Annotated in this window: 42 protein-coding genes and 1 tRNA gene; 31 read left to right on the forward strand and 12 right to left on the reverse strand. The window is 69.6% G+C overall.

The window, feature by feature from the left end; all coding sequences use genetic code 11:
* From VF697_RS11480 to VF697_RS11490, 3 genes are all read left to right on the forward strand, one after another.
* Positions 1-485: ABC transporter ATP-binding protein (locus VF697_RS11480; protein ID WP_331094212.1), on the forward strand; the 485-nt coding region annotated here is incomplete at its 5' end.
* Position 486: 1 nt separating this feature from the next.
* Positions 487-894 (forward strand): DUF2085 domain-containing protein, encoded by a 408-nt coding sequence (locus VF697_RS11485; RefSeq protein WP_331094214.1) that lies wholly within the window; start codon positions 487-489, stop codon positions 892-894.
* A 69-nt stretch (positions 895-963) separates the two neighbouring features.
* Positions 964-2151: a cytochrome P450 gene (locus tag VF697_RS11490; RefSeq protein WP_331094216.1), complete on the forward strand. Its 1188-nt coding sequence runs from the start codon at positions 964-966 to the stop codon at positions 2149-2151.
* 12 nt (positions 2152-2163) lie between these two features.
* Here the strand turns inward: VF697_RS11490 and VF697_RS11495 are convergent, their stop codons facing one another.
* Positions 2164-2562, reverse strand: coding sequence for a hypothetical protein (locus VF697_RS11495; protein WP_331094218.1), 399 nt, complete (start codon positions 2560-2562; stop codon positions 2164-2166).
* A gap of 260 nt (positions 2563-2822) precedes the next feature.
* On the opposite strand from VF697_RS11495, the gene VF697_RS11500 reads away from it, so the two are divergent.
* The gene (locus tag VF697_RS11500; protein WP_331094220.1) at positions 2823-3455 is read left to right on the forward strand and encodes an RNA polymerase sigma factor; all 633 of its coding nucleotides are present in this window, start codon (positions 2823-2825) and stop codon (positions 3453-3455) included.
* Positions 3452-4855, forward strand: a complete 1404-nt coding sequence (locus VF697_RS11505; RefSeq protein WP_331094222.1) for an anti-sigma factor family protein — start codon at positions 3452-3454, stop codon at positions 4853-4855. Before VF697_RS11500 ends, VF697_RS11505 begins: the two co-directional genes overlap by 4 nt.
* A gap of 24 nt (positions 4856-4879) precedes the next feature.
* On the opposite strand, the gene VF697_RS11510 is transcribed toward VF697_RS11505, so the two are convergent.
* Genes VF697_RS11510 through VF697_RS11540 form a run of 7 tightly spaced genes read right to left on the reverse strand, consistent with a single transcriptional unit; the run spans position 4880 to position 11587 of the window.
* Positions 4880-5587 (reverse strand): hypothetical protein, encoded by a 708-nt coding sequence (locus tag VF697_RS11510; protein ID WP_331094224.1) that lies wholly within the window; start codon positions 5585-5587, stop codon positions 4880-4882.
* A 38-nt stretch (positions 5588-5625) separates the two neighbouring features.
* The gene (locus tag VF697_RS11515) at positions 5626-5844 is read right to left on the reverse strand and encodes a hypothetical protein (RefSeq protein ID WP_331094226.1); all 219 of its coding nucleotides are present in this window, start codon (positions 5842-5844) and stop codon (positions 5626-5628) included.
* Positions 5841-6632, reverse strand: a complete 792-nt coding sequence (locus VF697_RS11520) for a hypothetical protein (RefSeq protein WP_331094228.1) — start codon at positions 6630-6632, stop codon at positions 5841-5843. The genes VF697_RS11515 and VF697_RS11520 overlap by 4 nt, the downstream gene beginning before the upstream one ends.
* Positions 6629-7405, reverse strand: coding sequence for a hypothetical protein (locus VF697_RS11525; RefSeq protein WP_331094230.1), 777 nt, complete (start codon positions 7403-7405; stop codon positions 6629-6631). The genes VF697_RS11520 and VF697_RS11525 overlap by 4 nt, the downstream gene beginning before the upstream one ends.
* Positions 7396-8571, reverse strand: a complete 1176-nt coding sequence (locus VF697_RS11530) for a TadE/TadG family type IV pilus assembly protein (RefSeq protein ID WP_331094232.1) — start codon at positions 8569-8571, stop codon at positions 7396-7398. Before VF697_RS11530 ends, VF697_RS11525 begins: the two co-directional genes overlap by 10 nt.
* An 8-nt stretch (positions 8572-8579) precedes the next feature.
* Complete coding sequence (locus VF697_RS11535) at positions 8580-10607, reverse strand: pilus assembly protein TadG-related protein (protein ID WP_331094234.1); 2028 nt, start codon at positions 10605-10607, stop codon at positions 8580-8582.
* A 5-nt stretch (positions 10608-10612) separates the two neighbouring features.
* On the reverse strand, positions 10613-11587 hold the full coding sequence (locus VF697_RS11540; protein WP_331094236.1) for a TadE family protein: 975 nt from the start codon (positions 11585-11587) through the stop codon (positions 10613-10615).
* Between the two features lie 277 nt (positions 11588-11864).
* Between VF697_RS11540 and cpaB the strand changes: the two genes are divergently transcribed.
* The 12 genes from cpaB (at position 11865) to VF697_RS11600 (ending at position 24688) form a co-directional block, all read left to right on the forward strand.
* Positions 11865-12680, forward strand: a complete 816-nt coding sequence (gene cpaB / locus VF697_RS11545) for a Flp pilus assembly protein CpaB (protein ID WP_331094239.1) — start codon at positions 11865-11867, stop codon at positions 12678-12680.
* A gap of 45 nt (positions 12681-12725) precedes the next feature.
* Complete coding sequence (locus tag VF697_RS11550) at positions 12726-13571, forward strand: type II secretion system F family protein (RefSeq protein WP_331094241.1); 846 nt, start codon at positions 12726-12728, stop codon at positions 13569-13571.
* Between the two features lie 9 nt (positions 13572-13580).
* On the forward strand, positions 13581-14471 hold the full coding sequence (locus VF697_RS11555) for a type II secretion system F family protein (protein ID WP_331094243.1): 891 nt from the start codon (positions 13581-13583) through the stop codon (positions 14469-14471).
* Between the two features lie 5 nt (positions 14472-14476).
* Positions 14477-16264 (forward strand): FHA domain-containing protein, encoded by a 1788-nt coding sequence (locus VF697_RS11560; protein WP_331094244.1) that lies wholly within the window; start codon positions 14477-14479, stop codon positions 16262-16264.
* Positions 16265-16302: 38 nt separating this feature from the next.
* Positions 16303-18102, forward strand: a complete 1800-nt coding sequence (locus tag VF697_RS11565; RefSeq protein ID WP_331094246.1) for an FHA domain-containing protein — start codon at positions 16303-16305, stop codon at positions 18100-18102.
* Positions 18099-19832, forward strand: a complete 1734-nt coding sequence (gene xseA, locus VF697_RS11570) for an exodeoxyribonuclease VII large subunit (RefSeq protein WP_331094248.1) — start codon at positions 18099-18101, stop codon at positions 19830-19832. The genes VF697_RS11565 and xseA overlap by 4 nt, the downstream gene beginning before the upstream one ends.
* An 83-nt stretch (positions 19833-19915) precedes the next feature.
* Positions 19916-20269, forward strand: coding sequence for an exodeoxyribonuclease VII small subunit (gene xseB / locus VF697_RS11575; protein ID WP_331094250.1), 354 nt, complete (start codon positions 19916-19918; stop codon positions 20267-20269).
* A 30-nt stretch (positions 20270-20299) separates the two neighbouring features.
* Complete coding sequence (locus VF697_RS11580; protein ID WP_331094252.1) at positions 20300-20689, forward strand: response regulator; 390 nt, start codon at positions 20300-20302, stop codon at positions 20687-20689.
* Position 20690: 1 nt separating this feature from the next.
* Complete coding sequence (locus tag VF697_RS11585; RefSeq protein WP_331094254.1) at positions 20691-21581, forward strand: farnesyl diphosphate synthase; 891 nt, start codon at positions 20691-20693, stop codon at positions 21579-21581.
* Positions 21581-23335, forward strand: coding sequence for a 1-deoxy-D-xylulose-5-phosphate synthase (locus VF697_RS11590; protein ID WP_331094288.1), 1755 nt, complete (start codon positions 21581-21583; stop codon positions 23333-23335). Before VF697_RS11585 ends, VF697_RS11590 begins: the two co-directional genes overlap by 1 nt.
* Positions 23332-24072, forward strand: a complete 741-nt coding sequence (locus VF697_RS11595; protein WP_331094255.1) for a TlyA family RNA methyltransferase — start codon at positions 23332-23334, stop codon at positions 24070-24072. The genes VF697_RS11590 and VF697_RS11595 overlap by 4 nt, the downstream gene beginning before the upstream one ends.
* A 28-nt stretch (positions 24073-24100) precedes the next feature.
* Positions 24101-24688: a TIGR02265 family protein gene (locus VF697_RS11600; protein WP_331094256.1), complete on the forward strand. Its 588-nt coding sequence runs from the start codon at positions 24101-24103 to the stop codon at positions 24686-24688.
* Positions 24689-24749: 61 nt separating this feature from the next.
* Here VF697_RS11600 and VF697_RS11605 read toward each other — a convergent pair whose 3' ends face one another.
* Complete coding sequence (locus VF697_RS11605) at positions 24750-26372, reverse strand: hypothetical protein (RefSeq protein WP_331094257.1); 1623 nt, start codon at positions 26370-26372, stop codon at positions 24750-24752.
* A 392-nt stretch (positions 26373-26764) separates the two neighbouring features.
* Here VF697_RS11605 and VF697_RS11610 point away from each other — a divergent pair, with 392 nt between their 5' ends.
* The 9 genes from VF697_RS11610 (at position 26765) to VF697_RS11650 (ending at position 35647) form a co-directional block, all read left to right on the forward strand.
* Complete coding sequence (locus VF697_RS11610) at positions 26765-29266, forward strand: ATP-binding protein (RefSeq protein ID WP_331094259.1); 2502 nt, start codon at positions 26765-26767, stop codon at positions 29264-29266.
* Between the two features lie 48 nt (positions 29267-29314).
* Positions 29315-31186, forward strand: coding sequence for a tetratricopeptide repeat protein (locus VF697_RS11615; RefSeq protein WP_331094261.1), 1872 nt, complete (start codon positions 29315-29317; stop codon positions 31184-31186).
* A gap of 14 nt (positions 31187-31200) precedes the next feature.
* Positions 31201-32037 carry a lysophospholipase gene (locus tag VF697_RS11620; RefSeq protein WP_331094291.1) on the forward strand — a complete coding sequence of 279 codons (837 nt, stop codon included), beginning with the start codon at positions 31201-31203 and terminating at the stop codon, positions 32035-32037.
* Between the two features lie 63 nt (positions 32038-32100).
* Entirely contained in the window at positions 32101-32445 is a 345-nt protein-coding gene (gene bacN / locus VF697_RS11625) for a bactofilin BacN (RefSeq protein ID WP_331094263.1), read from the forward strand.
* A gap of 48 nt (positions 32446-32493) precedes the next feature.
* The gene (locus VF697_RS11630) at positions 32494-32820 is read left to right on the forward strand and encodes a polymer-forming cytoskeletal protein (protein WP_309888709.1); all 327 of its coding nucleotides are present in this window, start codon (positions 32494-32496) and stop codon (positions 32818-32820) included.
* 3 nt (positions 32821-32823) lie between these two features.
* Complete coding sequence (locus tag VF697_RS11635; protein WP_331094266.1) at positions 32824-33522, forward strand: polymer-forming cytoskeletal protein; 699 nt, start codon at positions 32824-32826, stop codon at positions 33520-33522.
* A gap of 92 nt (positions 33523-33614) precedes the next feature.
* Complete coding sequence (locus VF697_RS11640; protein ID WP_331094268.1) at positions 33615-34454, forward strand: ParB N-terminal domain-containing protein; 840 nt, start codon at positions 33615-33617, stop codon at positions 34452-34454.
* Positions 34455-35021, forward strand: coding sequence for an orotate phosphoribosyltransferase (gene pyrE, locus VF697_RS11645; RefSeq protein WP_331094270.1), 567 nt, complete (start codon positions 34455-34457; stop codon positions 35019-35021).
* Complete coding sequence (locus VF697_RS11650) at positions 35018-35647, forward strand: hypothetical protein (protein WP_331094272.1); 630 nt, start codon at positions 35018-35020, stop codon at positions 35645-35647. Before pyrE ends, VF697_RS11650 begins: the two co-directional genes overlap by 4 nt.
* A 3-nt stretch (positions 35648-35650) precedes the next feature.
* Here VF697_RS11650 and VF697_RS11655 read toward each other — a convergent pair whose 3' ends face one another.
* The 3 genes from VF697_RS11655 to nadB are packed head-to-tail and all read right to left on the reverse strand — an operon-like array spanning position 35651 to position 38590.
* A complete protein-coding gene (locus VF697_RS11655) occupies positions 35651-36244 on the reverse strand; it encodes a TIGR00730 family Rossman fold protein (protein ID WP_331094274.1) in 594 nt (197 codons plus the stop codon).
* Positions 36245-36246: 2 nt separating this feature from the next.
* On the reverse strand, positions 36247-36993 hold the full coding sequence (locus VF697_RS11660) for a rhomboid family intramembrane serine protease (protein ID WP_331094276.1): 747 nt from the start codon (positions 36991-36993) through the stop codon (positions 36247-36249).
* A gap of 7 nt (positions 36994-37000) precedes the next feature.
* Positions 37001-38590 carry an L-aspartate oxidase gene (gene nadB / locus VF697_RS11665; RefSeq protein ID WP_331094278.1) on the reverse strand — a complete coding sequence of 530 codons (1590 nt, stop codon included), beginning with the start codon at positions 38588-38590 and terminating at the stop codon, positions 37001-37003.
* 88 nt (positions 38591-38678) lie between these two features.
* Between nadB and VF697_RS11670 the strand changes: the two genes are divergently transcribed.
* The 5 genes from VF697_RS11670 to VF697_RS11690 form a co-directional block, all read left to right on the forward strand.
* Positions 38679-39368, forward strand: coding sequence for a lytic transglycosylase domain-containing protein (locus VF697_RS11670; RefSeq protein WP_331094280.1), 690 nt, complete (start codon positions 38679-38681; stop codon positions 39366-39368).
* The gene (locus VF697_RS11675; RefSeq protein ID WP_331094282.1) at positions 39322-40782 is read left to right on the forward strand and encodes a tetratricopeptide repeat protein; all 1461 of its coding nucleotides are present in this window, start codon (positions 39322-39324) and stop codon (positions 40780-40782) included. The genes VF697_RS11670 and VF697_RS11675 overlap by 47 nt, the downstream gene beginning before the upstream one ends.
* An 11-nt stretch (positions 40783-40793) precedes the next feature.
* On the forward strand, positions 40794-41483 hold the full coding sequence (gene pgsA, locus VF697_RS11680) for a CDP-diacylglycerol--glycerol-3-phosphate 3-phosphatidyltransferase (protein WP_331094284.1): 690 nt from the start codon (positions 40794-40796) through the stop codon (positions 41481-41483).
* An 82-nt stretch (positions 41484-41565) separates the two neighbouring features.
* Positions 41566-41640: transfer RNA gene (locus VF697_RS11685), tRNA-Gly, on the forward strand.
* Between the two features lie 175 nt (positions 41641-41815).
* Positions 41816-42292: ABC transporter permease (locus tag VF697_RS11690; RefSeq protein WP_331094286.1), on the forward strand; the 477-nt coding region annotated here is incomplete at its 3' end.

The raw sequence follows: 42292 nt of genomic DNA on the forward strand, positions 1-42292 counted from the left end.
TCAGCGCGCTGGACGTCTCCATCCAGGCGCAGATCGTCAACCTGCTGGTGGACCTGCAGCGCGAGCTGGGGCTCACCTACGTCTTCATCGCGCACGACCTGAAGATCGTCGAGTACGTGTCCACGCGCGTGGCGGTGATGTACCTGGGCCGCATCGTGGAGTTGGCGGACGCGGCGGACCTCTACCGACGGCCGCGCCACCCGTACACGCAGGCGCTGTTGTCGGCCGTGCCGGTGCCGGACCCCGAGCACAAGCGGACGCGCATCATCCTCCAGGGGGACGTGCCGTCTCCGCTCTCGCCGCCGCCCGGGTGTCCCTTCCACCCCCGCTGCCCGTATGCGATGGAGCGGTGCCGGCGCGAGACGCCGCCCCTCTACAACCTGGGCAACGGGCATACCTCCGCGTGCTTCCTGGCGGAGGAGGACGCGCGGAAGGCCACACCCGGTGGGCCGGAAGCGGGCTCGCCGACGAGCGCGGGAGGGTAGGGTGTTCTGGCTCAGCCACCACCACGAGAACGAGTACAACCGCACGTACCTGCTCGGCGGGGTGCGCGTGTGCGCGCGCTGCCTGGGGACGTACCCGGTGCTGCTGGCGGTGATGGTGGGCCTCTTCGCCGCGCGCGCCCCCCTCCTGTGGCGCTGGGATGTGCCGGTGGTGCTCGGCCTCACCCTGCCGGCGCTCGTGGACTGGTCGGTGGGTCGCTTCCGCCCGGCCAGTGGCTCCAACGCCGTGCGCACCCTGACGGGCGTGCTGCTGGGCACGGCCCTCGGCCGCTCGTTGTTCGTCCACGTCCAGAAGCCCCTGCCGGCGGTGCTGGTGTGGCAGGCGGCCCTGGTCGCGGTGGTCGCGCTCCCCGTGCTGCTCGCCTCCTCCCGGGGGCCGAAGGACGGGTAGGCCGGAGGGCCGCCGGGAAGCACGCGCGCCGGATGGGGTAGGTTCGGGCCTCCCTCAACGGAGGACACCGTGAAGACGTACGACCTGTTCGCCCCCGCCACCCTGGCCGAGCGCCATGCCCTGTTCGCGAAGATGCGGAGCGAGCCCGGGCTCTGCCGCGTGGAGCCCTTCGGCGCCTTCGCGGCGGCTCGCTACGAGGATGCCGCCGCCCTCCTGAAGGATCCGCAGCGCTTCTCGTCCGAGGCGCTCGCCATCACGGCGGAGCCGCCCTGGCTGGGTGCCAATCCGGTGGCCCACTCGCTCATCTCGAAGGATCCGCCGAACCACACCCGGCTGCGTGCGCTGGTCTCCCGGGCCTTCGGTCCCAAGGGGATGGCCCGGCTGGAGGCCCGGGTGCGCCAGGAGAGCGAGGCGCTGGCCGAGGCCGCTGTGCGCCAGCGCGAGGTGGAGCTCGTGGATGCCTTCACCTTCGTCCTGCCGCGCAACATCATCGGCTTCATGCTGGGCCTGGACCCGAGCACCTTCTCGGAGTTCAAGCGCTGGTCCCTGTACATGGGGCTGATCACCTCCGCCACGACGCCCGAGCAGCGGGAGGGGGTCCGGTCCGTGGTGCGGGAGATGAGCGACTACCTGACCGAGGTCATCGAGGCGCGCCGCCGCCAGCCGGGCGACGACATGGTGAGCGACCTGCTCCGCGCGGAGGTGGAAGGCAAGGCACTCACCAATGCCGAGGTCCTGTCCTTCCTCTCCCTGCTGCTCCCCGCGGGCATGGAGACGACGACGCAGCTGCTCGGCAACTCGGTCATCCATCTGGCCCAGCGCCCCGAGCAGTTGGCGCAGGCGCGGGCGGACAAGGCGCACCTCCCCCGCTTCATCGAGGAGGTACTGCGGTACGAGTCGCCCACCCAGCTCAGCTTCCGCCTGGCCACGCAGGACGTGGAACTGGCCGGGACGAAGGTGCCGGCGGGGAGCCTCGTGCTGGGGCTCGTGGGATCCGCCAACCGTGACGAGCGGGTGTTCGAGCGGCCGGATGAATTCATTCCGGGCCGGGAGAAGGGCACCCAGCACCTCTCGTTCGGGTACGGCGTGCACTTCTGCCTGGGCGTACAGCTCGCGCGGATGGAGGCACGGCTGGGCCTGGAGGCGCTCGTCTCGCGCGTCAGCGCCATCCGGCTGCGCTCGCCGGAGATCCACTGGAACCCCGGGTTCACCATGCACGGGCCCGCGGTGCTGCCGGTGGACCTTATCCCCGCCTGAGCGGAGCCGTCCTCAGTCCTCCTGGGTGAGATACTTCAGCAGCTCGTCCTCATCCTTCGAGACGACCCGCTCGTCGCCCTCGTGTCGGCCATGGCGTTGGATCTGCATCAGGCCCACGGTGCTCCGGACGAGCACGCCGACCTTCCGGAAGCCGCCGACCCAGCGAGGGCGGAGGCGGAGCATGGCGGCCTCGAACTGGGGGTCGTTCCGGCCGGGGCCAGCCCGGAGGTCGGCGAGGAGCCCATAGCGCGCTCGGCCCAGCGCATCCAAGGCGTCACCGAGCTGCGCGAAGACGACGTCGAGCTCCTCGATCGAGGCGAACGGCTTGTCGTTGCGAACGGTGCGGACGACGCCCATCCGCTCGTCGACGAGGACGGTGAAATATTCGTTCTGGAAGACCTGCTGGCCCATCGATTTCAAGCTCGCATGGGAGGTGGGAGGGAAGGAAGGAGGACGGGCGGGCAGGGGGCTCGGTCGCTCGCCGCCCACCTGGCCGCCGGCCCCACCGCCACCGGTACCCCGGGGGTACGCCTGCCTGATGACAGCCCGAGCGCGCCCTGTCATTCTCGCCACTTACAGAGGGCCAAAAAACGGTAGACCTGAACCGACCATTGTCCGTTGAAGGAGACGATGGAGGGGTGAGGACAGGTACGAGGCCCTGAAATGGGGGAGTGTTGGGACCGGAGACCTCAGACGAACGGCTGATGCTCGCCTTCCGGGCGGGGGATGCCCGTGCGTTCGAGGTGTTGGTGCGCAAGCACCGGACACCGGTGTTCAACTTCATCCTCCGCTTCACCGGCCATCGTGCACGGGCGGAAGACGTGCTTCAGGAAACGTGGCTGAAGGTGGTGCGCAGCGCGCCGGAGTACGAAGCGAAGGCGAAGTTCACCACCTGGGTCTACACGATTGCGAGGAACCTCTGCGTGGACAGCGCGCGCAAAGAGAGCTACCGGCAGACGGCCTCGCTGGAGGCGCCCACCCCGGGTGCCGAGGGCGATGAGGGCCGTCCCCTGGGCGAGGCCCTGCCGGACGAGGGCGCCAGCCCCGAGCGTGGCGCCTACAACGCCCGCGTGCGGCCCCTGCTGGAGCGTGCGCTGGCTGGCCTCCCGGAGGAGCAGCGCGAGGTGTTCGTGCTGCGCGAGTACAGCGGTATCCCCTTCAAGGAGATCGCCGAGGTGACGGGGGTGTCCGAGAACACGGTGAAGAGCCGCATGCGCTACGCCCTCGAGGGCCTGCGCCGACGGCTGGCCGAGCTCGGGGTGGATGGGGACCTGGCAGAGGACGGAAGGACGGTGGCGGGATGAAGCCTCAGGGTTCCCATGCACATGAGGATCGGCTGCTGGACTTCGCCTATGGCGAACTCCCGGCCTCCGAGGCCCGGGTGGTGGAGCAGCACGTGCAGGGCTGCTCGCGCTGCTCGGATGCGCTCGAGGGCATTCGCGGTGTGCGCACCGTCATGTCCCGGCTGCCGCTCCAGTCCGCGCCGGACGCGGGGCTGGAGTCGTTGCTGGCGTATGCGCAGCAGTCCGCGCGCCGGTCCGCCGCGGGTCCCGAGCCGGCGCCTCGCTGGTGGCGCCGCCTGTTGGCTCCCGCGCTGGGTGTGGCGGCCATGGGCGTCTTCGGCGTCGTGGTCCAGCAGGTGAACCGCACCGTGGACCTCAGCCCCGCGCTCAAGCAGGAGGCCGCGCAGGAGCAGCTCGCTCGCCAGGACGTGCCGACCTCCAAGGCGAAGGATCTGCCCGCACCCGCCGAGCCCTCGCCCGTGGCCGCGGCCGCGGCTCCGATGCCTGAGTCCGTCCAGCAGATGAATGCGCAGTACGACGACCAGGTCCGCAAGGAGTCTCCGAAGTCGGTGCGCCGCGCGTCGAAGGAGGACTGGTCCAACGCGAGCGCGGGCAGCGCGGGTGGCTTCCCGGAAAAGAAGACCGCTCAGCTCGACGACGAGGACATGCGCGCGCCGGTGAAGTCCAAGCGCGGCGGCATGGCCTCCGCCGGCAAGAGCGCGCTCTCCGTGTCGACGGAGGAGCAGCGCGCCGAGTCCGCCCGTGACGCCGACGACGCTCCGGCGGATGCCGACAAGTCACTGGAGGCCGAGGCTCCCGCTTCTCCACCTCGCTCCCAGGTGGCGCAGTACGTGCCGCCCAGCCCTTCTCAGCGCATCAGCGGCTCCACCACTCGTGCGGAGCCGAAGGGAAGCTCGCTCTCCTCCGATGAGATGCGCTCGGCTCCAGGCCGTGCGCAGAAGCCCACCGCCGCCCCGCCGCCACCTCCCATGGCCCAGGCGCTGCCTCCCGAGCCCCTCCCAGCCGTTGGTGGCCTGGCGGAGGAGAGGGCCGCCAAGGCCGAGGTGGCCCAGCAGCCTCGGGAGAAGTCCGCCGGCCCGACGCGCCCCGTCTCTCCCGCCGAGCTGCTGCGGCAGGCCGAGGTGGCCCACCGCTCCGGCGACAGGGCCCAGGAGGCGATGCTCCTGCGTGGGGCGCTGTCCTCCGGAGTCCAGGGGGCGCAGCGGCTGGGGGTGCTCTCCCGGCTGTGTGAGGCGGAGTTCGCGCTGGGCCGTCAGCGCAGTGCCCTGGAGATCTGCAAGTGGGTGATGAGCGAGGCGCCCGGCTCGAGCGAGGCCGGCATGGCGCAGCGCCGTGTGGAGAGCGTGCTCCAGTCCGAGGCGGACGAGGCCAAGAGCACGAAGCCCGCGCTCACCCAGTAAGTGGAGGGAAGGGGAGCGCGCCGGTCAGTGCGGCGGGTGCTCGCCTTCGGCGGGGGGCGGCAGCTCCGGATTGAACATGCCGCGGAACACGAGCGGCTCGCCCCTGGGTTCGCGCAGGGGCCAGGGCTCGCCCTTGGGCGAGATGCCCACCGCGTGGAGCTCGTAGGCCCCGCCTCCCTCCATCACGTAGAGAAACAGCGAGCCGGGGGGGGCCTCCGCGGGGATCGCCTCGGGCGAGTCCACCTTCTGCAGGCGGAAGGGCAGGGCACGGTACGAGCGCGTGCGGACCGACGTGGGTTCCCCCTGCGTCACCTGCGCCAGCGCCGTCTCCCAGGAGCCCACGTCCTCGGGGACCTCTCCATGGGCCTGCAGCTCGCTCACCGTCCGGCCGTGGAGCTGGCGCGCGACGCGGAGGATCCGCAGGTTGGCCGCGTCGGCGGTGCGCCCCGTCGCGGCGCCCTCCTGATTTCCCCAGGTGGCGAGCGCCAGGGCTCCGAGGATGAGCGCGGACCAGTGGAGCGGCGCGCTGCGTCCACGCACGCTCCGCACCAGGATGACCGCCATGCTCGCTCCCGCCATGACCACCGCCACGAGCAGCGCCAGTCGCGGGGGAGGTCCCGCGTTGTAGGGCTGGAGCTGCGAGTGCACCAGGTGCACCACCTCCGGCCAGCCCCCCACGAGGGTGATCGCGGTGAAGCCCGCGAAGATGGCTCCGTGGAGGACACGGAGCATCAGGGGGGACTGCTGTTGCGCGACGGTGGAGGACGGCTTCACGGGAACGGCAGGTTCAGCACGAAGTAGAACGAGTCGTAATAGACTTGGTACGCGCTCAGGAAGAGCTCGATGACGTTCTTCTTCCCGAACACCGGGGTGCTCATCCCCACCATGAGCCCCAGGGCCAGGATGTAGTTGATGAAGGAGTACTCCACCATCGCCTGGCCACGAGGCTGACGGCGGCGGAGCTGCGTGCGGGTCGCGTGCTTCTTCATGGGTTGTTCTCCTCCGGCTCGGGCTCGGACCCCGGCGGGGGTTGCATCCAGTCCGGCAGGTTGCTGGCCGGCTCCAGGGTAATCTTCTTGGCCCCCGGGACGGGGAGCACCATGCGCTGCTTGGCGTCCACGCCGTGGTCGCGCACCTCCATGCTGTACCGGATGCCGGGGAACTCCATCTTCGCCAGGCGCAGGATGGGGATCTCGCGGCTGATCCAATAGCGCTTGAGGACGGTGCGCTTGTGGAGGACCTCCAGGGGCTCGGCGGTCACCGTGCCCGCGAGCGTCATGACGCGTGCGGGCTTGCCTCGCTGCACGCTCATGTCGGGCCCGGCGGCGATCCGCGCCGAGCTGGGCGCGGGACCGGGGCGAGCGCTGTCCTTGTCGGGCGGGCCGAGGAGGGCGGGCAGGGCTTTCTGATCCACCTCCTGCATCCGCTCGAAGCCCTGGGTGAGGAAGAGCCGCGAGATGCCCTCGGTGCGCAGCCCGACGTCGCGGGTCACCAGCATGAGGAACTGCGCCATGGGCGCCTTCATCGCCGGGTGCTGGCCGAACTCCAGCTCCAGCCACACCGCGTCACGGCCCTGGGCGTCCTTCTCCTCGCCCACGGCGGCCATGCGCATGAAGGCCTGCTGGCTTCCCTCCAGCTGGTACGTCACCCACTCGCCCACGCGCGCGTCCAGGCGATCCGGGGCGGCCTCGAAGAGCATCCGCCCCTCGCGTGGCAGCTCCGCCGTCGGCGTGGCCCCCAGCAGCGCCAGGGACAGGGCACACACCAGGGCGTTCATGGCTTCTTCTCCTTCACGAGCCCCTCACGGGTGGCGGCCTCGCGCGCCTCGCGCACGGCGTCCGCGTTGGGCATGCCGTCGGGGCGATCCGTTCCCACCCACGCCTGCGAGACAGCCACCTGCTCGGACCCCAGCTCCACCAGGGTGGTGATCGTCTGCTCGGCTCCGCGCGCCAGCTCGATGACGTGGGTCCGCTGGCCGTCCAGCTTGCCGCCCGTCTCGCGCACCAGCTTGTAGCCCACGGCGCCGGCCTTGGAGAGCAGCTCCTCGCGCATCGCGTCCAGCCCGCGCTCCACCACCTGCGTGCGGTGTTGGGAGCCGCCGGCCTCGTCGCGCGTGCCCACGTCCGCGCTGAAGAGCGCGCCTTCCACCGGGATGAATTGGCTCTTGCCTCCCGCGGGCGGCTTGTACAGCCACAGGTCCTTGAGCACGGTGAAGCCCACCGTCTTGCCCATGTGCTTGCGCAGCACCACCGCCCGCTGGAGCCCCTCGCGCGTGAAGAAGGCCGACACCACCCCCTCCTCCACCAGGTCCCCATCGATGACGACCGGGTAGCCGTCCTTGCGCCACTGCTCGGCGAAGTGCTTCACCACCTTCATCATCGGGTCCTTCGTGGTGAAGTAGGCCATGCGGTGGTACTGGCCGTTGATCAGCAGATCATTGCCGATCCGCGTATGGACGGTACCCGGGTAGATGGCGAGCTCCTGCTCGGCCCACGACGGCGTGGCCCAGAGCAGGAGCGACAGGAGCGTGAGGAGGAGGCTTACTCGCACGTGATCTTGTTCTTGTTCTTGTCTTTGTTGAGCTTGGGATCCAGGGCGGGCGTGTTGGGCATGTCCGCCATCTGGTTCTTGCAGCCCATGAAGTTCTCGCCACGGGCCTTGAAGACCTGGCGGTACAGGGACTTGCTGTAGTCCTGGGTGTCGCGGAAGGGCGCGGTGTCGAAGCAGCGCTGCAGGTCGTCGTCGTCGTCGTCCCGCTCGTCCAATCCAGGCAGTTTCTTCTTGTCCAGGTTGTGGAGGCCCGACTGGGCGTCATGGCTGGGGGTGTTGCAGTCGGGACCCCCGGTCCCCGGCTTGTAGTTCTTGGCGACCACGAATGTTCCCAGGAAGGCCGGGAGGACGAGGTCGGCGAAATCGCCCAGCCTGTCCAGCCCCACCTGCTCCAGGTACTGGTCTACACCGAGGAAATTCATCCGGTCCACCTGCAGATAGAGGCCGTGGTCCGAGCCGCCGTTATGCGTGCCTGCCCGCTTGCCCTGCACGACGGCGTCGCCGCCATCCGGCAGGTGCCAGCCGTTGGCGATGAGGGTGTAGCGGTTCTTGACCGGCAGGTTGGACAGGTCCCTGCCTCCCCAGTTGTCCACCGAGTAGAAGCCCTTGCTCTCCTTCTGCAGGTAGCGCCGGGGCAGCATGTGGGCGGCGAGCTTGCTGGTGATCTCCACCTCCACCTGGCCCTTGGTGTTGAAGGCGAAGTGGTTGAGGAAGTAGTTGAGCGTCTTGCCCACCGCGGAAGCCGCCCCACTGCCCACGCCGCCCGAGCCCGCGGGGAAGGCGCGGCTGAGGTCGACGCCCGCCACGGTCTTGTTGGTGATGTTCACCTGCACGGGGTCGGCGCGCAGCATCATCGCGGCGGGGCCCGCGTTGGGCTCGATGGAGTCGAAGTCCTTGAAGCGCTCGGTGGCCTCGTCCATCGAGGCCTTCATGGCCACGTCGAAGGCCTTGTCGTGGTTGCCCGTGGCGTAGTCGCTCAGGGTGTAGCTGGTCATCTCCCAGGCGACGTAGCGGGTGGCCTCCTGCAGCTTGAGCTTGGCTCGCAGGATGTCGCTCAGGAAGATGCTGAACATCAGGATGGAGACCAGCAGCGGCACCACGAGTGCGAACTCGACGGTGGCGGCACCACGCCGGGAGGGCTGCTGCTGAACGCGGGGGCGGAGCATGGCGGGCCTCAGTGGGTGATGATCTTCGCCGGCACGTCCTTGATGGCGGCGGGCAGCGCGTTCGACAGCGTGTTGATGAGGGGCAACGACTCCTTGCCCTGCCACACGGCCGCCAGACGCGGACGCCAGTAGGGGTTGAAGAAGTTGGGCTGCTCGGCCCAGTTGCCGGGGCGGTGGTAGTACGTCTGGCCGCGCGAGATGACTGTCATGCCGTCCGAGATGGTCAGGCCGCCGATCCCCAGCTTCTTGCGGTTGTTATCCATCTCCAGCGTGCCGGGGGTCTTGCCGACGGAGAAGGAGATCTTCCCCGTGGGGTTGAGCAGGGCCGGCGTGTTGTGTGTGGCTCCCGTCTCGTCGGCCTTCTTGTTGCGCAGCTCGTCCGAGCTCTTGTTGAGCAGCACCCAGCTGGAGGGCTGGTTGAAGTCGTCCTTGCGCTCGGCCATGACGCCGGGGTTGCCATCGGCGTTCAGGCTGGTGCAGTCCGCCGAGTAGTCACCCGGTTCGAAGTGGGGGAAGGGCGCCAGGCCCTCCCAGCGGTGGTTGTTGTCCCGCGGATCGATGCGGACGTTGGCGCTGAAGACGTCGACGGACGTGGGACAGGCCCAGTCGGGGACGTACTTGATGAGGCACAGATCGTTCTTGTTGAGACCGAGCCTGCCGTCCTGGCCCCCGGCGTTTCCGTTGAAGACCACCCGCCAGTGGATGCCTCGCCGGCGCAGGTCTCCGTCGCTCATGGCCCAGATGCTGGGCTTGAGCGTGTCGTTCTTCTCCTCACGCGGATCGCCCCAGCAGTCCTTCCACGTCCGATCGTCTCCGCCACCGGGCTCCTTGGGGCAGCTGAAGGGATTCAGGAAGGGGCCGAGATCGCTGGGTCCCATCTTGATGTAGTACGGGTCGTCCGCGCCGAGCACGTCGCCCTGGGCGATCATGCCCATGGGGCTGCCGGGCAGATCCCGGTACTCGCGGATCTTGTTGCGGCCCTTGGAGAGACGGCCCTTGGTGGCCTCCATGCCACCATAGCCGAGCCCGAAGGTGAGGAAGCGCGTCTGACCCCACTTGGGGAAGCCGTTGAGGATGTCCCTGAGCGGCGAGAGCCAGTCGGGAATGGGCAGCAGGTCGCCGATCTTGCGCGAGGTGACGAACGTCTCCGGGCAGACGCCCCTGTTCTCTTCCTTGTCGCACGGGAAGCGCGTGGCGTTGGTGATGTTCCCCATCACCCGCTTGGAGCGAGCGAGCTTGCTGTTCTCATCCTTGTCGTCGGGCTTCAGCGCGCCGAAGGGATTGAACTTGCCCCTGAGCACCTGACCGGGCGACACGGTGGTCCCGTCATTGTGCGTGCGGTTGAAGAGACACTGGTTGATGAGCCCCGCGAGCGTCTGCGGGATGAGCGCGTCCACGTTGGGATCGTTCGCCGCGATGATGGTGTTCGAGGTCCCCATCACGTACGTGGACGTGGCCATCATCACCGCGACGGACGCTCCGGCCATCACGCCGTTGAGCGCCCGGTGCGCGGGTATGACGATCTGTCCTATCAGCCGGTCGATCGTCGGCAGTGCCGCTTTCAACGCCTGCAGGACGATGGTGATCGCCCTGTAGACGGCATCCAGCGCCTTCATGATGACGTTGATGTAGGGCAGGAAGTCGAGCACGGCGCAGATGACGACCCAGTGCTTCTTCCGGCTGTCCTTGGGGAAGCACGGGCCGATGGTGCGCATGAACCCGTAGAGGTCCGTGAGGAAGGCCTGGATGAAGAAGAGGAACGAGTCGAGCGACTGCCAGAGCATCGCCGACACGTAGTGCGACACCTGGGTGCGGTTGGTGAACGCGTAGAAGTTGAAGGCGCGAGCCTCCATGGCGGCCGTGGAGTAGGCCGCCGCGTCCGCCGTGTTCTGCAGGCGGATGCGCTCGTGCACGTTGTGGCCGATGTTGACGGTGGTCAGGAGCGCGATGCTCAGGATGAGCATCAGCACGCAGGCCAGGACGAGGGCCTGGCCTTCCTGGCGCTGGAGGCTGCGGCGAAGGGCGCGGGTCATCATGGTGGTCACAGGCCCCAGTCGGGGTTCAGGTGCATCAGCCACTTGTAATAGAAGTTCGACTGCATCCTCATGCTGTAGGTGGCAGTCAGCGGGATGAAGTAGCGCCGGCCGATGAGGCCCGAGATGAGCGGGACCTTGCCGGTGGCGAGCAGCCAGAGCACGGACATCTCCGGCGAGTAGAGGGTGTTGTAGCCGCGCTGGTGGTCGATGCCCCGCACGGCCAGGGCGGCCACGGAGTCCATGCCGCCCTTCTGGTTGGTGGCGTTCGCCTTCTTGTCCACCGTGGGCTTGTCGATGGAGCCGCCCAGGGAGGTGCCCGCGCGGGCCGCCCACCACGAGGTGAAGATGACCCAGTTGGCGAAGGGCACGCGCAGCTCGTACCAGTAGCGCACGCGGATGCTGAGCACCGTGGCCTTGCGGAACACCTCCTCGTCGTTGTCCGGCAGCGGGAGGTTGAAGAACTTGGCGATCTTGCTCTCGAGCGCCGGCACCTCCGGGTAGGAGTCCGGACCGTCGAAGTCCATCTCCTTCCAGTTGATGGCCGAGCGCAGCTTCCACACGCTCTGCACCGGCGAGTACCAGGACGGGTTCACCGTATCCACGCGCACCTGGCCGAAGAGGTTGGAGCCGTTGACGGTGGCCGGGACGATGGAGTTCTTGTTGGGCCAGGCCAGCACCTGCAGCGCCTCGTCATAGAGCTGCGCCAGCGCCCACGTCTTGCCCAGGTTGAACAGGGTGTCCGTGCGCCCCATGGTGGGCAGCAGCGACATGATGGCCGCGTCGTGCATGCGCTCGTTGCTGCCATTCCACACGATGCCCGTGCGCGCCGCGTTGAACGCCGCGTACTCGGTCATCAGCTTGGCGTGCTGCATCATCGTCAATTGGATGATGCCCAGGCCGAGGAAGACCATGAGCGGCATGATCAGGGCGGACTCGACCGCAGCCTGTCCGGACTGCCGGGAGTGGGGGAGGGTAGCCATGGAAGCCGCTATGTAGCGGGATTCCTGTCATCCAGTCATCGGTCAGGTGGACGCCGAGCCTGGTTGCCTGGGGGGTATCCGCCCGGATTCCCAGGGGATGGGCCGCCGCCAGAACCAGAGAAACCAGCAGTCCTGGGGAGCGCGACTTTGACACCCGACGTGCTCGGTGGATAACATCCCACCCCGTTGGCGCCTTGGGCTCCCGCCGCGTGAGTAGTTCCCCACCTACGACTCCCCAGCCCATCGCTCGCCCCCCGCTCCGTGAGGTCCTCGAGACATGTTGAAGGGTAAGACTCCGCTCGTCATCGCTCTGGCGCTCGGCCTGTTGGCCGGCATCATCGCGTGGTCCGCCATCAAGAAGAAGGAAGCGGACGTGCGCCGCGGCTGGAATCTGGTGCCGGTCGTCGTGGCCTCCCAGGACGTGCCCGAGGGCACCGTCATCACCTTCGACATGATCAACCAGCGCTCGGTGCCCGAGCAGTTCGTCACCTCCTCGGTGGTGAAGCCGGACTCGGCCACCTACGTGGTGGGCCAGAAGGTGCTGGTGGCGCTGCAGTCGGGCGATCCGCTGCTGTGGAGCCAGTTCGAGACCACCAAGGCCGCCGAGCGCCTGTCCGCCAAGGTCCAGAAGAAGGTGCGCGCCATCACCATCGAGGCGCGCAACACCACGTCGGTGGGCGGCTGGGTGCGGCCTAACGATCACGTGGACGTGATTGGCACCTTCCTGGATCCCCAGACGGACGAGAACGTGGCGGTGACGCTGCTACAGAACGTCATCGTGCTGGCCACCGGCAAGGTGACGGGCACCACCAACGTCAACCTCATCCCGGAGAACCAGCGCGACTACAACAACATCACGCTGATGGTCATCCCGGAAGAGGCGGAGATCCTCACGCTGGCCGCGGAGCTGGGCAACCTGACGCTCTCGCTGCGCAACGAGGAGGACGTGGACATGATCGAGGAGCGCGGTCGCGCCACGATCAGCACGCTGCTGTCGGGCGAGCGCACCCGCGTGCTCGAGCAGCGCCGCCGCGAGATCATCCAGATCATCAAGGGCAACGCCGAGAAGAGCGCTGCCACGGGTCCGCAGTAGTCCGGTCGTCTTCCTCACCCCCCTCGCTGAAGGAAGCCCCCGCCCATGTTGGCCGGAATCGTCCTCCTCCTCGTCACCGGGTCTGTTTTCTTCTTCAGCCTGGTGATCTTCACCGTCCTGGCGAAGGCGTACGAGCAGTACCAGGAGCGGTACGTCGTCAAGTCGATGAACGACTTGAGCGACATGTTCCTGTTCATCGATGCGCGGCAGCTGCTGGTGCTCAACATCGCCAGCATGTGCTTGCTGGGCATCCTGTCGTACATCATCTTCAACCCCATCCTGTGCGTGGGGGCCACGGTGTTCGGCTTCTTCCTGCCGATCATCCTGGTGAAGCACTACCGCAAGCGGCGCATCAAGAAGTTCAACGTGCAGCTGGTGGACGCGCTGCAGGCCATGGCCAACGCGTTCAAGGCCGGCCTCACCTTCCCGCAGGCCATCGAGCACGTGGCGCGCGAGGCCCAGCCGCCGCTGGCGCAGGAGTTCGGCCTGTTCGTGAAGGAAGTGAAGCTGGGCGTGCCGCTGGAGGAGGCCCTCATCAACATGGGCCGCCGCGTGGGCAGTGACGACCTGGAGCTGGTCGTCGTGGCCACCAACATCGCGCGCCAGCTGGGCGGCAACATGGCGGAGATGTTCGAGACCATCTCCAACGTCATCCGCGAGCGCTTCCGGCTCGAGGGGAAGATCGACGCGCTCACCTCCCAGGGCAAGCTGCAGGGCTGGGTCGTGGCGGCCATGCCGGCCATCCTCGGCATGGTGCTCAACTACATGCGGCCGGACCTGATGGAGCCGATGATGGACCACTGGTTCGGCTACATCCTGGTGACGCTGATCGCCATCATGGAAGTGATGGGCATCCTCATCATCCGGCGCATCGTCAACATTGATATCTAAGGAGCGGCCGTGAGCGACGTCCTCACCTATACGTTGATGGGGGGCTCGGCGCTGATGTTCGCGGCATCAGCGGGCTTCCTTGGAATCGGCATCTACCAGAACTACTTCGAGCGCTTCATTGACGAGGTCCGCGACGAGTCCGCGGGCGGCGTCAAGGGCATGGGCTCGGTCACCATCCGCAAGCTGGGGGTGATCAACCGCAAGCTGATGTGGCCGGGCTATGAGGCCGGGATGCGCCGCAAGCTCATCAAGGCGGGCGAGCCCCACGCGTTCAAGCCCGAGGACATCATGGCGCTGCAGGAGATCAGCGCCGTGTTGGGCCTGCTGGCGGGTCTCATCCTGGTGAACGGGGTGGGGGAGAACCTAGCCTATTCGCTTCTCTTCGCGCTCTTCGGAATGTACTACCCGCTCATCTGGGTGAACGATCAGGTGAAGAAGCGCCACCTGCTCATCTCCCGGGCGCTGCCCTACAACCTGGACCTGCTGACGCTGTCGGTGGAGGCCGGTCTGGACTTCACCGCGGCGCTCGCCAAGGTGGTGGAGAAGGGCAAGCATGGGCCGCTGCGCGAGGAGATGCAGATCGTCCTCAAGCAGCTCAAGATGGGCAAGACGCGTGAGGAGGCCCTCAAGGCGATGATCGCCCGGGTGGATCTGGCGTCGCTGTCCACCTTCGTCACCGCGCTCATCCAGGCGGACAAGATGGGCACCAGCCTCGGCAAGGTGCTGCGCATCCAGTCCACGCAGCTGCGCATCGACCGCACCCAGCGCGCCGAGAAGCTGGCCGGCGAGGCGCCGGTGAAGATGCTCTTCCCGCTCATCGCCTGCATCTTCCCCACGGTGTTCATGGTCCTCTTCGGGCCCATCGTGTTCCAGTTCATGTTCGGAGACGTGGGGGGGTAGGGCCCTTGGGGTTCCAGCTCACCATCGCCAAGGGCCTGCAGGCGGGCAAGGAGCTCGTCTTCGAGCAGCCCGAGGTCAATATCGGCCGCACGTCGGAGAACGACGTGCTGCTGAAGGACAGCGGTGTATCCCGCCGGCACGTGCGCATCTCGGAGCGGCTGGGGCACTACTTCGCCCAGGACCTGGGCAGCTCCAACGGCACCCTGGTCAACGACAAGCCCCTCTCCGGGGAGCAGGAGCTGCACACCGGGGATCGCATCTCGCTGGGGCCCGTGGAGCTCGTCTTCAAGGAAGTGGTGAGCGAGGACGACGCCACCCGGCCCTTCATGCCGGTGGAGGTTGACGACGCCACCCGGCCCATCCGGCGCAACCTCGCGGCGAATGTGACGGCTCCGGAGGAGCTGCCCTCCCCGGAGGTGATGTCGGCCCGGACGACGGAGTTCGCCCGGATCGTCCCGCCCGCCGCGCCTCGTGCCTCGACGCGCTCCGAGCTTCCCGCCCTGGCGCCCGCGGCGCGTCCTCCGACGCGCACCGAGCTTCCCGCCTCGGGGCCGCCGGTGCTCGTCCCCGCCTCCGGCCCCCCGGTGCTCGTTCCCGTCTCGGACGCTCCCGCGCAGGGGAGCGGGGCTCCTCCCCGTTCGGCGACGATGGGCGCGATGCGGGCCGTGGTGCCCGAGACCCAGGCTCCGTCCCGGACCGCGTCCCGGGTCGCGCTGGTGGCGACCCCCGCGCCCGGCGCCGCTCCGCTCGCTCCAGAGGTCCCGACCCGGACCGTGTCCCGCGCCGGGATGAAGGTGGCCTCCTCGCCCGACGAGGCTCCCGTGCGTGCCTCGGGCTCCTCCGAGGGCCTGTCCGCCGCGGACAAGGCCCGGCGCCGACGCGAGCTGGGCGGCACGATGGGCGGCCAGCTCACGCTCTGGTGGTCCGAGCTGTCCGGGGGCGGCAGGTTCCTCATGTTCCTCGTGGCCCTGGCCTTCGTGGGGGGCATGCTGGCCGCGGTCGACTTCGCCTTCCGCGCCCGGGTGGGTCGCTCGGGGCCCTCGGGCCCGGAGCCCGTGACGCTCACCCTCCAGTCGCTGCCGGACTCGTTCGGCCTGGGCGAGGAGGTGATGTGGGAGCAGCCGGACATGAAGTCCTTCGACTTCGAGTTCGTCTCGCCCACCCGCGCCGTGGGCATCCTCCGCTACCAGGCCAGCGACATCTCCAAGGAGGAGGTCTCCGTCTCCGTCAACGCGGCGAACGTGGGCTGGGTGCCTCCGGATACAATCAACGCGGAGCGCGAGGTGCAGCAGATCCTCTCGCCGACCGTGCTCAAGCGCAACGAGCGCAACCACGTCGTCTTCGACAACGTGCGCAATCCCCCGGGCCGCGAGGGCTGGCGGGTGTGGAACCTGCGGCTGGAGATCATCCCCGTGCCGGACCTGCCCCCGCAGGAGCTCCTAGAGACCGCGCGCGGCTACGCCGTCCGGGGTCGCGACTACTACCAGCGCAAGGCCGTGGGCGCCGAGAACCTCTTCCACGCCTGGGACAACTACCGCTCGGCGTGGATCACCCTGGAGGCCCTGGAGCAGAAGCCGGACCTCTACCACGACGTCCGTTTCATGCTGGGCCAGATCGCGGTCGAACTGGACCAGAAGTGCGGGCAGGTGATGCTGGATTTCCAACGGTACATCCAGTTCAAGGACAGGAAGCGGGCGCGCCTGGTGCTGCAAGAAATGACCAGGCGCTTCCCTACGGCCGCGCATCGCTGCCACAATCTGGCGCTCGATAAGGCCAACGAGTACGGGCTGTGAGGCCCGTGCTCGCGTACCAACCGAAGTGGTGATCTCCCATGTCGAACGGTTCTCCTCCCGCACGCCGTCGTCCCGCGACGGGTTCCTCCTCGGGTGGTGGCGCCACCGGTCAGCGTCCCGCGGCACGCAAGACGGGCGCTGTGCCGGCCGTGCGCCCCGAGCCCCCGCCCGTGATGGGGACGAAGCTGATGGTGTCGGCGGGTCCTCACGCCGGTGAGGAGTTCGCGCTGGAGGATGGCGAGTACGTCATCGGCCGCGCCAACGACAACCCCATCTGCATCCCGGACACCTCGGTGTCGCGCAAGCACGTGCTGGTGCGCCGCGTGGGCGGTGGCTGGGCGGCCAGTGACCTGGGCTCCGGCAACGGCACCCTCCTCAACGGCGAGCCCATCTCCGATGAGATGCCGCTGTCCCACGGCGACGTCCTCACGCTCGGCGACACGGAGGTGACGTTCCAGGACGCCTCCAACGCCACGATGATGATGCCGATGCCGTCGGCGCCTCCGTCGCGGCCGAGCCGCAGTGGCGCCAGGGCCGCCGCTCCCGCGCCCGCCGCCTCCGACGAGGGAGGCGAGGCCGCCGTCCCGCGGCGTCCGCCGCCCCGGCCGGAGACCCGCGCGCGCCCCGCCCGGGGTCGCACCGGGACGTCGGCACCGGATCCGCAGGCGCAGAAGCGCAAGAAGCGCCTGCTGCTCATGACCGCGGCCGTCTTCGTGATGCTGTTTGGCCTGCTGGCGGCCATCAAGGTGAAGCAGCAGCAGCAGGCCGAGGCCGAGGCCGCCGCGGCGGCCGCCGCCGACGAGCGTCGCGCGGCGCTCGGTGGCCTCTTCCAGGACGCCAAGAACCTCATCCGCGAGGGCAAGTGGGTGGAGGCCAAGGCCAAGCTGCAGGAGCTCCAGGCGGAGGAGCCCGACTACGTGCAGCTCTCGGACTACCTGGCGCGCGTGGAGAAGGAGATTCCCAACCAGGAGGCACTCGACGCGACCAAGGCGGCGCTGGACAAGAACCAGCTCGGCAAGGCGGCGGCCTCCCTCGCCAAGGTGGCCAAGGACACCCAGCTCTTCGAGCAGCTCGGCGCCTACGAGGCGGCCCTGAAGGAGAAGGCCGAGAAGCGCGTGCGCGAGGCGCAGGCCCTGATGGAGCAGAAGCAGCTCGAGCTGGCCAAGGCCATCACGGACGACGTGCTCGCGGCCCTTCCCAACCACCGTGACGGCAAGGTCATCGCCGAGCAGGTGGCGCTGGCCATCGAGATCCGCGACCGCCCGGCGCCGACGGCTCCGCCCCCGCCCACCGTCAAGCCGTGGGACCAGTCCGTGGATCGCTTCCGCGACGGGGACCAGAAGGGCGCGATGGACATCGCCACCGGCTGCGCGAACAAGAGCTCGCAGTGCAAGGCGCTCGTCACGCAGATGACGGAGTTCGGCAACCTCTACAAGCGGCTGGAGGATCTGGACGCCAAGGGGCTGATCCGCCTGCTGGACCTGGACAAGAAGATCACCAACGGCCGGGGCAGCAAGCTGGCCCGCAACGCGGGCACGCGCGCCTCCAACATCTTCTTCCGGAGCGCCTCCTCGGCGAAGGCGTCCGGTCAGTTCGGCGTCGCCATGGCCAACGCCCAGCGCGCCCTCCAGGCCGACCCCAGCCATGCCGGCGCCAACAACATCGTCGCGGAGCTGCGGCAGAAGGCGAAGGACCTCTACCTGCAGGCCTACGCCCTCAAGGACACGGATCCCCAGGAGGCCGTCCCCAAGTTCCGTGAGGTCATGGCCATGACCTCGTCGGACGACGAGACGCACCTGAAGGCCAAGTCCTGGATCGAGAAGATTCAGCAGCGATGAAGAAACGGCGAGGAACCGAAGAGGCCCCGCCGACCCCCGCCGGACAGGGAGACCTCTTCGGTGGCTCGCTCGGGGCGTTGAAGCGGGCGGCGGCGGTGGCGGCCTCGAAGCCACCACCCAAGCCGCCTCCCGCGCCCGCTCCGCCCCCGGCTCCCTCGGAGCTGAGGGACGTGTCCGAGTCGCTGCCGTCGCTGCCCGGCGCCCCCCCGCGCACCGCGCCCACGCGCACGGTGCTCACCGTGGGCGAGCTCACCCAGCAGCTCAAGCAGACCATTGAGTCGCGCTTCCCGCGCGTGCTGGTGCGCGGCGAGGTGTCCGGCTTCCGCGGCCCCAACGCGCGCGGTCACCTGTACTTCACGCTCAAGGACGCCGAGGCCTCGCTCGACGTGAAGATGTGGGCCTCGCAGGCGGCGCGGCTGCGCTTCGCCCTGCGCGATGGCCTGGCCGTGGTGGCCGAGGGCAGCGTGGACCTCTACGCGCCCGCCGGCCGCTACAGCCTCATCGCCTACAAGCTGGATCCCGAAGGGGAGGGCGCCCTGGCGCTCGCCTTCGAGCAGCTCAAGGAGCGGCTCGCGGCCGAGGGCCTCATCGGCGACAACCGCGTCCGCCCGCCGCGTCCGCTGCCCTTCCTGCCCCGGCGCATCGGCGTGGTGACGAGCCGCACCGGCGCCGCCCTGCAGGACTTCCTGCGCGTGCTGCACTCGCGCCACCCGCGCCTGTCCGTGCTGCTGTGCGACGCGCGCGTGCAGGGCGAGGGCTCCGCCGAGGAGGTGGCTCGCGGCATCGAGCGCCTGTCCCGCTCGGACGTGGACGTCATCGTCGTCACCCGCGGCGGTGGCTCGAAGGAAGACCTCTGGACGTTCAACGAGGAGCGGGTGGCGCGCGCCATCTTCGCCTCCCCTGTGCCGGTGGTGTCCGCCATCGGCCATGAGATCGACTTCACCATCTCGGACTTCGTGGCGGACTGGCGTGCCCCCACCCCCAGCGCGGCGGCGGAGCGGCTCGCCCCGGTGCTGCAGGACCTGGAGTACACCCTGGCCACCTGGTCGCTGCGCCTGCGCAAGGCCACCGAGCGCCGGGTGCTGGAGCTGCGCGAGCGGCTGGGCTCCGTGCGCGGGGACCTGGTGGATCCCCGGCGGCAGCTCTCCACCGAGCGGCTGCGGCTCTCCGACGCCGAGGACGCGATGACGCGGGTGATGCGTCAGGTGCTGCGCGAGCGGCGCGAGGAGCTCCGGGCACACTCCGAGCACCTGCAGCGCCAGCGTCCCCAGGCCCGGCTGGCCGAGCAGCGGGCGCGGCTGGTGCAGCTCTCCGCCCGGTTGAAGGACGCGGTACGAGCGGACATGGCGGACCGGCGGGCGAGGGCCGCCCAGGCCCGGCTGGAGCTGGAGCGCATCTCCCCGATTGCCCGGGTGGTGGAGCTGCGTGCGCGGCTGGCCGACAGGAAGTCCCGGTTGGTCGCCCTGCAGAAGGACGCCCTGTCGTCCGCACAGCGACACTTCCAGGGCCTGGAAGGTCGGCTGGACGCCATGAGCCCCCTCAAGGTCATGTCGCGCGGTTACTCGGTCACCTTCCGGAAGCGCGACGGAGGGGTGGTGCGCTCCGCCTCGGACGTGCAGCCCGGTGAGGTCCTCGGTATCAGGTTCGCCAACAACGGGGCGAAGACACTCCAGTCGTGCGAGGAGGTTGAAGCCACCGTCACCGCGGTGAAGGGTCCGGTGGATTGCTGACGTCCGGGTGCAGGTCCCCCTGGCACCCGGGCGGGCGCCTCCTCTAGAGTCCCGCGGCTTTTTCTCGTCGAGGTGGACCGGACGTGGCGAAGGACAGCAAGGGCAAGGTGGCGGAGGAGGTCCCCGAGCAGTACGGGGACGTGGTGCAGCGTCTCGAGGACGTGGTGGCGCGGCTGGAGGGCGGCACCCTGTCGCTCGAGGACTCGCTCAAGTCGTTCGAGGAGGGCATCAAGCTGGTGCGCCGCGGGGAGCATCTCCTCAATGCCGCGGAGAAGCGCATCGAGGAGCTGCTCACCGAGGACGGTCGGGACGTGGTGGTGCCACTGCAGACGGGCGTGAAGGCCCCCACGGTGCCCTCGGCTCCCGCTCCGGCCTCGCGGGGAAGCGCGGGCTCGTCCAAGTCCGTGCCTCCTCCCGAGGATGACGTGCCGTTCTAGTCCCTGGCGTATAGACCTACCGGTACCCCCATGCCGCAGCCCAAGGTCACCATCGTCGACGACGACCGCGACACGCGGGAGTTGCTCTCGCTCGCCCTGGAGTCGGAGGGCTTCGAGGTCACCGCCGCGGCCAACGGCCTGCGGCTGATCGCCTCCCTGCAACTCAAGCGGCCGGACGTCATCCTCATGGACGTGAACATGTCCTGGATCGACGGCTTCGAGCTGTGCAAGGCGGTGAAGAAGAACGAGCAGTTCCGGGACATCCCGGTCGTCTTCGTCAGCGGGCGAGGGGAGCCGGAGGACAGGCGGCGCGGCGTGGAGGCCGGCGCCGCCGACTATTTCGTGAAGCCGTTGGATCTCAACGTGCTCATCAAGCGGCTGCGCGCGCTCATTCCAACGCCCGCCGCCGAGGTGCCCTGACATGTCGTCTTTCGATCTGGAGTCGTACCTGCGGACCCAGGTGGAGCGGGTGGAGAGCCTGCTGCGCTCGCGCTCGGAGGAGCAGGGCACGCACGTGCCGGCGCGCCTGCTCGAGTCCATGCGCTACTCGCTGCTGGCCGGGGGCAAGCGGTTGCGGCCCGTGCTGTGCCTGGCCTTCGGCGAGGCCGTGCTGCGCCAGAGCCAGGTCTCCCGCGTGGTGGAGGACTGCGCCTGCGCGCTCGAGTACATCCACACCTACTCGCTCATCCACGACGACCTGCCGGCCATGGACGACGACGACATGCGCCGCGGGCGGCCCACCAACCACAAGGTGTATGGCGAGGCCATGGCCATCCTCGCGGGGGACGCGCTCCTCACGGACGCCTTCGCCCTGGTGGCGGGGGGCGCGGAGCCGGTGCGCGGCATGCTCTGCCGGGAGCTGGCCGTGGGCTCGGGCTCGGTGGGCATGGTGGGCGGCCAGGTGCTGGACATCGCCGAGGATCGCCCGGCGCGGATCGACTACCTCACGCGCATGCACCGCCTGAAGACGGGCGCCCTCATCCGCGCCGCGTGCCGCATGGGGGTGATCGCCGCCGGTGGGGACGCGGACGCGCTGGCCCGCGCGGACACCTACGGGGAGGCGGTGGGGCTGGCCTTCCAGATCGCCGACGACGTGCTGGATGTGACGGGAGATGCGGCCTCCATGGGCAAGGCCGTGGGCGCGGATGCCGCCGCCGGACGCTTCACCTTCCCAGCGGTGCTGGGGCTGGAGGAGTCCAAGCAGCTCGCCGCGCGCAAGGTGGCCGAGGCCATCGCCGCCGTGCAGCCGCTGGAGCCCCGGGATGGCCCGCTGGCGGCGCTCGCGCGCTACTCGGTGGAGCGACGCTCGTGATGGAGCGGCTCCTGCCGCGCATCCAATCCCCCTCGGATGTCCGGGCGCTCCCCGAGTCCGACCTGCCTCGCCTGTGCGAGGAGCTGCGTGAGGACATCATCTCCCTGTGTGGCCGCGTGGGTGGCCACCTCGGGGCCTCGCTGGGTGTGGTGGAGCTGGTCGTCTCCCTGCACCGCGTCTTCCACTCGCCGCAGGACGCGATCGTCTTCGACGTGGGCCACCAGGCCTACGCGCACAAGCTGCTGACGGGCCGGCGCGAGCGCATGGGCACCCTGCGCCAGGCCGGCGGTCTCTCTCCCTTCCTGGACCCCCGGGAGAGCCCGCATGACGCGCTCGCCGCGGGCCACGCGAGCACCGCCGTCTCCGCGGCGCTGGGCATCCTCGAGGGCAAGCATCTGCGGGGCCAGCCCGGGCACGTGGTGGCCTTCGTGGGCGACGGCGCGCTCACTGGCGGGCTCACCTTCGAGGGCCTTAACAACACCGGGGGCACGCACCTGCCGCTGGTGGTGGTGGTCAACGACAACCAGATGTCCATCTCCGCCAACGTGGGCGCCATCCCCGCGCTGCTGCGCACGCGCCAGGCCCGTGCCTTCTTCGAGGCGCTGGGCTTCACCTACCTCGGGCCAGTGGAGGGGCATGACCTCGGGGCGCTCACTCGCGCCTTCCACGAGGCCCGGGCCTCCACGCGTCCGGTGGTGGTGCACGCGCTGACGCAGAAGGGCCGGGGCTTTCCCCCAGCCGAGGCGGACACGCAGACGCGCGGCCATGCCATGGGGCCCTACGAGTGGCGCGACGGCAAGCTGGTGCGCTCGCGCGGCGGCCAGCGCACCTTCAGCGAGGCCTTCGCGGCCGTGCTGGAGGAGACCATGGCCCGGGACTCGCGCGTGGTGGCGGTGACGCCGGCCATGCTGGAGGGCTCGGCGCTGGTGGGCCTCAAGCAGCGCTACCCCGAGCGCGTCTTCGACGTGGGCATCGCCGAGCCGCACGCCGTCACCTTCTGCGCGGGACTGGCGGCCTCGGGGCTGCGGCCGGTGTGCGCCATCTACTCCACCTTCCTGCAGCGCGCGTACGACCAGGTCATCCACGACGTGTGCCTGCCGGGCCTGCCCGTCGTCTTCGCCGTGGACCGCGCCGGGCTGGTGGGGGCGGATGGCGCCACGCACCAGGGCACCTATGACGTGGCCTCGCTGCGGCCCGTGCCCGGCCTCACCCTGATGGCCCCGGTGACGGGGGAGGACCTGGAAGGGATGCTCTCCACGGCGCTCGCGCTGCCCGGGCCCTCGCTCCTGCGCTTCCCTCGCGGCACCCTGCCGACGCTGCCGCCGGAGCTGCACGCGGGCCCGGGCCCGGTGCGTGGGGCGCGCTGGCTGAAGCGGGGGCAGGAGGCCCGGGTGTCCTTCATCACCCTCGGGCCGCTGGGAATGGCCGCGCTGGAGGCCGCTGCCTCGGAGCCGGACTGGAGCGTGCTGGACGCGCGCTTCGTCTCCCCGCTCGACGAGGCGGCGGTGCTGGAGGCCGCCGCGTGCGGGCGCGTGGTGGTGGTGGAGGAGGGGACGACGCACGGCGGGCTGGGGAGCGCCGTACTGGAGCTGCTCGCCGCGAACAGAGTGAATGCCCGGGTGACATTGATGGGCATGCCGGACGCGTTCGTGCCCCACGGAGACGCGCGCGTGCAGCGGGCCGAGCTGGGGCTGGATGCCGCGGGCCTGCGGCGTGCCGCCCAGGCTCTGCTCGCCGAGGAGGCTCTGTCGTGAAGCCGCGCAAGGAGCGCCTCGACATATTGGTGGTGGAGCGGGGGCTCGCCGAGTCCCGCACCAAGGCCCAGGCGCTCATCCTCGCCGGGCAGGTGGTGGTGGCCGACCAGCGGGTGGACAAGCCCGGTGCGCTGGTGCCGGTGGAGGCGGAGCTGCGCCTCAAGGGCGAGGTGCTGCCCTACGTGTCGCGCGGTGGGTTGAAGCTGAAGGCGGCCATCGACCGCTTCGGCCTGGACGTGCGCGGCAAGGTGGCCGCGGACATCGGCGCCAGCACGGGTGGCTTCACCGATTGTCTCCTCCAGGAAGGCGCCACGCACGTCCATGCCATCGACGTGGGCTACGGGCAGCTCCACGAGAAGCTACGCACGGATCCGCGCGTCCGCTCCCGGGAGCGCGTCAATGCCCGCTACCTCACCGAGGAGGATCTCCCCGAGTCCGTGGACGTGATGGTCATGGACGTCAGCTTCATCTCGATGACCCAGGTGCTGCCGGCGGTGCTGCCCTTCCTGAAGCCCAGGGGGCTGCTGGTGGCGCTGGTGAAGCCTCAGTTCGAGGTGGGGCCCGACAAGGTGGGGAAGGGCGGGGTGGTGCGGGACGTGGCCGTGCGTCAGGAGGCCATCGACTCCGTCACCGCCTTCGTCCGGGCACAGGGGCTCACGGTGCGAGGGGTGATGGACTCCACCGTGCCCGGCCCCGCGGGCAACGTCGAGGCATTGCTCGTCGCGGACAAGCCGTAACGGGGAGAAGTCCCCGCGGGAGGTCGTCTTGACGTTTGGCTCGCGCGAGGAATTGGAGCAGCGCCTGGGCCTGGTTCCTCCTGGGGACAGGGTGCGCGGCTTCGTCTTCACCACCACCCTGGACGCGGTGCGCGAAGAAGCGGACGAGGCGGTGCTGAAGCGCTGCATCGAGGCCGCCGAGGGAGACTCCTTCGTCCCCTTCTTCAACTACCCCATGCGCTCGCTGCTGCGGCTGTTCTACGCGGCGGCGTGGGAGTTGAGCGGCAATCATGGGGGCTTCGAAAGGGCGATGTGGCACCTGGGTGCCAGGTCGGCTCCGGACTTCTTGCGGTCCGCCGTGGGCAGGATGCTGCTGGCCATGTCGGGCATGGACGTGAAGCGGCTCATCGCGGGCATCCCGGTGGCCTACCCGACGGTCTATGACCACGGCTCCTGCACGGTAAGCTGGACGGGGGCGCGCAGTGGCCGGCTCCTCCTCCAGGGCAACCTCATGCCTCCTCCCTTCATCGAGGGAGCGGTGTTGCATGTGCTCCAGGTCGTCCACTCCTCGGGGGTCCTCGTCCAGGTGCGGCGCGTGGCCCCCCGGGAGAACGAGCTGACGGTCTCCTGGGAGTGAGCGCCTCGGAGAGTCCCCGCCCTCCCGAGGGAAGGCGGGGGGCACGGGGCTTCCTTCCCGTTCAGCGCACCTTCCGGTACTGCTCCAGCGCGAGCGGCTTCACCAGCTTGCGGCCCACGCGCAGCCAGAGCGCCCCCGAGTCGTCCGTCGCACCGGCGATGGAGCCGCCCGGAATCTGGTAGCGGTACAGCTCACCCCGCTCGGCCATGTCCGTGGCGATGATCTCCACCGGCCAGGGCGTCGGTTGGGCGTCGGTGGGCGCGCCACTGGTGAGGAGGTAGAAGGCGCCGTTCGCACCCAGCACCACCTGCCGGGGGAAGAGCGCCCCACTGGGGGAGAGCGACTGTCCGTCCTTGTTCACCACCGCGCCGGTCGACGCGTTCAGGAACCACGTGTGGCGCGCGGCGACGACGGCCAGCCGCGAGCCGTCCGCATAGGGCACCAGGGCCACCACGTACCCCGTCAGGTCGTTCGAGCTCCACTTGAGGTTGGTAGGCGGCTCGCATCGCGAGTTGGTGTCCATCCCGCTGATGGCACAGGCACGGACGTACGCGCTGGTATTCGAGAGCTGCGTGGCCATGTACAGCAGCGTGCCCGAGGCGTTGAAGGCCACGGTGGGCGGCAGGTCACCGGGGGTCGACGAGAGCTCGTCGATGGTCACGATGTGGCTCCAGAAGCCATTGATGTAGTTCAGCACGCCGACCCGGACGGTGCCGCCGGGAGTGTCGTCCCCGAAGTCGTTGCCCAGTGGCACGTAGGCGGGGCCCGCTCCGGTGAAGACCGGATCGCCAATGACGAAGCCGCTCAGTGCGGTGGCGCCGCTGGCGGAGGCACTGCTGATGACCCACCTGGTGGTGCCCGCGGGGGTGATGAGCCGCAGGGTGGCCGGATCCACGCCCTCACCCGCGTCATAGACGAGGGCATTCCCCTCCGGGGTGATCGTCAGCCGATCCGCCTTCACGTTGCGGAGCGCCGTCGAACTGGTGCCCGTTTCGAACTGATTCGCGCTGATGGCGAAGATGCCCTGGTTGGGCGTCCACACCCAGCGCCAGCCGTTCTTCCGCTCGGTGATGACCGTGCTCTCGGAGCAGGGGATGAGCATCTCCAGGCGCTTCGTGGGGGCCGAGGGATTCTTCGTCACCTTGTAGAGGACCTGGCGATTGGCGCCCTCCTGGGCGCAGCCGATGAACGACACGGTGCCCCCGTTGGCCTCCTTGCCCTCGGCGATGAAGTAGTTGGGCACCACCTGCTCGTTGGCGGAGACGGCGTCGATGGACTCGGCCACCGGGAAGAAGGTGGCTGGCTGCGCCTGGGAGATGTTGGTGCGCCCGTCCGCGCAGGTGACACGCGCGGTGAGCGACAGGTTGGCGGCGATGCCCCGCGTGTAGCGGATCTCGCTCATTTCCAGCACCACGGGCGTGGGGTTGCCGCCGTAGGTCACCGTCTTGAGCAGCTCGTTGTTGTCGAGCAGCTCCAGGCGCTGCACCTGGTCACAGCCCGACGTGGAGAGGGACAGCTTGAGGCTCGTCCCCACGGTGTTCGGCTCGTCCACCACGACGCTGACCTGGGGCAGGTCCGGCGTGGTGGTGTCCGGCGGCGGTTGGGGACAGGCGAGGGAGAAGAGCGGCAGCAGCAGCAGCAGCGCCGGGCGGACGAGCCCCCGGGTTGGAGAGGGGATGGGCATGGTGGCGCGCAGTCTAACGTGCGCGCCACTCTCTCGGTGAGCGAGGGCGCTACCGCATTCACCTCCGAGAGCCGAGCGGCCAGGAGGGCGTCGTGGGCTTCCCGGACGCCTGGGGTCCTTCCGCCCGAGCCGTCCTGGCACTCAAGCGCACCATCCGCAGCGGGGCTCTCAGAGGGGAAAGGGACGGCGGAGCTGGCGGCAGTCGCACGGTGGCCGAGTATACGTGGATTGCTCCCCTCACAATTCTTGCGGTGACCCCCTGAGTCCGACACGCTGGCCCCCAGCCGGCTTCGACGGCATGATTCGGACCCGCGCATGACGGTTGACGCTTTCGTGAAACTTTTCTGTTCCCTCCATACGCCCGCGCCGGGCCTGTCCTCCTGGGGTCTCCGTTGAGAGCCGAGATCGCCGGTGCACGGGGCCGCGTCCTGGTGATTGGCGCGCGCGAGGCGAATGACGCCCTGCTCGCGCACCTGTCCGACAGCGGCTACCAGTGGGACATCACCGAGAACCTGTTGGCGCTGTCCGGCCTGGCCGAGTCGCTGCGGCCCGACGCCATCCTCATGTCGGCCACGGGCAAGAAGGCCGCCGAGGCGCTCTCGGCCGTCCGTCAGGACACGCGGCTGCGCGAGCTGAAGGTGCTGGCGGATCTCACCCGCTCCCGCTCGGAGGTGCTGCGCAAGCTGCCGGTGGATGACTGGGTGCGCAGCCTCGAGGAGCTCATCCCCCGGCTGGACGCGGCGCTGCGCGAGCGCAAGCTCATGGAGCGCACCCGCAACCGCATGGAGCGGCTGCTGGAAATCACCCAGGCCGCCACCAGCTCGCTGGAGCTGGAGCAGATCCTCCGCCTCGCGGTGGAGAAGGTGGGCGCCGTCATCAACGCGGATCGCTGCTCCGTGGTGCTGGTCGAGGACGTCCACTCCCGTACCGCCAGTGTGGTGGCCACGATGGAGGATCCCGGCCTGTCGCTGGACGTGGACCTCGCCCGTTACCCCGAGCTGCGCCGGGCCCTGGAGACCCGGCAGGCGGTGCTGGTGGAGGAGGCGCAGCGGGATCCGCTGATGGCCGAGGTGCGTCCCGCCATCACCTCCGTGGGCGTGCGCTCCATCCTCGTGCAGCCCCTGGTGTGCCACGACGAGCTGCTCGGGGCGCTCTTCCTGCGCATGTCCCGCGGCTCCGAGGGCTTCGGCCGGGACGAGCAGGAGTTCGCCCAGGCGGTGGCCGCGGCGCTCGCCAACTGCATCCGCAACGCCCGCCTGCACACCGCGCTCAAGAAGAAGCGCGACGAGCTCGAGCTGGCCTACGTGGAGCGCTACCGCGAGCTGACCGAGGCCAACCGCCGCCTCAAGGATCTCAACCGGCTCAAGGATGAGATCATCGCCGTGTGCAGCCATGACCTGCGCGCTCCGTTGCAGGTGCTGCTGGGCCACGGCCGGCTGCTGCTGGAGGGCGGGTTGGATCCGCAGCAGAAGCAGTCCGCCGAGGCGATGATCCGCCAGGGCCGGAAGATCCTCGGCCTGGTCGAGTCGCTGCTGGACAAGGGCAAGGGCGACGTGGCGCGCCTGTCCATCGAGCCGCGCGTGCTGGACATCTCGGCGCTCTGCCGGGAGAGCGTCAACGAGCTGGAGATCCTCGCCGCCGAGCGGGGCGTGGCCCTGCGGGCCGAGACTCCCGAGAGCATGATGCTCATCGGTGACGAGCTGAAGCTGCACGAGGTGCTGCAGAACCTCATCACCAACGCCATCCACCACGCGCAGGACGCGGGCGAGGTGGTGGTGAAGGCCTCGCGGCTGGCGCGGCCGGACGGCGACGTGGCGCGCATCGTGGTGCAGGACGACGGCAAGGGCATTCCCCCCGAGGAGCTGCCGCTCGTGTTCGACCGCTACCGCAGCGGCTCCAAGAGCGGCGGCGGGGGAGCCGGTCTGGGCCTCGCCATCTGCAAGGAGTTCGTGGAGCTCCACGGCGGGGAGATCTGGGCCGAGGCTCCGCCCGAGGGCGGTGCGGCGTTCATCTTCACCATGCCACTGGCGCAGGAGATCCAGCGCGCCGTGAAGAACCTCCCCAACAAGGACGTGGCCGAGCAGCCGCGCGTGCTGGTGGTGGAGGACGAGCCGGAGATCGCCGCGGTGCTGGTGGAGGTGCTGCGCTCGCGCTACCGCGTGGACGTGGCACGCGACGGCGCCGAGGGCCTGGCGCGGGCGCGCTCGTCCAAGCCGGACCTGGTGGTGATGGACGTCTTCCTGCCCAAGCTGGATGGCCTGGACGCCGCGGTGGCGCTCAAGTCCTCCTCGGACACCGCCAGCATCCCCGTCATCCTGCTGTCCGCCCACCAGGGCGTGGCCGACAAGGTCCGCGCGCTCAACCTCGGCGCGGTGGACTACATGAGCAAGCCCTTCAACGCGATGGAGCTGCTCACCCGGACCGAGCGCGCCCTCAAGCTGCGCAAGGCCGAGAGCGAGATGGAGCGCACCTCCTCGCTCCTGCGGCGCAGCGGGAATGATCCCATCACCGGGCTCTACGACCGGCGCGGGCTGATGCTGCGGTTGGACCACGAGGTGAGCCGCGGGCGGCGCTACAGCCGGCCGGTGAGCCTCGCCGTGCTCCGCCCGGAGCGCCCCGTGCAGAGCGACGTGCTGCGCGGCGTGCCGGACGTGATGCGCGCGCGGCTGCGCACCCCGGACATCATCGGCCACATGGGCGAGGGCGTGCTCGCCGTCGTCCTTCCCGAGTGCAATGTTGAAGCGGGGCGCAACGTCATCGGCCGCCTGCTGCCGGATGTCGAGAAGCACACAGGGATGGAGTACCGCTCGGCGGTGGCCGACGTGAGCCACGACAGCGAGCCGGTGGAGCGCATCCTGGAGCGGTTGGGCGCGCCCGTCGCTCCGGTGCTGTAGGCCAGGACCCACCTGTGCTGGCGCCGCCGCCGCGTTAGACTCGGCGGCGTGCGCCTCCCTCGAACCCTCACCCGAGCCGTGCCCCTGCTGGCCCTCGTCGGGCTGGGCGCGGTCGCGGCCCCCTCGCGACGGCCTCCGGTGGACCGGTCGGCCATGAGCGAGGCCATCTCCGCGGCGGCCCGGGACGACGGCCTCGCCTCGTCCGCCAGCTACGCGCACTACCTGCAGGCGAAGCTGCTGAGCCTCCAGGGGGACCACCGGGGCGCGGTGGACGAGCTGCGGCTGGCGCTGGCCACCGACGAGGACAGCCCGCTCCTGCTCACCCAGCTCGGCGAGGCGTACGCACGCGTGGGAGACCTGACGCGCGCCGAGCGGGAGTTGCGGCGCGTGGTGGAGCGCCACCCCACGTACTACGCCGGCCGGCTGATGCTGGGGCGCGTGTTGATGGACGCCGGCAAGTCCGCGCGGGCCCGGCCGCACCTGCGCCGCGCCATCCAGCTCAAGCCCCGCGAGCCGGAGGCCTACCTCGTCCTCGCGCAGCTCCACCTGGCGTCCCGGGCGAACGACCAGGCCGTGAAGGTGGTGGAGGAGCTGGCGACGGCGCTGCCCGGCGAGTCCTCTGGCTACCGGCGCCTGGGGATGGCCCTGGCCGAGCGGGGGGATGCCTCCCGGGCCGAGCAGATGCTGGCGCGGGCCATCGAGCGAGACCCCGGGGACGTGGAGTCGCTGACCACGCTCGCGCAGCTCCACGAGAAGGCCGGTCGTCTCTCCGCGGCGGAGGAGACGCTGGCCCGGGCGCTGGAGCGTGACCCGGACAACCAGGCGGTGCTGGTGAGCGCCGGGCGGATCGCGCTGCGACTCGGCTCGCCGGTGCGGGCGCGCGCGTACTTCGATCGGCTCCTGTCCATCTCCCAGGACCCGGAGCTCATCGTCCGGGTGGCCTTCTCCTTCCTGTCCGCGCGCGACAGCGCCTCGGCCGTGGAGGTGCTGGACGCCGCCCGGAAGGGCAGGGGAGGCTCGCCCCGCGTCTCCTTCTACGCGGGCCTCGTCCACGAGCGGCTGCGCCACTTCGACGTGGCCGCCACCGCCTACGCCGAGGTGCCCGTCTCCTCCGAGCTCTTCGCCGATGCACGCGCCCGCCGCGCCATCTGCCTCTCTCAGGCGGGTGACCACAAGACGGCGCTCGCCCTGCTGCGCGAGGCCAGCTCCGAGCGGCCCGATGACGCGGAGCTGCGGGTGCAGCTGGCCCGGGCCCACGAGCGGAGCGGTGCGCCCGAGGCCGCCGTGGCCTCGCTGAAGGAGGCCCTCGCGCGGCTGCCGGTGCCGGATGTCTACGAGGCGCTCGCCGCCACCTTGCGGCGCCAGAAGCGTCCGGCCGAGGCCCTCGCCCTGTTGCGTGACGCCGTCGCGCGCCAGCCCCGCGAGCCGGCCCTGCGCTACGCCCTCGGCTCCGCGCTTTTGGAGCAGGGAGACCCGGACGGGTCCCTCACCTGGATGCGCAGCGTGCTCGAGGTGGACCCGGACCACGCGGCGGCGATGAACTTCATCGGCTACCTGCTGGCCCAGCGCGGCCGCAACTACGCGGAGGCCGAGCGGCTGGTGCGGCGGGCCCTGGAGCTGCGCCCGGACACCGGGGCCTTCCTGGACTCGCTCGGGTGGATCCACTTCCAGCGCGGGGAGTATGCGCGCGCGGTGGAGGCCCTGGAGCGGGCGGCGGAGCTGGAGCCCGACGAGCCCGTCATCCTCGAGCACCTGGGCGAGGCCTACCAGCGGCTGGCGCGCGCGGGTGAGGCCGCGGGAGCCTGGCGGCGCGCGCTCGAGGTCCTGGCCCGGAATCCCGAGGCCGCGGACCCTCCCGAACAGCGGATGCTCCTCGAACGAAAGCTGAAGTTGCTGTCAACCAGTGCGGTGGATCGCTAATGTCTTCAAACCCAATGGCGCGCTTCAACGAGGGCTTCTTCACTGGCAGGGACGGGCTGCGGCTCTACTGGATGTCCGAGCAGCCGGAGCAACCCCGAGCCCACGTGGTGGTGGTGCACGGCTATGGGGACCACATCGGTCGCTACCGGCCCACGATCGACGCCCTGGCGGCCGAGGGGTATGCCGTCCACGGCTTCGACTACCGCGGCCACGGTCGCGCCGACGGGCGCCGGGGCTTCTGCGAGGCCTGGCCGGACTACCTGGACGACCTGGCCGGCTTCTGGGAGCGGGTCCGCCGCGAGGCCGGTGGGAAGAAGGTCTTCCTGCTCGCGCACAGCCATGGCGGGCTGATGACGACGCACCTGCTGGGGCGGGGCGGACTGGAGGGCGTGAGCGGCATCGTGCTGTCCGCGCCTTATTTCAAGCTCGCCATCACGCCGCCGACGCTGAAGGTGGTGGCCGCTCGGGCGGTGGGCAGGGTCCTCCCGTGGATGCCCATCAAGAGCGAGCTCACCCCGGAGCATCTCAGCCGGGACGAGGCGGTGCAGCAGGCCGTCCGTCAGGACCCCCTCTACAATGCGCTGGTGACCCCGCGCTGGTTCATCGAGTCCACCCAGGCCCAGGCCAAGGTGATGACGCTCGCCTCCGAGCTGAAGGTGCCGCTCTTCATGCTCTGCGGAGCGGAGGACGGCGTGGCGAGTGTTTCCGCCGGGCGCCAGTTTTTCGACGCGGTGGGCTCGCGCGACAAGGTGTACAAGGCCTATCCCGGGATGCGTCACGAGCCGCTCAATGAGATCGGCAAGGCGGAGGTCCACCGGGACATCTCCAACTGGATCTCCGCGCATCTCTGACGTAGGTTCAAATTCCTTACAGAGCAAACTTCGATTCTCGAGGGCGCTTCCGAGGGTCACCGCATGGCACAGGGCGAGCAGACGGGCATCATCGGCAAGGGCATCGTCATCCGGGGCAATCTCACGGGTGGTGGCGATCTCATCATCGAGGGACGGGTGGAGGGGCAGATCGCCCTGAAGAACCACCTCACCATCGAGGGCACCGGCAAGGTGCAGGCGGACATCCGCGCCGAGGAACTGACCATCAACGGCGAGGCGAGCGGCAACATCGACGCCTCGGGCCGGGTGGCCATCAATGCATCGGCGAAGGTCGCGGGGGACATCAAGGCCCCGCGCGTGGTCATCGAGGACGGCGCGGTCTTCAACGGCTCCATCGAGATGGACGTGAAGCTGCCGGACGACATCTAAACGGGCCTTGGGGCTCGCAGCACCCTTCGGGAGGGGTGGACAACACTCATGGCGAATACGGTCATTGGTTCGAGCATTGTCATCGACGGTGAGATCTCTGGCGACGAGGACCTCGTCATCCAGGGCACGGTGAAGGGGAAGATCTCCTTGAAGGAGAGCCTCTACGTCGAGGGCAGTGGCGTCGTCGAGGCGGACATCGAGACGCAGAACGTGGAGATCGCCGGTCGGGTCACGGGCAACATCGCGGCCAGCGACAAGGTGGAGCTCAAGACGGACTGCCGCGTGGTGGGCGACATCAAGGCCCCGCGCATCCTCATCGCCGACGGTGCCTCCTTCAAGGGCAACGTCGACATGGACATCCCGAAGGAGCGCTGAGCCTTGGCCACCGCGAAGGAACTGGCCCCTGGGGCCACCAACAACACCGTGGTGGGTCAGTCCATCCTCATCAGCGGCAAGCTGACGGGTGACGAGGACCTGACCGTGCGCGGTCGCGTGGAGGGCGAGCTCACGCTGAGCCGTACCCTCATCGTGGAGCCCTCGGGCGTGGTGAAGGCGAACGTGGCGGTGAAGAACGCCATCGTGAGCGGGGTGGTGGTGGGCAACATCAACGCCACCGAGAGCGTGGAGCTCACCCGCGAGGGCCGCATGGTGGGCGACATCCACGCCCCGCGCGTCATCATCGTGGACGGCGCGAGCTTCCGCGGCCGCGTGGACATGGGCGAGGTGGAGCCGGGTCGCGTGCCCGCGGATCGTCCGGCGCTACCGCGTCCGACGGCCGTGCGTCCCGCGGTGCGTCCGGGGACGAACGTCCCGGCCCGTCCGGCGCTGCCCGGTGGGCGTCCGACTCCGCCCGCGGCTCCCGCGACGGCCCGTCCGGCCACCGTCGCGGCCACGCCCGCGCGTCCGGCCCCGCCGCCCGCTCCCGCCGCGCGTCCGGCGCCGCCCGCTCCGCCCGCAGCCAGGGCGGGCGAGCCTACCCGGCCCGAGCCTCCTCGGCCGCCGGCCGCCGCGCCGGTCCCGCCGACCGTGGGTGAAGGTGCTAGGAAGAAGGTCGTGGTGAAGAAGAAAGGTCGTTAAAGCGTTGTGGTGGCGCACCTTTGCGCCGCCCCTCCGCCGAATCGACGGCCACGGCCCGGCAACGGGCCGATCCAAGGGTGCTGATGAACGCCATGAACGCCGAGACCAGAATCGACGAGGTGGACGCGCAGCCGAGCACCCCGGCGGAGGAGTCGCCCGGGGCGACCGCTCCCGAAGCGTCCGCCGCTTCCCCCGAGCAGCCAGAGGGGACAGTGGAGGCTCGCGACGCGGGTGCCACCGAGACCGCGGAGGCCCCGGGGGGTGAGTCGCCCTCCGAGTCGCCCGCGCCCGCCGCCGAGGTGGCGGAGACGTTCGCGCCCCGCCGTCGTGGGAACGTGGCTCCCGCCCACATCCCGCTGGAGCGCATCGACGAGGACGCCACGTTCCAGATCCGCCCGGTGGGGGAGCTGTCCGCGCTGGCCACGGACCTGGCGCGGCTGGGACAGCTCTACCCGGTGGACGTACGCTTCAAGCCGCCGGACCGCTTCCAGGTCATCTCCGGCTTCCGCCGGGTGGCGGCGCTGCGCTTCCTGAAGCGGGATCGCGTGCTGGCCCGCCTGCACACGGATCTGTCAGATGAGGACGCGCTGCTGATGGCGCTGGCCTCGGCCATCCACTCCTCGCCGGTGAGCCGGGAGGACCTGGAGGCCAAGCGGGCGCAGCTCGAGACCGAGGGGCGGCTGACGCCCATCACCCGGGACATGCTGGAGAAGGCGCTGGCCACCGACGACTCGCTGGCGTCGGAGACGGTGGACGAGGAGGTCGACGCGGACGAGCTGGCCGCGGAGGCCACCCAGCGGCTGGTGGACATCAACCAGGACCTCGCGCTGCTGGCGGACGTTTTCGCCGACCTCGATGAGACGCGGAAGCAGGAGCTGCTCACGCAGCTTCGCTACTCCTCGGATCTCGTGGCCTGGCTGGAGAGCTTGTGAATGGTGGACGCGCTCGCGCGTGACAGGGCCCGCCTGCTGGAGCTGCTCACCGAGCGCTCCTTCGAGCGGCGCAAGGTGGTGCTCTCTTCCGGCAAGGAGTCGGACTTCTACATCGACTGCAAGCGCACGGCGTTGCTGGCCGAGGGGCACTTCCTCATCGGCCGGCTGCTGTTGCAGTCCGTCCTCCGCGAGGCCTCCGAGGCCGTGGCGGTGGGCGGGCTGACGCTGGGCGCGGATCCGCTCGCCTCGGCCGTCAGTCTGACGAGCTATCTGTCGGGGACGCCGCTGCATGCCTTCATCGTCCGCAAGGAGCCCAAGGGCCACGGCACGGGCCAGTGGATCGAGGGCATGAAGGCGCTGGCTCCCGGCTCGCCGGTGGCCATCCTCGAGGACGTGGTCACCACGGGGGCCTCCACGCTCAAGGCGATCGAACGGGCCCAGCTCGAGGGGCTGAAGGTGCTCGGGGCGTTCGCGCTGGTGGACCGGCTGGAGGGCGGACGCGAGGCCGTCGAGGCCACCGGCAACCGGCTCTTCACCCTGTACACCCGCAAGGACTTCATTCCATGAAGAGGCAGTTGCGGCTCGCGGGGCTGCTGATGGCGCTCGCGGGCTGTGTCTCCACTCCTCCCACGCTGGGAGATCCAGCTCCCGTGCTCAAGGACGAGCGCCAGGAGTTGCTCTACCAGCAGGTGCTGGAGCGCTTCACGGCTCGTGACGAGCTGTACATCGGCTTCGACACCGTGCTCTTCGCGGCGGCCACGCTGCAGACGCCGGCCTTCCGCGAGGCCCGCATCCAAAGGGCGACCACCTTCCAGGCCCTGCCGCGCGAGCGCTCGGAGGCGCTGCTGGCGCAGGAGCTGGCGGAGGCGCAGACGACGCACGAGTTCTTCCTCGGCGTCCATGTCTACGACTACCGCTACGACGACTTCGACCGGGCCTCGTCCATCTGGAACATGGCGCTGGTGACGCCCGCGGGCGAGGTGCGGCCCGTGAGCGTGGAGCGCATGGGCCGGGCGGACATGGACATGCGGGCCTTCTACCCGTACCTGGGCACCTTCTGGGTGGGCTACCGCGTGCGCTTCCCCACCACCTTCGCGGACGGCAGGGCCGTCATCCCCCCGGGCACAGAGCGCGTGGTGCTGCGCATGGCCTCCTCGCTCGGCAAGGTGGAGATGCGCGTCCACGCGCACTGACGCTCAGGTCTGCTCGGGCTCGAGCGCGGGCACTCTCGCGGTGAGCGGCTGTTCGGCCTTCTGGAGCTGGTCCAACAGCGCGGCCGGAGAGGAGTCGCAGGCGAAGGGCTGGGCGCGGGCCTCGGGGACGAAGCCTTCCTCCACCGCGCGCCGCACCAGGGTCAGCAGCGGCGCGTAAAAGTCCGCCACGTTCAGCAGGCCGATGGGCTTGTGGTGGATGCCGATCTGGGCCCAGGTGGTGATCTCGAAGAGCTCCTCGAAGGTGCCGATACCGCCGGGCATGGCGATGAAGGCGTCCGCGCGCTCGGCCATCATCGCCTTGCGCGTGTGCATGGAGTCCACCAGGTGCAGCTCGGTGAGGCGCGGGTGGGCGATCTCCCGGTCACTCAGCACCTTGGGCAGCACGCCCACCACCTTGCCGCCCTGCGCGAGCGCCGCGTCCGCCATGGCGCCCATGAGCCCCACGCTGGTGCCCCCGTAGACGAGGGTGAGCCCCCGCCGGGCCAGCTCCGCGCCCAGGGCCCTGGCTCCCGCGAGGTACTCCGGCCGGGTTCCATTGCGCGAACCACAGAAGACGCACACCGACTTCAGTTCCATAGTTAGGGACTCCCCCTGAATCGTTCCGGGTGGGCGGCGATGTAGACCACCACCCCGGCGATGGCGAGCAGCAAGGGCGCGGCACGCGCGAAGACGCGGGGCCCGGAGCGCAGGGCGATGCCCATGGGCACTCCGAAGAGGAAGCCCCCGAGGTGCCCGGCCCAGCTCACTCCCGGGATGAGGCTGATCGCCGCCACCTGCACCAGCCAGAACATGAGGCTGCGGCGCAGCTCGCGCCCGGCGATGACGAACATGGCCCCGCCCCAGCCGAGGATCATCCCCGAGGCCCCCACGGTGGGCACGTCGAAGTTGAAGAGCAGGGCGAAGGCCGAGCCGCCCAGCGCCGAGGCGAGGGAGACGAGCAGGAAGCGTCCGCTGCCGATGCCTCGCTCCAGGGGCATGCCCAGCGAGTACGCCACCCACATGTTGAAGACGATGTGGAGGGGGCCTCCATGCGCGAAGACGCTGGTGAGCACGCGCCAGTACTGCCCGTCCTGCACCAGGGGCCCATAGAGGGCGAGCCACTGGAAGACGGGGCCCAGGCCACTGCCCAGCAGCGAGCCCTGACGCCGCAGGCCATCCAGGACGTAGAGGGCCACCGCGCCGCCGATGATGGCGGCGCAGACGGGAGGCCAGGGCTGGCGCACGGGCGGGGCAGGGGGCTCGACGGGACGCTCCTCGGGCGCGGGAGGAGTGTTCTCGTGCCCCGGGGGCGGCAGCATGTCGCGCGGATCGGTGGGGTAGCTCATCCGAGGCTCACAGCTCGCGGCGGACGACGGTGTCGCGCTTCCAGTGGTGCTCGTCCGTGTTGGGGTAGTCCAGCGTGAAGTGCAGGCCGCGGCTCTCCTTGCGCCGGCTGGCGCAGTCCACGATGAGGGTCGCCACGTCGCAGATGTTGCGCAGCTCGATGACGTCGCGCGTCACCTTGAAGCGCCAGTAGTAGTCGCGGATCTCCTCGCGCAGCAGCTCCAGCCGGCGGCGCGCCCGCATCAGGCGCTTGTCCGTGCGGACGATGCCCACGTAGTTCCACATGAGGCGGCGGATCTCATCCCAGTTGTGGGTGACGACGACGCTCTCGTCCGAGGCCACCGCGCTGCCCTCGTCCCACTGGGGCGGCTCCTCCCTGGGCGGGCTGTGGGTGCGCACCTCCTCGGCGCACACGGCGGCGGCCCGGTGGCCGAAGACGAGCCCCTCCAGCAGCGAGTTGGAGGCGAGCCGGTTGGCGCCGTGCAGGCCGGTGTGGGCCACCTCGCCAATGGCGTAGAGGCCTGGCACGGTGGTGCGCCCCTGCAGGTCCGTCACCACGCCGCCGCACATGTAGTGGGCCGCGGGCACCACGGGGATGGGCTGCACGGCGATGTCGATGTTGAAGGCCTTGCAGGTGGCGTAGATGTTGGGGAAGCGCTCTGTGAGGTAGGCGCGCCCCAGGTGCGTCATGTCCAGGTAGACGCAGTCGTCACCGGTGCGCTTGAGCTCGGCGTCGATGGCGCGCGCCACCACGTCGCGCGGGGCCAGCTCCGCCAGCCGGTGGTAGCGCTCCATGAACTGCTGGCCGTTGCGCAGCCGCAGCTTGCCGCCCTCGCCGCGCAGCGCCTCGCTGATGAGGAAGCTCTTGGCCTCCGGGTGGTACAGGCAGGTGGGGTGGAACTGGTAGAACTCCATGTTGGCCACCTCGGCCCCGGCCCGGTACGCCATGGCCACCCCGTCGCCCGTCGCCACGTCCGGGTTCGAGGTGTACAGGTACACCTTGCCCGCCCCCCCGGTGGCCAGCACCGTCACCTTGCCCAGGAAGCGCTCGATGACCTCCGCCTGCGTGAGCGCGTACACCCCCAGGCACCGGTTGGAGTGGCCCGGGCTCGCCCTCCGGTCGAGGATGAGGTCGATGGCCGAGGTGTTCTGGAAGAAGGTGATGTTGGGCTGCTCGTCACACGCATCCATCAGGGCCCGCTGCACCTCGCGCCCGGTGATGTCGCCGGAGTGGATGATGCGCCGCTGGGAGTGGCCCCCCTCGCGCGTGAGGTCGAACTCGCCCGAGATGCCCCGGTTGAAGGCCGCGCCCAGGCTCACCAGCTCGCGGATGCGATCCGGGCCCTCGCGCACCGTCACCTCCACCGCGTCCAGGTGGTTGATGCCGGCGCCCGCCTCCAGGGTGTCCTGGATGTGGGCCTCGAAGGTGTCCGTGGGCGACAGCACGCTGGCGATGCCGCCCTGGGCATAGGCCGTGTTGCCCTCGTGCCGGTCGCGCTTGGTGAGGACGGCCACCGTGCCGTGCTGGGCCGCCTGTAGGGCGAACGAGAGGCCCGCCACACCACCACCCAAAACCAGGAAATCGAACCGATGGGGCATGTTTCACAGCCTTAATGGCTGTAAGTGCTGGAAACAAGGCGATTTCTTGAGGACTTTCGGGCGGAGGTCTAAGGTTGGGAGCGCCACCATGCGAGCCCTTCCCTACCTATTGCTGCCCGCGCTGCTGCTTGCCCCCCTGGGAGCCCGTGCGTCCGAGGGCATCTACCGGTACGTCGAGAAGGACGGGACGATCATCTACACGAACGTTCCGCCGCCGGGCACGAAGAAGGCGGCCAGGCTCAAGGGCACCTTCTCCGAGGCGCCCGCGCCCTCCGCCCCGGTGCGGGGCCGCTCGCGCACCCCCGAGGAGCTCGAGCCCCACATCCTCAAGGCCGCTCAGCGCTACCGCATCCCCACCGCGCTGGTGCGCGCCATCATGCACACGGAGAGCAACTTCAACTCCAACGCGGTGTCCCCCAAGGGCGCCAGCGGGTTGATGCAGCTCATGCCGGGCACGGCCTCGGAGATGTACGTGAAGGACATCTTCGACACCCGGGACAACATCGAGGGCGGGGTGCGCTACCTGCGGGTGCTGGCCAACCTCTTCGACGGCGACATGGTGAAGATGGTGGCCGCGTACAACGCGGGGCCGGAGGCCGTGCGCAAGTACGGTGGGCAGGTGCCGCCGTACCCGGAGACGCAGGCCTACGTGCGCAAGGTGCTCCAGCTCTACTTCCATTACAAAGAGCGCGAGCAGCTCCCGAAGGGCGAGCCTCGCGGGACGGGTTCCGATGCCGACAACGCGCGTGACGGGGCGGGGGCCGAAGAGCCCCGTTGATGAGGAGTTCCTGAATCAGCTCTACCGTGGGAGCGAGCTGCTGGCGCAGGGCAAGGCCCATGAGGCCCGGCAGCACCTCGAGCGGGCCCACCAGCTCCAGCCGAGGAACGAGAAGAGCCAGAACCTGCTCGGGCTGGCCTACTTCAAGCTGGGCCTCTTCGACCAGGCGGCCGAAATCTACGAGGGGCTGGTGCGCGACAACCCGGTGGACGCCACCCTGCGCGTCAACCTCGGGCTGGTGTACCTGAAGACGAACGCGCTCCAGCGCGCGATGCGCGAGTTCGAGTCCGCGACGGACCTGCAGCCGGACCACAAGAAGGCGCACAACTACCTGGGGCTGGCGCTGGCGCAGGCCGGGGAGTACGGCCGCGCCCGCGAGCACTTCCTCCGGGCCGGCAGCGACATCATGGCGGAGAAGATGGCGCGGGCCATCGCGGGGGACCGGTTCGCCCGGCCGCCGCAACCCGCGCGCACTCCGGCCCCGGTGCCCGCCGTGCGCTCGGCTCCCGTGGGTGAGGGCCAGTGGGGCTCCCAGTTCGGCCTGGAGGAGAGCCCCTCCGCCGCCATGCCGACCGGGGCGGAGGAGGAGGTGCGGTTGGCCGAGGACGAGGGGCCGAGTGCCTTCGCGGAGGGCTCGCCGGAGCCGGAGGCCGCCGCGGCCTTCACGGCGACGTCCGACGCGGTGTCCCCGAGCGAGGTGCCGCCGGAGGAGTCGCTGGAGAACGCCGCCCCCGAGCTGCCCGCGAAGGTCGGGGACTTCCGGCCGGGCGCGAGCGTGCCGGTGCTGGCCGAGCTGGCGTCGGCGGTGGCGCTGGCGGGGGCCAGCGAGGCCAACCCCTTCCGGGTGGGCCGGGGCAGCTTCTCCGTGCTCGTGAAGGGCGAGCTGCTCACGCGGCTGGAGGGCCTGGTGGCCTTCTCCGGGCAGCTCGAGTTCGAGCCGGAGGTGAAGCGCTTCCGGGGTCGTCCCTCGGAGCAGCCCTTCGGCGAGGGGGCGCGGCAGCTCGCGCGCGCCACCGGCCAGGGCGTGCTCTTCATCGAGTCGGCGGAGGGGCGCTCCTTCCTGGCGGTGGAGCTGGGCGAGGAGGGGGCCTACCTGCGCGAGGAGTTCCTCTTCGCCTTCGAGGAGGCGGTGGCCTTCGAGAATGGCAAGGTGCCCTCGGACGTGGCGCCGGACCTGGACCTGGTCTACCTGCGCGGGCAGGGCAGGGTGCTGTTGAGCCTCCCCGGGAGGCTGCGCTCGGTGGCGGTCGCCGAGGGCGCGCCGGTGACCGTGCCGCTGTCCCACCTGGTGGGGTGGCAGGGCAAGGTCACGCCCCAGCTGGTGCCCTTGCTGGTGGTGGGGAGTGGACCTCCTCGGACCGCCGTGGAACTGAGTGGTGAAGGATTTGCCCTCATCGTCCTGCCAGTCCGGTAGAAGGACCCGCCATGGATCGAGCTGAGCGAGCGTTGCGGAAGCGGCAGAAGAAGGAGGAGCGGGCGCGGCGGCGGGCGGCGCGTCAGCCCAGCGTGCTCATGCAGGAGTTCTGGAACCTGCCCAACATGCTGACGCTGGGGCGCATCTTCATGATCCCCCTGTTCGTCTGGCTCACCTACGACGCGGATCCTCAATCCTCGCTGCTGGCGGCGGCGGTGTTCGCCGTGGCCTCCATCACCGACGTCGTCGACGGCTACCTGGCGCGGCGCTGGAACCTCATCACCGTGGTGGGCAAGTTCATGGACCCCCTCGCCGACAAGCTCATCGTCCTGGCGGCGCTGGTGATGATGGTACGGCTGGGGCGGATCGCCGCCTGGGTGGTCATCGTGCTGCTGGCGCGCGAGCTCATCGTCAGCGGCCTGCGCACCATCGCGGCCAGCGAGGGCATGGTCATCGCCGCCGGACAGGAGGGCAAGTGGAAGACGTCCCTCCAGCTCGTGGGCATCATCTCACTCTGCGTGCACTACGAGCACCTCATCGACGTGGGCTTCTACGCGGCGCCGGTGGACTTCAACAAGGTGGGCCAGTTGTTGGTCTATCTGTCGGGGGCCTTCTCGGTGTGGAGTGCCGTCGTGTACTTCCGCGCCTTCCTCGCGATGCTGGCCAGGCGGGGGAGCGAAGAGGACGCACAGAAGGCTTGACGCATCCGGAACCGGACTGTATATCCCCCCTCACTTTCGACGGCGCCGCGAGGCGACGGCGGAGGTAGTCAGAGTCAGAGACGCGGGAATAGCTCAGTGGTAGAGCATCGCCTTGCCAAGGCGAGGGTCGAGGGTTCAAATCCCTTTTCCCGCTCCAATTCACGAAGGCCCTCTGGGAAACCAGGGGGCCTTTGTTTTTTCCGGTGTCCGTTGTTGGGAGCCCTCCAGGCAGCTCGAGAGCCTGCCCTCAGGTGCGCCAGGCGGGAGGGACGGCTCTGGCCCGGCCGCCTGTCTCGCTTCCCGGCTTCGGCCTGCTATATGAAGGCCGCCCCATGATTCGCCACTTCCGTGAGCTTTACCAATACCGGGGGTTGCTCATCAGCCTCGTCCAGCGCGAGCTGAAAGCGCGCTACCGCGGTTCAGTCCTCGGGTTCCTGTGGACCTTCCTGAACCCGACCCTGCACATGCTGGTGTACGCCCTGCTCTTCACCGTGGTGATGCGGCAGAACATCCCCAACTACGCCTTCTTCATGTTCGTGGGCCTGCTGCCGTGGATCTGGTTCTCCAGCTCCGTGGGGGCCGGCGCGAGCACCATCAGTGATCGGCGTGACTTGATGACCAAGGTGCGCTTCCCGGCGCAGGTGCTGCCCTCCACCGTGGTGGCCACCAACCTCATCAACTACACCCTGTCGCTGCCCCTGATGCTGGCGCTGGGCGCGTTCTATGGCGTGTGGCCCACCTGGCACGTGGTGGTCTTCCCGCTGGTGGTGCTCATCCAGCTCGTCTTCACCCTGGCGCTCGTCTACATC

The sequence above is a fragment of the Archangium sp. genome (genome assembly GCF_036388035.1).
GTDB lineage: Bacteria > Myxococcota > Myxococcia > Myxococcales > Myxococcaceae > Archangium.

Bases quoted from the DNA above. Each gene is read 5' to 3' on its own strand.
- pyrE (WP_331094270.1), top strand. From the start codon at position 34,455: ATGGTGGACGCGCTCGCGCGTGACAGGGCCCGCCTGCTGGAGCTGCTC.
- VF697_RS11505 (WP_331094222.1), top strand. From the start codon at position 3,452: ATGAAGCCTCAGGGTTCCCATGCACATGAGGATCGGCTGCTGGACTTC.
- VF697_RS11590 (WP_331094288.1), top strand. From the start codon at position 21,581: ATGGAGCGGCTCCTGCCGCGCATCCAATCCCCCTCGGATGTCCGGGCG.
- VF697_RS11650 (WP_331094272.1), top strand. From the start codon at position 35,018: ATGAAGAGGCAGTTGCGGCTCGCGGGGCTGCTGATGGCGCTCGCGGGC.
- VF697_RS11495 (WP_331094218.1), bottom strand. From the start codon at position 2,562: ATGGGCCAGCAGGTCTTCCAGAACGAATATTTCACCGTCCTCGTCGAC.
- VF697_RS11630 (WP_309888709.1), top strand. From the start codon at position 32,494: ATGGCGAATACGGTCATTGGTTCGAGCATTGTCATCGACGGTGAGATC.
- VF697_RS11620 (WP_331094291.1), top strand. From the start codon at position 31,201: ATGGCGCGCTTCAACGAGGGCTTCTTCACTGGCAGGGACGGGCTGCGG.
- VF697_RS11655 (WP_331094274.1), bottom strand. From the start codon at position 36,244: ATGGAACTGAAGTCGGTGTGCGTCTTCTGTGGTTCGCGCAATGGAACC.
- nadB (WP_331094278.1), bottom strand. From the start codon at position 38,590: ATGCCCCATCGGTTCGATTTCCTGGTTTTGGGTGGTGGTGTGGCGGGC.
- pgsA (WP_331094284.1), top strand. From the start codon at position 40,794: ATGGATCGAGCTGAGCGAGCGTTGCGGAAGCGGCAGAAGAAGGAGGAG.
- VF697_RS11520 (WP_331094228.1), bottom strand. From the start codon at position 6,632: ATGAACGCCCTGGTGTGTGCCCTGTCCCTGGCGCTGCTGGGGGCCACG.
- VF697_RS11640 (WP_331094268.1), top strand. From the start codon at position 33,615: ATGAACGCCGAGACCAGAATCGACGAGGTGGACGCGCAGCCGAGCACC.
- VF697_RS11535 (WP_331094234.1), bottom strand. From the start codon at position 10,607: ATGATGACCCGCGCCCTTCGCCGCAGCCTCCAGCGCCAGGAAGGCCAG.
- VF697_RS11580 (WP_331094252.1), top strand. From the start codon at position 20,300: ATGCCGCAGCCCAAGGTCACCATCGTCGACGACGACCGCGACACGCGG.
- VF697_RS11540 (WP_331094236.1), bottom strand. From the start codon at position 11,587: ATGGCTACCCTCCCCCACTCCCGGCAGTCCGGACAGGCTGCGGTCGAG.
- VF697_RS11605 (WP_331094257.1), bottom strand. From the start codon at position 26,372: ATGCCCATCCCCTCTCCAACCCGGGGGCTCGTCCGCCCGGCGCTGCTG.
- bacN (WP_331094263.1), top strand. From the start codon at position 32,101: ATGGCACAGGGCGAGCAGACGGGCATCATCGGCAAGGGCATCGTCATC.
- xseA (WP_331094248.1), top strand. From the start codon at position 18,099: ATGAAGAAACGGCGAGGAACCGAAGAGGCCCCGCCGACCCCCGCCGGA.
- VF697_RS11550 (WP_331094241.1), top strand. From the start codon at position 12,726: ATGTTGGCCGGAATCGTCCTCCTCCTCGTCACCGGGTCTGTTTTCTTC.
- VF697_RS11510 (WP_331094224.1), bottom strand. From the start codon at position 5,587: ATGCTCCGTGTCCTCCACGGAGCCATCTTCGCGGGCTTCACCGCGATC.
- VF697_RS11585 (WP_331094254.1), top strand. From the start codon at position 20,691: ATGTCGTCTTTCGATCTGGAGTCGTACCTGCGGACCCAGGTGGAGCGG.
- VF697_RS11530 (WP_331094232.1), bottom strand. From the start codon at position 8,571: ATGCTCCGCCCCCGCGTTCAGCAGCAGCCCTCCCGGCGTGGTGCCGCC.
- VF697_RS11660 (WP_331094276.1), bottom strand. From the start codon at position 36,993: ATGAGCTACCCCACCGATCCGCGCGACATGCTGCCGCCCCCGGGGCAC.
- VF697_RS11515 (WP_331094226.1), bottom strand. From the start codon at position 5,844: ATGAAGAAGCACGCGACCCGCACGCAGCTCCGCCGCCGTCAGCCTCGT.
- VF697_RS11675 (WP_331094282.1), top strand. From the start codon at position 39,322: ATGCCGACAACGCGCGTGACGGGGCGGGGGCCGAAGAGCCCCGTTGAT.
- cpaB (WP_331094239.1), top strand. From the start codon at position 11,865: ATGTTGAAGGGTAAGACTCCGCTCGTCATCGCTCTGGCGCTCGGCCTG.
- VF697_RS11670 (WP_331094280.1), top strand. From the start codon at position 38,679: ATGCGAGCCCTTCCCTACCTATTGCTGCCCGCGCTGCTGCTTGCCCCC.
- VF697_RS11565 (WP_331094246.1), top strand. From the start codon at position 16,303: ATGTCGAACGGTTCTCCTCCCGCACGCCGTCGTCCCGCGACGGGTTCC.